Annotated in this window: 46 protein-coding genes and 1 tRNA gene (1 of these 47 cut by a window edge); 13 read left to right on the top strand and 34 right to left on the bottom strand. The window is 46.9% G+C overall.

Annotated features, from left to right (window positions below):
• The first annotated feature begins 389 nt into the window (after nucleotides 1-389).
• On the top strand, nucleotides 390-1751 hold the full coding sequence (locus H6A28_RS04495; protein ID WP_204479063.1) for a leucine-rich repeat domain-containing protein: 1362 nt from the start codon (nucleotides 390-392) through the stop codon (nucleotides 1749-1751).
• A 175-nt stretch (nucleotides 1752-1926) separates the two neighbouring features.
• Entirely contained in the window at nucleotides 1927-2811 is an 885-nt protein-coding gene (locus H6A28_RS04490; protein ID WP_204479061.1) for an MBL fold metallo-hydrolase, read from the top strand.
• Between the two features lie 95 nt (nucleotides 2812-2906).
• Here the strand turns inward: H6A28_RS04490 and H6A28_RS04485 are convergent, their stop codons facing one another.
• Entirely contained in the window at nucleotides 2907-3686 is a 780-nt protein-coding gene (locus H6A28_RS04485) for a radical SAM protein (protein WP_204475558.1), read from the bottom strand.
• A gap of 12 nt (nucleotides 3687-3698) precedes the next feature.
• Nucleotides 3699-6287 (bottom strand): DNA mismatch repair protein MutS, encoded by a 2589-nt coding sequence (gene mutS, locus H6A28_RS04480; protein WP_204475563.1) that lies wholly within the window; start codon nucleotides 6285-6287, stop codon nucleotides 3699-3701.
• Between the two features lie 197 nt (nucleotides 6288-6484).
• On the opposite strand from mutS, the gene H6A28_RS04475 reads away from it, so the two are divergent.
• Entirely contained in the window at nucleotides 6485-6991 is a 507-nt protein-coding gene (locus H6A28_RS04475; RefSeq protein ID WP_204475557.1) for a flavin reductase family protein, read from the top strand.
• 98 nt (nucleotides 6992-7089) lie between these two features.
• On the opposite strand, the gene H6A28_RS04470 is transcribed toward H6A28_RS04475, so the two are convergent.
• The 6 genes from H6A28_RS04470 to H6A28_RS04445 form a co-directional block, all read right to left on the bottom strand.
• Nucleotides 7090-8076, bottom strand: coding sequence for a Ppx/GppA family phosphatase (locus H6A28_RS04470; RefSeq protein ID WP_204479059.1), 987 nt, complete (start codon nucleotides 8074-8076; stop codon nucleotides 7090-7092).
• A 16-nt stretch (nucleotides 8077-8092) separates the two neighbouring features.
• On the bottom strand, nucleotides 8093-10165 hold the full coding sequence (locus H6A28_RS04465) for an RNA degradosome polyphosphate kinase (RefSeq protein WP_204475555.1): 2073 nt from the start codon (nucleotides 10163-10165) through the stop codon (nucleotides 8093-8095).
• 70 nt (nucleotides 10166-10235) lie between these two features.
• Nucleotides 10236-11354, bottom strand: a complete 1119-nt coding sequence (locus H6A28_RS04460; protein ID WP_204475554.1) for a glycosyltransferase family protein — start codon at nucleotides 11352-11354, stop codon at nucleotides 10236-10238.
• Entirely contained in the window at nucleotides 11351-12160 is an 810-nt protein-coding gene (locus H6A28_RS04455) for a UDP-2,3-diacylglucosamine diphosphatase (protein ID WP_204479058.1), read from the bottom strand. The genes H6A28_RS04460 and H6A28_RS04455 overlap by 4 nt, the downstream gene beginning before the upstream one ends.
• A 189-nt stretch (nucleotides 12161-12349) precedes the next feature.
• The gene (locus H6A28_RS04450; RefSeq protein ID WP_204475552.1) at nucleotides 12350-12541 is read right to left on the bottom strand and encodes a type II toxin-antitoxin system HicB family antitoxin; all 192 of its coding nucleotides are present in this window, start codon (nucleotides 12539-12541) and stop codon (nucleotides 12350-12352) included.
• Nucleotides 12542-13002: 461 nt separating this feature from the next.
• Nucleotides 13003-13073: transfer RNA gene (locus tag H6A28_RS04445), tRNA-Gln, on the bottom strand.
• Between the two features lie 132 nt (nucleotides 13074-13205).
• Between H6A28_RS04445 and H6A28_RS04440 the strand changes: the two genes are divergently transcribed.
• Nucleotides 13206-16454 carry a S41 family peptidase gene (locus H6A28_RS04440; protein WP_204479082.1) on the top strand — a complete coding sequence of 1083 codons (3249 nt, stop codon included), beginning with the start codon at nucleotides 13206-13208 and terminating at the stop codon, nucleotides 16452-16454.
• Between the two features lie 174 nt (nucleotides 16455-16628).
• Here H6A28_RS04440 and tyrS read toward each other — a convergent pair whose 3' ends face one another.
• From tyrS to H6A28_RS04390, 10 genes are all read right to left on the bottom strand, one after another.
• Entirely contained in the window at nucleotides 16629-17921 is a 1293-nt protein-coding gene (gene tyrS / locus H6A28_RS04435) for a tyrosine--tRNA ligase (RefSeq protein ID WP_204479056.1), read from the bottom strand.
• 75 nt (nucleotides 17922-17996) lie between these two features.
• Nucleotides 17997-18656, bottom strand: a complete 660-nt coding sequence (locus H6A28_RS04430; RefSeq protein ID WP_204475550.1) for a TatD family hydrolase — start codon at nucleotides 18654-18656, stop codon at nucleotides 17997-17999.
• An 11-nt stretch (nucleotides 18657-18667) separates the two neighbouring features.
• A complete protein-coding gene (gene yidD, locus H6A28_RS04425; protein WP_022353779.1) occupies nucleotides 18668-18889 on the bottom strand; it encodes a membrane protein insertion efficiency factor YidD in 222 nt (73 codons plus the stop codon).
• Complete coding sequence (locus H6A28_RS04420) at nucleotides 18886-19281, bottom strand: ribonuclease P protein component (protein ID WP_204479054.1); 396 nt, start codon at nucleotides 19279-19281, stop codon at nucleotides 18886-18888. Before H6A28_RS04420 ends, yidD begins: the two co-directional genes overlap by 4 nt.
• A gap of 76 nt (nucleotides 19282-19357) precedes the next feature.
• Entirely contained in the window at nucleotides 19358-20104 is a 747-nt protein-coding gene (locus tag H6A28_RS04415; RefSeq protein ID WP_204475548.1) for a uroporphyrinogen-III synthase, read from the bottom strand.
• 5 nt (nucleotides 20105-20109) lie between these two features.
• Nucleotides 20110-20919, bottom strand: coding sequence for a DUF4271 domain-containing protein (locus H6A28_RS04410; protein ID WP_204475547.1), 810 nt, complete (start codon nucleotides 20917-20919; stop codon nucleotides 20110-20112).
• The gene (locus H6A28_RS04405; protein ID WP_204479052.1) at nucleotides 20916-21503 is read right to left on the bottom strand and encodes a TIGR00730 family Rossman fold protein; all 588 of its coding nucleotides are present in this window, start codon (nucleotides 21501-21503) and stop codon (nucleotides 20916-20918) included. The genes H6A28_RS04410 and H6A28_RS04405 overlap by 4 nt, the downstream gene beginning before the upstream one ends.
• A 92-nt stretch (nucleotides 21504-21595) precedes the next feature.
• Entirely contained in the window at nucleotides 21596-22909 is a 1314-nt protein-coding gene (locus H6A28_RS04400) for a TolC family protein (RefSeq protein ID WP_204479050.1), read from the bottom strand.
• Complete coding sequence (locus H6A28_RS04395; RefSeq protein ID WP_239465256.1) at nucleotides 22906-26049, bottom strand: efflux RND transporter permease subunit; 3144 nt, start codon at nucleotides 26047-26049, stop codon at nucleotides 22906-22908. The genes H6A28_RS04400 and H6A28_RS04395 overlap by 4 nt, the downstream gene beginning before the upstream one ends.
• Nucleotides 26050-26075: 26 nt before the next feature.
• A complete protein-coding gene (locus H6A28_RS04390; RefSeq protein ID WP_239465255.1) occupies nucleotides 26076-27134 on the bottom strand; it encodes an efflux RND transporter periplasmic adaptor subunit in 1059 nt (352 codons plus the stop codon).
• 174 nt (nucleotides 27135-27308) lie between these two features.
• Here H6A28_RS04390 and H6A28_RS04385 point away from each other — a divergent pair, with 174 nt between their 5' ends.
• Nucleotides 27309-28220: a helix-turn-helix domain-containing protein gene (locus tag H6A28_RS04385; protein ID WP_204479049.1), complete on the top strand. Its 912-nt coding sequence runs from the start codon at nucleotides 27309-27311 to the stop codon at nucleotides 28218-28220.
• A gap of 79 nt (nucleotides 28221-28299) precedes the next feature.
• Here the strand turns inward: H6A28_RS04385 and metK are convergent, their stop codons facing one another.
• The 8 genes from metK to H6A28_RS04345 all read right to left on the bottom strand — a co-directional run bounded on the left by metK (nucleotide 28300) and on the right by H6A28_RS04345 (nucleotide 34992).
• Nucleotides 28300-29595, bottom strand: coding sequence for a methionine adenosyltransferase (gene metK, locus H6A28_RS04380; protein WP_204475543.1), 1296 nt, complete (start codon nucleotides 29593-29595; stop codon nucleotides 28300-28302).
• 226 nt (nucleotides 29596-29821) lie between these two features.
• The gene (folK, locus tag H6A28_RS04375; protein WP_204479047.1) at nucleotides 29822-30283 is read right to left on the bottom strand and encodes a 2-amino-4-hydroxy-6-hydroxymethyldihydropteridine diphosphokinase; all 462 of its coding nucleotides are present in this window, start codon (nucleotides 30281-30283) and stop codon (nucleotides 29822-29824) included.
• A gap of 11 nt (nucleotides 30284-30294) precedes the next feature.
• Complete coding sequence (gene queA / locus H6A28_RS04370; RefSeq protein WP_204475541.1) at nucleotides 30295-31350, bottom strand: tRNA preQ1(34) S-adenosylmethionine ribosyltransferase-isomerase QueA; 1056 nt, start codon at nucleotides 31348-31350, stop codon at nucleotides 30295-30297.
• 17 nt (nucleotides 31351-31367) lie between these two features.
• The gene (gene truB / locus H6A28_RS04365) at nucleotides 31368-32072 is read right to left on the bottom strand and encodes a tRNA pseudouridine(55) synthase TruB (protein WP_204475540.1); all 705 of its coding nucleotides are present in this window, start codon (nucleotides 32070-32072) and stop codon (nucleotides 31368-31370) included.
• A complete protein-coding gene (locus tag H6A28_RS04360) occupies nucleotides 32072-32929 on the bottom strand; it encodes an undecaprenyl-diphosphate phosphatase (protein ID WP_204479045.1) in 858 nt (285 codons plus the stop codon). The genes truB and H6A28_RS04360 overlap by 1 nt, the downstream gene beginning before the upstream one ends.
• The gene (locus H6A28_RS04355) at nucleotides 32929-33186 is read right to left on the bottom strand and encodes a DUF3098 domain-containing protein (protein ID WP_204475539.1); all 258 of its coding nucleotides are present in this window, start codon (nucleotides 33184-33186) and stop codon (nucleotides 32929-32931) included. Before H6A28_RS04355 ends, H6A28_RS04360 begins: the two co-directional genes overlap by 1 nt.
• A gap of 33 nt (nucleotides 33187-33219) precedes the next feature.
• Nucleotides 33220-34089 (bottom strand): cell division protein FtsX, encoded by an 870-nt coding sequence (locus H6A28_RS04350; protein ID WP_204475538.1) that lies wholly within the window; start codon nucleotides 34087-34089, stop codon nucleotides 33220-33222.
• A gap of 6 nt (nucleotides 34090-34095) precedes the next feature.
• Complete coding sequence (locus tag H6A28_RS04345) at nucleotides 34096-34992, bottom strand: methyltransferase domain-containing protein (protein ID WP_204479043.1); 897 nt, start codon at nucleotides 34990-34992, stop codon at nucleotides 34096-34098.
• A 140-nt stretch (nucleotides 34993-35132) separates the two neighbouring features.
• On the opposite strand from H6A28_RS04345, the gene H6A28_RS04340 reads away from it, so the two are divergent.
• Nucleotides 35133-35333, top strand: coding sequence for a PspC domain-containing protein (locus H6A28_RS04340; protein WP_072543679.1), 201 nt, complete (start codon nucleotides 35133-35135; stop codon nucleotides 35331-35333).
• A gap of 185 nt (nucleotides 35334-35518) precedes the next feature.
• Here the strand turns inward: H6A28_RS04340 and miaB are convergent, their stop codons facing one another.
• Nucleotides 35519-36892: a tRNA (N6-isopentenyl adenosine(37)-C2)-methylthiotransferase MiaB gene (miaB, locus tag H6A28_RS04335; RefSeq protein ID WP_204479041.1), complete on the bottom strand. Its 1374-nt coding sequence runs from the start codon at nucleotides 36890-36892 to the stop codon at nucleotides 35519-35521.
• 122 nt (nucleotides 36893-37014) lie between these two features.
• On the opposite strand from miaB, the gene H6A28_RS04330 reads away from it, so the two are divergent.
• Both H6A28_RS04330 and H6A28_RS04325 read left to right on the top strand, forming a co-directional pair.
• Nucleotides 37015-37392 carry a hypothetical protein gene (locus tag H6A28_RS04330; protein WP_204475535.1) on the top strand — a complete coding sequence of 126 codons (378 nt, stop codon included), beginning with the start codon at nucleotides 37015-37017 and terminating at the stop codon, nucleotides 37390-37392.
• A gap of 49 nt (nucleotides 37393-37441) precedes the next feature.
• Nucleotides 37442-38938 (top strand): acetyl-CoA hydrolase/transferase family protein, encoded by a 1497-nt coding sequence (locus H6A28_RS04325; protein ID WP_204479039.1) that lies wholly within the window; start codon nucleotides 37442-37444, stop codon nucleotides 38936-38938.
• 87 nt (nucleotides 38939-39025) lie between these two features.
• Here the strand turns inward: H6A28_RS04325 and H6A28_RS04320 are convergent, their stop codons facing one another.
• Complete coding sequence (locus tag H6A28_RS04320; protein ID WP_204479038.1) at nucleotides 39026-41464, bottom strand: glycoside hydrolase family 2 TIM barrel-domain containing protein; 2439 nt, start codon at nucleotides 41462-41464, stop codon at nucleotides 39026-39028.
• 139 nt (nucleotides 41465-41603) lie between these two features.
• Here H6A28_RS04320 and leuS point away from each other — a divergent pair, with 139 nt between their 5' ends.
• From leuS to H6A28_RS04295, 5 genes are all read left to right on the top strand, one after another.
• Nucleotides 41604-44438 (top strand): leucine--tRNA ligase, encoded by a 2835-nt coding sequence (leuS, locus tag H6A28_RS04315; RefSeq protein WP_204479036.1) that lies wholly within the window; start codon nucleotides 41604-41606, stop codon nucleotides 44436-44438.
• A gap of 72 nt (nucleotides 44439-44510) precedes the next feature.
• The gene (locus H6A28_RS04310) at nucleotides 44511-45407 is read left to right on the top strand and encodes a YitT family protein (RefSeq protein WP_204475531.1); all 897 of its coding nucleotides are present in this window, start codon (nucleotides 44511-44513) and stop codon (nucleotides 45405-45407) included.
• Between the two features lie 137 nt (nucleotides 45408-45544).
• Complete coding sequence (locus tag H6A28_RS04305; protein ID WP_204479034.1) at nucleotides 45545-48106, top strand: beta-mannosidase; 2562 nt, start codon at nucleotides 45545-45547, stop codon at nucleotides 48104-48106.
• A gap of 16 nt (nucleotides 48107-48122) precedes the next feature.
• Nucleotides 48123-50459 carry a glycoside hydrolase family 20 protein gene (locus tag H6A28_RS04300; protein ID WP_204479033.1) on the top strand — a complete coding sequence of 779 codons (2337 nt, stop codon included), beginning with the start codon at nucleotides 48123-48125 and terminating at the stop codon, nucleotides 50457-50459.
• Between the two features lie 145 nt (nucleotides 50460-50604).
• Entirely contained in the window at nucleotides 50605-51195 is a 591-nt protein-coding gene (locus H6A28_RS04295) for a non-canonical purine NTP diphosphatase (protein WP_204475528.1), read from the top strand.
• Here H6A28_RS04295 and H6A28_RS04290 read toward each other — a convergent pair.
• From H6A28_RS04290 to polA, 6 genes are all read right to left on the bottom strand, one after another.
• A complete protein-coding gene (locus H6A28_RS04290; protein ID WP_204479031.1) occupies nucleotides 51192-52178 on the bottom strand; it encodes a winged helix-turn-helix domain-containing protein in 987 nt (328 codons plus the stop codon). The two genes, H6A28_RS04295 and H6A28_RS04290, sit on opposite strands and share 4 nt — an antisense overlap.
• A gap of 219 nt (nucleotides 52179-52397) precedes the next feature.
• The gene (locus H6A28_RS04285) at nucleotides 52398-53048 is read right to left on the bottom strand and encodes a chloramphenicol acetyltransferase (protein WP_204475526.1); all 651 of its coding nucleotides are present in this window, start codon (nucleotides 53046-53048) and stop codon (nucleotides 52398-52400) included.
• Complete coding sequence (locus H6A28_RS04280; RefSeq protein ID WP_204479029.1) at nucleotides 53045-53956, bottom strand: ketopantoate reductase family protein; 912 nt, start codon at nucleotides 53954-53956, stop codon at nucleotides 53045-53047. Before H6A28_RS04280 ends, H6A28_RS04285 begins: the two co-directional genes overlap by 4 nt.
• 70 nt (nucleotides 53957-54026) lie before the next feature.
• Nucleotides 54027-55130, bottom strand: a complete 1104-nt coding sequence (gene ychF / locus H6A28_RS04275; RefSeq protein ID WP_204475524.1) for a redox-regulated ATPase YchF — start codon at nucleotides 55128-55130, stop codon at nucleotides 54027-54029.
• Nucleotides 55131-55386: 256 nt separating this feature from the next.
• The gene (locus H6A28_RS04270) at nucleotides 55387-55773 is read right to left on the bottom strand and encodes a DUF3836 domain-containing protein (protein WP_204475523.1); all 387 of its coding nucleotides are present in this window, start codon (nucleotides 55771-55773) and stop codon (nucleotides 55387-55389) included.
• A gap of 152 nt (nucleotides 55774-55925) precedes the next feature.
• A protein-coding gene (gene polA, locus H6A28_RS04265; protein WP_204475522.1) for a DNA polymerase I crosses the window boundary here: on the bottom strand, nucleotides 55926-57671 show its 3' portion. Its footprint extends 1023 nt past the window's final position; only the last 1746 of its 2769 coding nucleotides appear in the window; the start codon falls outside the window, past its right edge — the gene reads right to left on this strand; its stop codon occupies nucleotides 55926-55928.

The following is a 57671-nucleotide window of genomic DNA, read 5'->3' as shown; positions in this document are numbered from 1 at the left end:
ATTATTTGATAATCAGTATTAACTTTATTTTCTTATCCATTTAATAGGTGGAATGATGGGTAATTTCTTCTCATTCTTTTGTGGATATTTTGTACAATTCTACAAAGTAGGAGAGAGAAATATGGATAAATGCAGCAGCTTGAATAGGCTTTCTACTTTTCTCTTATACTGAAAGAAAATTGAGAATAAATTATAAAAAATCCAGTGTTTTGAATTTTTCTTCGATATATATGCATTATTTATTGTACTTTTGCCGCACCTTGTCAAGCAATGAGATTTTTTGCTTGGAATAGATGATTAAAATCACCGTTCATTTTTAGAGAAGAGAGTACATTGGGAATCTACGTCGGTAGAATCATTTTATTACAAATTTATATAACCCTATGAACATGTTGAAAATTTTGTCCGTAGCTTTATTAGGTATGTGTGTACTTTTTCTTAGCTGTAAAAAAGAGAAACTTTCTGTGAATGACGATCCTTCTGTAGTCGAAATTACGGTTTGCAATCCGAAAGGAGAGCCTTTGGGAAATACGATTGTCAAGATGTACGATGAGACTACTTACGAAGCTTTTAAAGAAAAACAGACTACCAAAGCATTGTGGGAGGTAGTGACTGATAAAAATGGAAAGGCGACTTTTGTGCTGGAGCGTCAGAAATGGTTTGTGAGAACACAGTATAGAGAACTGATGTTTGTGGTACTTGAAACTTTGGATGCCGCCAATTATGAGTGGTGGAGCAAGGGAGGAACAGTGACAGTTGGGAAAAAACAATCTTTTAAGATAGTAGTGAACCGTCAGGAAGCAGCAAAGGAAATAGAAAAGAGAGAAGAGCAGCCTGAAGAAAGTCCGTTTTTAATCGAAAATGGAGTACTCAAAGGAATAAAAGATTCGACATTGTCGCAAGTGATAATTCCTGCTGGAGTGAAAAGCATTGCTCCAGAAGCCTTTTGGGAGTCGAATGTGGAATCTTTAGTACTCAATGAAGGGTTGGAGTCTATCGGAGTACAAGCGTTTGCCAGAAGCAAGAAATTGGCTTCTGTGTCTTTTCCGTCTTCCTTGAAGGTAATCGAGAAACATGCGTTTGAAGATTGTGTGTCGTTGACGAAAGTAAATCTTTCTCACACTGCGGTAGAAGAAATCGGTTCAAATGCATTTCGTGAAACCGGAGTGAACAAGGTAGCATTTCCCGTTTCCCTGAAGAAAATAGGTTCGCAAGCTTTTTTGAAGACCCAATTGGAAAATGTGGTACTTCCTGTAAGTGTGGAAGAGATTGGACCGGAAGCTTTTCGGGAAGCAGTATCGCTGAAGTCAATTACTCTGCCGAATAATATACAAAAGATAGGTTGGCAGGCTTTTTACGGTTGTACTAAGTTGGCAAATGTGAATTATGCTGGTTCCATGAAATTGGCGGAGGGAGTAGTGGAAAGTGCAGCCTTCGAAGGTTGCGAAGCGTTGACACGAATTATCCTTCCACAAAGTATAGCTGAAGTTCAAGAAGGTGTATTCATTGAATGTAACAAGTTAACACAAATCATTCTGCCGGAGAATGTGAAGAAAATAGGAGGTTATGGACTGAGAACGAACTATCCTGTGGAAAAGATTGTGTTTAAAGGTGAAAAAGCGCCTGAGGTGGAAGATTCCTCTCTGCCTTTTGTAGACGATCTTACTTCTATCGTAGTACCTAAGGGTAAATTGGAAGAGTATAAAGCTGCTTATGTAGACTATCAGAAAATCATGACTGAAAATCCCTGACATTTTTGTATATTAAGGAAACAGCGTGTACAAGCTAAAATAAAAGCAGTGTACACGCTGTTTTTTTATGGAAATTTTCTGTGTATTCTGTACGATTTTAAGAATAAAACTAAAAGATATTTTCGTATTTTTGTGGAGAATCAAGATGTGGGTTGTACGTAAAAACGAGATAGCGATGAAAAACAGAAAATGGAGTTGTGTCGCTGTAATGATGGCGACATTGTTATTTGTGGGTTGCGGTGGACAATCCAAACAAAAGACAGAAAGCGAGATGAACACAGACAGCACAAACGTAGCATCTGACCAGATTCAGATGCAGAAAGACAGTATGTTGGCTACTCTTACATTGGATGGAATGAAGGTGACCTGGATTCGTGACAACGCCCAGGCACGTCTGATGCCTCGCACCTTGTTTCCGGATGCCAGCGACGCACTGATAGACAGTCTTTCATTACAGAATGGGGTACCCGCTTCTATCAGCACATTCTTGGTGGAAAAAGACGGCATACGCATGCTTTTCGATACCGGAATGGGCGCACCCGATAGTCAATTGCTGGAAGAGTTGAAGGCTTTGCACATCAGTCCGGAGGATATCAACTACTTGTTCATAACCCATTTTCATGGAGATCATATCGGCGGTATGATGAAAAATGACAGTGTGTTCTTTCCACGTGCAGAAGTTTATGCTTCCCAGGTGGAATACGATGCATGGATGAAGATGCCGGCGGAACAGAAAGCACAAGTAGAGAAAACCATGAAGGCCTACAAGAATCACTTGCATCTCTTTGCATTCGGAGATACACTTCCAGGAAATATAGTAGCCATGAACGCAGTGGGGCATACCCCTGGACATACCGTGTTCCAGGTAGGAAAGTTGTTGGTGATAGGGGACTTGTTCCATGGAGCGGCCTTACAGGTTATCCATCCTGAAATCTGTGCGCAGTATGACATGGACAAGAAAGGAGCCATTAAGAGCCGTAAATATTATTTGCAGTACGCCCGTGAAAACGGACTGACAATCGCAGGCATGCACTTGCCGGTGCCAGCCTTTATGAAGTAAGAAAACAGGACGTATAGATGAATAAACAGACAGCGTGTACAAATGCTTGATAGCAGGCGTACACGCTGTTATTTTTTATAAGATGCACTTTTTTATTAGTAAGAAGCACTGGCGTCGATACCCGCTTCTTTTACGAGCTGGACAATGCGGTCCAGTTCTTCGTGGGTAGCTTTCTGGAGCTTCTGGTCAGGAGTTTCCCGGTCGATGGTATAAACCATTACTTGACGAGGACGAATCTGCTTGACGGCTTCCAGCCAGGGCAATACATATTTGTCGGTGGTATTGTCCACGTCTTTTCCTTCGTCGGTAGTACCTTTCAGGAAAATCGTCTGGATAATCAGGTTGCCATTAAAAGCTTTCAGGCCTTCAATGATGTTTTTCACCTGATAGTTTCCGGTCGGGCGGTCAACGGTCTGTATATAATCTGGGTCTACCGTATCCAATTTCAGAATGTTGTTGTCCACTTTGTTCAGGGCAGCAAAAACCTTTGGGTTGTGGATAAAGGTAGAGTTGCTCAATACACTGACTTTGGCATTGGGGAAATACTTGTCGCGCAAAGCTAAGGTGTCGTCGATGATTTCCGGGAAATACGGGTTGGCAGTCGGTTCTCCATTGCCGGCAAAAGTTAGCACATCTGGAGAAGGACCGTTTTCTTTCATATCGGCCAGGCGTTTTTCGAGTGCTTCGCGTACGGCTTCACGGGTTTGTACTTTCTGTTTCGGACGAAAGTCCTTGTTGTATCCGCATTCACAATAAATGCAGTCGAACGTACAGAATTTGCCGTCGGCGGGCAGCAGGTTAATACCGAGCGATACACCCAGACGGCGGCTGTGGATAGGGCCGAAAATAGGGGCCGGATAAATAATGGTTGACATAGGCGTTACGGTTTATCTTCCTTTTACTATTTTTTTGATGTCATTCAGTTTGTTCAGTGCCTCCAGCGGAGTGAGGTTATTCACGTCCAAGTTCAGGATTTCATCGCGAATCTGGCATAGTACGGGGTCGTCCAACTGGAAGAAACTCAACTGTATTCCGTCGGAAGAAGCCTGTTTGGCTGCATGGGGTTTAGCAGAAATTCCTTCTTGCCGGTTTTCTGCTTCCAGCTGGTGTAGGATTTCATCGGCGCGTTTCACGATGGATTTCGGCATACCCGCCATTTTGGCCACATGGATACCGAAAGAGTGGGCACTGCCACCACGTTCCAGTTTGCGGAGGAAAATTACTTTGTTGTCCACTTCCTTGACCGACACGTTGTAGTTCTTGATGCGCTTGAACTGGCTTTCCATGTCGTTCAGTTCGTGGTAGTGGGTGGCAAACAACGTACGAGCCCGGGCTTTCTTATGTTCATGGATGTGTTCCACAATAGCCCAGGCGATGGAAATACCGTCGTAGGTGGAGGTTCCTCTACCCAGTTCGTCGAAAAGTACCAGACTTCGTGGCGAAATGTTGTTCAGAATATTGGCTGCCTCGTTCATTTCGACCATGAAAGTAGATTCGCCCACGGAAATGTTGTCGCTGGCTCCCACACGGGTGAAAATCTTGTCCACCAGTCCGATATGAGCGCTCTCAGCCGGCACAAAGCAACCGATCTGGGCCATGAGGGTAATCAGGGCAGTCTGGCGGAGCAGGGCAGACTTACCAGCCATGTTCGGTCCCGTGATGATGATAATCTGTTGCTCTTCCGTATCGAGGTACACATCGTTGGCAATGTATTTTTCTCCTGGAGGAAGCTGTTTCTCAATCACCGGATGTCGTCCCTGACGAATGTCGAGTACATCGTCATCTACCACATTCGGACGGATGTACTTGTTGGCACGGGCCACGTTGGCAAACGATAGCAGACAGTCCAGTCGGGCAATCTGTGTGGCGTTGATTTGGATGGCCGGGATAAATTCCGCCAGTTCAGCGACCAGTTCGTTATATAATCGGGTTTCCAGGATGAGAATTTTGTCTTCCGCTCCTAAAATCTTCTCTTCATATTCTTTCAGTTCCTGCGTGATGTAACGTTCCGCGTTGACCAGCGTCTGCTTGCGTATCCATTCGGCAGGTACCTTGTCCTTGTGTGTATTGCGTACTTCGATATAATAACCGAATACGTTGTTGTAAGCGATTTTCAAGCTTGGAATACCCGTCAGTTCACTTTCCCGTTGCTGGATTTGCAGGAGGTAGTCTTTGCCGGAATACGCAATCTTTCGCAGTTCATCCAGTTCCGCGTTGACACCGTCGGCAATTACCCCACCTTTGTTGACCAGCAGGGGAGGGTCGTTGTTTATTTCCTTGGCTATCTTGTCGCGGATGGAAGCACAGAGATTCAGTTGCTCACCAATGCGGCGTAGACTGGGATTGTCGGCATTCAGGCACGCATTTTTAATTGGTTCAATGGCCTGAAGGGCTATTTTTAGCTGTACTACCTCACGAGGTGAAATACGTCCTACGGCTGCTTTTGAGCTGAGTCGTTCCAAATCACCTATCTGGTGCAGTTTTTCTTCAATGAAATCCTTGAAATCCGGTTCCTTGAAGAAGAATTCCACCACGTCCAGTCGTTCGTTGATGGGTTTGATATCCTTCAAAGGGAACACAATCCAGCGTTTCAACATTCGGGCTCCCATCGGACTGATGGTATGGTCGATGATGTCCAGTAGGGAAGTACCCCCTTCGTTCATGCTGTCAATCAGTTCCAGGCTGCGTACAGTGAATTTATCCAATCGCACGTAGCGGTCTTCTTCGATACGAGAGAGCGATGTGATGTGTCCAATCTGGTAATGCTGGGTCATGTCGAGGTACTGAAGAATGGCTCCGGAAGCAATGATGCCATTGTGCAGATTTTCCACTCCGAAACCTTTGAGGTTTTTGGTTTCAAAGTGCTTCAGTAACTTTTCTCGGGCAGAAGTCTCATTGAATACCCAGTCCTCCAGTTCGAACGTGAAGAATTTGTTGCCGAAGTTGCCTTCGAACATGGGCTTCTTGCCTCGCTCGAAAAGTACCTCCTTCGGAGCAAAGTTATTCAACAGCTTGTCGATGTAGTCAGTGGGTCCTTCGGAAGTGAGGAATTCACCGGTAGATATGTCGAGAAAGGCGATACCGCAGGCTGTTTTGCCAAAATGAACGGCAGCCAGGAAGTTGTTTTCTTTGTACGACAACACATTGTCGTTGATGGCTACACCGGGAGTCACCAGTTCCGTAATTCCACGTTTGACGAGTTTTTTGGTGGTTTTCGGGTCTTCCAGCTGGTCGCAGATAGCCACTCTTCGTCCCGCACGAATCAGTTTGGGCAAGTATGTATCGAGGGCATGGTGAGGAAATCCAGCCATCTCCACCGTCTTGCTTTGTCCGTTGGCACGTTTGGTTAAGGTGATTCCCAGAATCTCGGCTGCTGCCACAGCATCTTCGGAATAAGTTTCATAAAAGTCTCCGCACCGGAAAAGCATGATAGCATCCGGGTGTTTGGCCTTTAAGTCAAAATATTGTTTCATCATCGGGGTTAGTACCACCTCTGTATCTTTTGCCACGGTTCAGTCCTTTCTTTAATTTAGTTCATGATTTTCCTGCAAAGATACTTTAAAAGCCCGAAATGAAAAAAGTATTTTTAGGGATGCTATTTAAATTCAGTTTAAAAAACGAAAATGGGAGAAAGAATTTCTTTAGCTTTGTAGAAATTTAAAGCGAACAGATTATGAGAGAAATCAGTGTGTCCGAATTGAAGGACAATATGTTTGATGCCATTGGCAAGGAGTGGATGCTGGTGACTGCCGGCACACCTGAGAAGTTTAACATGATGACCGCCAGCTGGGGAGGTACCGGCATCCTGTGGGGAAAACCGGTGGCATTTATTTTTATCCGCCCCGAACGTTACACGTATGAATTCATTGAAAAAGGCGATAAGCTGACCCTGTCATTCTTGGGAGAAGCCCATCGGGAGATACATAAGATTTGCGGAAGCCAATCGGGTAGGGACATCGACAAAGTTGCTGCTTCCGGCCTGAAACCATATGTGACGGAAGAGGGATACATTGGATATGAACAAGCCCGCTTGATATTGGAGTGCAAGAAGCTTTACGCCGATTTCATAGAGGCTGATAACTTTGTGGATAAGTTGTTGATAAACCGTTGGTATGGCGAAGAACATGGAGGATTTCATAAGATGTATATCCTTGAAATAGAACATGTTCTTGTGAAATAACAGCTTATTCACAGGATGTTCACAAGCTGTGGATAACAAAGCGGCCCTACAGGTGAATTTCCTGCAGGGCCGCTTTTATGATTTGTGGATAAGGTGTGTTATTCCTGCACCTCTTCCGCTGGAGTTTCTGGCTTCTTTTCTACTGTCGTATCCTTAAAGATTCGGTTGGTTTCTTCCAGATGGCTGGCATACAAACCATCGATGATGCCGTCTGCCAGACCGATGACAGGTACATAGATATATGTGGCATGAATGAGGTCGGCAATGGTCAGGAAAATATCTCCTGCCGGCACGATAACATCTGCCCGGTCGGGTTTCAGCTGGTACTTCTCCATACGTTCTTCGATGGAGAGTTTTTTCAGTTCCTCATGCAGCTGGTGCAAGGTTTCCACTGTCATCCGTTGTTTCTTCTTGTCCTTCTTGTCGGCCAGGCGATACAGTTTGTTGATGTTTCCACCCGAACCGATGATGTTGGTACCCGGGTAAGAAAGCGCCAGTTCCTGCATGTCGTTTCTCAACCGTTCCCATTCCGTATCTTTCACGGCATTGTTCAGGATACGGACCGTACCGATGTTATACGAGCGGCTGCACACCAGTGTACCTTGAGAAAGCAAGTTGATTTCCGTACTACCACCCCCTACATCTACATACATGTAGTTTCCGTTACGGTCTTCCATACATTCAATGTGGTTGTTGTAAATCATGTGGGCCTCTTCCTGTCCGTCGATGATTTCGATACGGATACCCGTCTTCTTCTCAATCCGTTTGATGATGGCTTTTCCGTTCTTGGCATCGCGCATGGCAGAAGTGGCGCAAGCCCGGTAGTCTTCTACGTCGTAGATTTTCATCAGGTGGCGGAATACCTTCATCAGACGCAGCATGTTCTTTTCCTTCTTTTCGGTAATCTTGCCCATGGCAAACACATCGAATCCCAAGCGAAGAGGCACACGCAGCAACAGTACTTTCGAGAAGAAAGCCTTTCCCTGTTCGTCTTCTTCCACACATTTGATGAGTAGACGTACCGCATTGGAACCAATGTCGATGGCTCCATAATTGGTTTCGCAGTTTTTTATGAGATTGTCCATAATAATAGTATTTAAGTTATTCTTCGGAATTTTCGGCCAAGTAGTAATTGTAGAGTGCTTCCTGTGAGCGGAAAGGAGTTTCCTGTCCTTCTTCACTCCAGAACTGGTTGTCGCCCAGTCCATCCACCACACGTCCCTGCAAGGTATCTTTCAGTCCGTATTCCACAATCCGTTTCATTTCACCTTTGATGGCCGGGTCATACACCGGGGTGATGACTTCGATACGGTGGTCGAGGTTGCGTGGCATCCAGTCGGCAGAACCCAGGAATATCTTTTCGTCTCCTCCGTTGGCGAAGATGAAGATACGTGAATGTTCCAGGTAGCGGTCGATGATACCGTGAATCCGAATGTTGGTGCTCAGGTTCGGAATGTTGGTAATTAAGGAACAGTTTCCACGTACCACCAGGTCGATGTCTACGCCTGCTTCGGAAGCCTCATACAGTTTGTCGACCATAATCGGGTCGGTAATGTGGTTGATTTTTATCTTGATGTAGGCTGGTTTTCCTGCTTTTTTGTTCTTGATTTCGTTGTTGATGAGGGTGATGAACTTGTTCTTCATTTCGTTGGGCGAAACGAGGAGTTCCTTGAACTTGATTGGTGTGTAAGGACGTTCGATGAACTCGAATACCTGATTGACATCCTTTACCAGTTTCGGGTAAGCCGTCATCAGCATGCAGTCGGTGTACATCCGGGCATTTCCTTCGTGGAAGTTACCGGTACTGATGCAAGCGATGTCCGGTCCGGTCTTCATACCGATGTGTGTAATCTTGGAGTGCACTTTCAAGCCTTCCACTCCGAAAATCACCTTGATGCCTGCATCCTGCATCTTCTTTGACCAGTTGATGTTGGAAGCTTCGTCAAAGCGGGCCAGCAGTTCGATGACCACAGTCACCTTCTTGCCGTTACGGGCAGCTCCAATCAAGGCCTTTACTACCTTGGAATCCTTGGCCAGACGGTAGAGTGTGATTTTGATGCTGGTGACCTGTTTGCTCACGGCTGCTTCCTGCAAGACTCGGATAAACGAGTCGAAGCTGTGGTAAGGCACATGGATGAACCGGTCTTTCTGCTGGATTTTTTTCAACAGGCTTTCCGGACCGTCGAGTTCCTTTTTTAGGATAGGCGGCCATTTCGGATATTTCAAGTTACTGTGTCCACAATCCGGGAATTTCATTAAGTCCTTGTGGTTCTGGTAGCGTCCGCTTTCAATCACCGTATCTAAGCTGTCGAGGTCGAGTTTTTTCAACACCCTTTTCAACAAGTCTTTCGGCATGTTGTTATCATAAATTACACGGAGAGGTTCGCCTCTTTTACGGCTCTTTACGCCTTTGGAAATTTTCTGGAGGGTACCTGTACGCAGGTCGTTGTCGATTTCCATTTCCGCATCGCGGGTAAACTTGAAGGCATAGGCTTCAAACTGGTCGTAACCCAGTCCCTCGAATACCAATGGGAGACAGCAGCGGATGACATCGTCCAGATACATCAGGTAGCTTTTGTTCTCATGGTCGGGCAGTTGCACGAAACGGCCGCAGATGTTGACCGGAAGCTCTAAAAAGGCATAATCCGGAGAGGGCTTGTTGCCGCTTTTACTCACTTTTACAGCCAGGTAAATATTTTCATCGTTCTCGTAGTCCAGCAACTTGATAGCCGAAAACCATACCGGCACGATGAATCCGTTCAGTTTTTCTTTATAGAACGACTGGATAAACTGCAGTTGGTCGGGAGTGACTTCCGAGTTGGATACCAGATAAATGTTTTCTTTTTTCAGTTCCTGTGTGACTGTGCTTACAGCCTCTTCGTAGTCTTTTACATAGCGTGCATTCAGCTTTCCAATCTGTTTGAGCAGCTTTTTGGCTTTCTCTTGTTCCTTGGCAGCCGATTTGTCCATACATTCGGCAATACGGCTCTGGGAGGCTACTCTTACCCGGAAAAACTCATCCAAGTTGTTGGAATAGATGCCAAGAAAGGCCATCCGTTCCAGCAAGGGCACATGACTACGGGTGGCTTCTTGCAGAATTCTGCGGTTAAAGTACATCCAACTGATGTCTCTTTCCAAATAAGGCTTTTCTTTCTTTCTATTTCTTGTTACCATAAAATCACTTTTTTGCAAAGAAAATGATTTTATGTTACAACATGATTTCAAAACGGTTATTTAGAATTTTTTACACAAACTCCTCCACCATATACATACCATGCAGGTTGTTTTGCGGGGCAAAGCGTTCTATTTCATTCAGAATGATATACTCGGCCGATCTTACCCATTGTGTGAACGGGCGGTTCGGTTTATAGCTCTGCGAAAAGCGCAACAGGTTGCTCAGGTTGAAGTTCCGGTCAATGATGCCGGCGCCGTTCTGCTGAGCATCGAAGGCATTGCATTCCTGCTCGATATGGGCCGGCACCATCAGGATGGGTTTTCCAAGGTACATGGCTTCGCACACAGATTCAAATCCGGCCGTGCTGGCGTAGGCTTTGCAGCCTGCCATCTGACGCAGGAATTCCGTGTCGTCGAGCTGGTAGAAGGAGAGGGTGTCATCGATTTTTTTCACCGGCTCTTCTTCCCAGTGGTCCCAGAAGAAACGCAAGGGTACCTCCGGATGCTTCTGATGCCATTGGAGAATGTTTTCCGAGAATCCGGCATTCAGCATGTAGCCGTGGATGTAGTTACCCGGCTTGCTTTCCTGTTGCAGTACGTCCTGACGCAACAAGGGAGGCACTACACTGATATGTTGGTGTTTGTCTTGTAGCATGGCTCGGAAGGAGAGAGCCAGTTTTTGCGAAGCCCCCAATGCGGTCAGCCGAGTGAAGAAATTCAGCATGAACAGGCTTCCTTTGTTTTTCTTGGGTAATTTGAACTGCGGGTGCAGGAACAGATACTGGTGTCCGATGCAGATTTGAGGCACCGACGGGCGGAAAAAGAAATAAGTCAGTCCGGTAAGCAGTTCGTAGAAATTGAGGACCAGATCAGCCTCCGTTTCCTGGATGCGATGATGAATAAAGCAAATACTTTCCGCATATTCCGGAAGCTTCATTAGATTGTAGAGTACACTTTTGGTCAGATTTGCCCGCTTGTTGGCATGAGTGGGCAAGAAATTCGGGCTGGTGAATTGCCGGATAGGAGCTTGAATGTTCCGTGTGAAAAATCCAGGAAGCCTTCTGGACTCACTTTTTCCTACAAGCACTTCCACCACTTCGTGTCCGTTGCTCCGAAGCAATTTCTCCATGGACATGGCTTGTGTGAGATGGCCGCGTCCTTCTCCTTGTACGATAAACAGCACTTTCATGAGGCAATCGGTAAAGGTATGACATGATTGTTTTCTTTCTCTCTGTCGGCTTGCTGTGCCAGTTCGGTGTAGTACACCACTTTCCACACGCCGTTTTCATCTTCCGTCAAGGCCGACATCGTTTCCACCCAGTCGCCCGAGTTCAGGTAGTGGATGTGGTTGATCATGCGGTTTTCCGGGTGATGGATGTGTCCGCAGATGACTCCCTCACATTGACGGTTGCGGGCGAAGTCCACCAGTACGTTTTCAAAGTCGGAAATATAGGACACGGCCGATTTCACTTTTTGTTTGATGGCCTGTGAGAGTGAGAAGTAAGGTTTTCCTTTTTTCACCCGGTAGCGGTTGTACTGACTGTTGAGCCACAGCAACAGCGTATAGCCCATGTCGCCGAGTTTGGCCAACCATTTCATTTGGGTGGTTACCTTGTCGAACACATCACCGTGCGTCACGAAATAATGCTTGCCGTTGCTTTCCAGTATGTAATCTTTCGTGATGGTCAGGTTGGCAAACTGTAGTGGGGCGAGGTTGTCCAGAAAGTCGTCATGGTTGCCACGGACGTAAATGATTTCCGTGCCATGTTTTTCCATCATTTTCATGATGATTTTGAAGAAATGTGTATGTGCCGGCTTCCATTTGCTGATACCCGATTTCTGCAAGTGCCATCCGTCGATGATGTCACCGTTCAGAATCAGTCGTCCGCAGTCGACTCTGCTCAGAAAATCGCTGATTTGATCCACCTTTGAATGCGTGGTCCCCAGGTGGATGTCCGAAACCACAATGGTCCGGTAATAAGGTCTATCTTCCATAGATACATGTTTTTCTTAACGCTTTACAAAGGAAAAGAAAGCATATTACAAGCGTGTGACTGTCAGGTGAATAACCTGTTTCATTTACAGGTGAATATACAAAAGAAAAACCATTTCAGCGTCTCGCGGAAATGGTTTTGAGAAATGACTAAATATCGGCAATTTATTTTACAATGTGTTTAAATAGTATCAGGCGATGTCTTCGATATAGAAAATAGAATTGAATTCACCATAAAATTCTTCTGCAGCGTCTTCCAGGTTTTCCAGCGCCTCTTCTTCTGTTTCACCATAAGCAAAGCATTGTTCGTGGTTGGCCAGATAAGCATAATAGGCTCCGTCGGGAGTACATTCCACTACATATTTACTTCCATTGATTTCCATTTTAACCTCCTTTTTAAAAGTCTGTTCAAAGGTCGGTTTTCCATGTTACAGAATGATTGCCAGGAGGTGACGTTTGCATGAAGAATTTACAAAGTCGGATGGAAGGGGTGTGAGGGAGCGGTAGGATGTAAGCGTTGGGCAGTTGTTCTTTCTGTATCAAAGAGTTTTTTAGGTTTCCCTTTAGGAAAACGTATGTTTTTCAGCCGGGAAACGTACGTTTCCGATAGGTGAAACGTATGTTTCTGGGAAGGGAAACCTAAAAAGGAGACGGGCGTTTGAGGAAAAACGAAAGGGGATTTAATGATGGGTATTCTTCGGATTTATTTGTCAGGATACACTTTATCCGTGATAGCAAGCAGAGGTGGCGATTCTTCAAAAGACCATTGATTGATGGATGGGGATGGGTGATAATAAAAAATCCCGCTAAAATTTTGTTTTAGCAGGATTCTGATTGAAAAACGTTGGACTACCAAGATTCGAACTTGGACAAACAGAACCAAAACCTGTTGTGCTGCCATTACACCATAGTCCAAACTTTATGTTGTTTTCCTCGGAAAACGTTGCAAAGATAAATGTTTTTAGGAATACTTTCCAAATAAATTCTGACTTTTTTTCCGTTTAGGAAGGGAATCCTTACCTTTGTTTTCAAAACCATTTGATTATGATGAAGAAAATATTGTCTGCATTAGTACTGGGAAGCACAGTGACTTGTGCCATGGCGGTTACTCCGTTGTGGATGCGTGATGTGCGTATCTCCCCAGATGGAAAAGAAATCTTGTTTTGTTACAAAGGAGACATCTATAAGGTGGCTTCCAAAGGAGGAGAGGCGGTACAGCTGACTACCCAGGATTCTTATGAATCGTCTCCGGTGTGGTCGCCCGACGGCAAGCAGATTGCCTTTGCCAGCGACCGCTTTGGGAATACGGATGTGTTTGTGATGTCGGCCAACGGCGGCTCGGCTCGCAGATTGACCACTAACTCGGCTTCAGAAATTCCTTCTGCTTTCACACCAGACGGAAAGTACATTGTGTTCTCGGCCAGTATTCAGGACCCGGCCAGCAGTGCGCTGTTCCCGACTTCTGCCATGACGGAATTGTATAAGGTGCCGGCTGAAGGAGGAAAAACGGAACAGATTCTGGGTACACCTGCCGAAATGGTTTGTTTCAATGCGGCGGGCGACAAGTTCCTGTATCAGGACCGGAAAGGTTTTGAGGATGAATGGCGCAAGCACCACACTTCTTCCATTACCCGGGACATCTGGATGTACGACATGACTTCAGGCAAGCATACCAACCTGACCAAACGGGCGGGAGAAGACCGTAACCCGGTGTGGTCGGCCGATGGCAAGGAAGTGTTCTTCCTGAGTGAACGCAACAAAGGTTCATTTAATGTGTATTCGTTCTCGCTGGATCACCCGGACCAGGTAAAGCCGCTGACTTCTTTCTCCACAAATCCGGTGCGTTTCCTTTCTATGGGAAGTGACGGAACGCTGTGTTATACGTATAATGGAGAAATTTATACACAGGCTCAAGGTGGAAAACCGGCAAAAGTAGCCATTTCACTGACACGCGATGACGAGGATATTCCGGTGACGTTGACCTATACGAGAGGGGCATCGGAAGCAGTGGTTTCGCCTGACGGCAAGCAGGTGGCTTTCATCGTGCGCGGCGAGGTGTTTGTGACCTCTGTAGAATATGGTACGACCAAGCAGATTACCCATACACCTGAAGCAGAAGAGGGACTGTCTTTCGGGGCAGACAACCGTACGCTGGTATATGCCAGTGAGCGGGAAGGAAACTGGCAGCTTTATAAGGCGGAATTTGAGCGGAAAGAAGATTTGAATTTCCCGAATGCCACTTTGATTAAGGAAGAAGTGCTGTTGCCTTCCAAGACCGTAGAGCGGATGTATCCGAAATTCTCACCCGACGGCAAGGAAGTGGCTTTCATCGAAGACCGTATCCGCCTGAAGGTGTTGAACCTCGAAACGAACAAGGTGCGTGAGATTACCGACGGAAGTACGTGGTATGAACTGAGCGGAGGTTTCCATTATGCATGGTCACCCGACGGAAAATGGTTTACGCTGGAATTTATCGGCAACAAGCACGATCCGTATACCGACATTGCTTTGGTCAGTGCCGACGGAAAGGGTAAACTCGTGAACCTGACCAACAGTGGTTATACCAGCGGGTCGCCGAAATGGACCATGGACGGTAATGCCATCCTGTTCACTACCGAGCGTTACGGAATGCGTAGCCATGCTTCCTGGGGCTCACAGGATGACGTGATGATGGTCTTTGTGAACCAGGACGCCTACGACAAGTACCGCATGAGCAAGGAAGATTACGAGTTGCAGAAGGAACTGGAGAAAGAACAGGAAAAGGCTGCGGAAAAGAAAGACGGAAAAAAGGACGATAAGAAAGAGGATAAAGACAAGAAAGAAGAGGCTGACAAGGTGAAAGACATCGTGGTGGAACTGGAGGGTATTCAGGACCGCATCGTGCGTCTGACACCGAATTCATCGAACATCGCTTCGGCCATTCTTTCGAAAGATGGAGAAAGCCTGTATTATCTGTCAGCTTTTGAACGGGGTTTCGACATGTGGAAACTGGATTTGCGCAAACATGAAACGAAACTGTTGCACAAGATGGGTTCCGGATGGGCCGACATGGAAATGGACAAGGAAGGAAAGAATCTGTTCGTATTAGGCTCGGGTTCCATGCAGAAGATGGACATGAGTGGAGAGAAGCTGAAACCGATTTCTTATCAGGCGGAAATGAAATTAGACTTGGCGGCTGAACGGGCTTACATGTACGATAACATGTGCCGTGAGGAACAGAAGCGCTTTTATGACGTCAATATGCACGGAGTCGACTGGAAGGCCATGACAGCTAATTACCGCCGTTTCTTGCCGCATATCAACAACAAGTATGACTATGCGGAAATGCTGAGTGAATTGTTGGGTGAACTGAACGTATCGCATACAGGAGGTCGTTATCGTCCGGCAGCCAAGGAAGCGACAGCCAGCTTAGGATTGCTGTATGACTGGAATTACACGGGCAAAGGCATAAAGGTGGACGAAATAGTGGAAAAAGGTCCGTTCGACCGGAAAACGACACAGGTAAAACCAGGTGTGGTGATTGAGAAGATTGACGGACAGTCGGCCGAGGGTGATTTTGCGGCGTTGCTGAACGGAAAGGCTGGCAAGAAGGTCTTGGTTTCCTTCTACGACCCCCAGTCGAAAGCCCGTTGGGATGAAGTGGTGAAACCCATCAGCGGTGGAGCTTTGAGCGGCCTGTTGTACGAACGTTGGGTGAAACAGCGTGCGGCAGATGTGGACAAATGGTCGAATGGGCGTTTGGGATACGTGCATATCGAATCCATGGACGACGGCAGTTTCCGTACCATCTATTCGGACATCTTGGGTAAATACAACAACCGGGAAGGAATCGTGATTGATACGCGTTTCAACGGAGGAGGCCGTCTGCATGAAGACATTGAAGTGCTCTTCAGTGGACACAAATACCTGACGCAAGTTATCCGCGGACGGGAAGCCTGCGACATGCCGAGCCGTCGTTGGAACAAGTCTTCCATCATGTTGCAGTGCGAAGCCAACTACTCCAATGCACACGGTACCCCGTGGGTGTACAAGCATCAGGGAATCGGCAAGCTGGTAGGTGCACCGGTTCCGGGTACGATGACCAGTGTGAACTGGGTACGGATGCAAGATCCGGATTTGATTTACGGTATTCCGGTCATCGGTTATCGCTTACCGGACGGCAGTTACCTGGAAAACAAGGAACTGGAGCCGGATGTGTATGTGCTGAATGCACCTGAAACTATTGTGAAAGGAGAAGATACACAGTTGAAGGCGGCCGTAGACGAACTGCTTAAAGAACTGGATGCGAAGAAATAAATGCTGAAGTTTCCGGAAGGGTTGCCTTCCGGAGATACAAAAAATACCGGTTGATTCATCAGGAGTCAGCCGGTATTTTTTTGTTCATGAAAGTACTGGCAGATTTCAGAACAAAAGAAAGGCTGCCCCAAATGGAATTGAGACAGCCTTTCGGTATCTTTTTTCTAAAAGAGTTTATTTGGCGATAACCAGATAATAGTTCTTCTTTCCGCGCTGTACGAGCAGGTATTTTTCATCCAGCAGGTCGGCTGCGGTGATTTCCTGGTCGAAAGCTGCTAGTTTCTCTTTGTTCAGGGAAACGCCGCCGCCTTGAACCAGCTTACGCATTTCCCCCTTTGACGGGAAGATGGCTGCTTTCTCCGTAAACAAGTCTACGGCCTTGATTCCGGCTTCGATATCCGTCTTGGATACTTCAAACTGAGGAACCCCTTCAAATACAGAAAGAAGGGTGTCTTCGTCCAGTCTCTTCAGAGCGTCTGAAGTGGCTTTTCCAAACAGGATACCCGAAGCTTCCACTGCCGCATTGTAATCGGCTTCTGAGTGAACCATGATGGTCACTTCCTTGGCCAGACGTTTCTGGAGCACACGTGCCTCAGGAGCCTGGTCGTGTTCAGCAATCAGGCCTTCGATTTCTTCCTTGCTCAGGGAAGTGAAAATCTTGATATAGCGTTTGGCATCTTCGTCGCTTACGTTCAGCCAGAACTGATAGAACTTGTAAGGAGAAGTATAACGAGGATCCAGCCAGATGTTTCCTGATTCTGTCTTTCCGAATTTGCCTCCGTCGGCTTTTGTAATCAGCGGGCAGGTCAGGGCAAACACTTCTCCTCCGTTGGTACGGCGAATCAGTTCGGCACCAGTCGTGATGTTTCCCCACTGGTCAGAACCACCTAACTGAAGTTTGCAGTTCTTGGTTTCATACAGATGCAGGAAGTCGTATCCTTGCAACAACTGATAAGTAAATTCTGTGAAAGAAAGACCGTCGCGGGCTTCTCCGTTCAGACGTTTCTGTACGGATTCCTTTGCCATCATGTAGTTCACGGTGATGTGTTTTCCTACGGTGCGGGCGAAATCCAGGAAAGAGAAGTCTTTCATCCAGTCGTAGTTGTTTACCAGTTCTGCGCGGTTCGGGGCATCCGATTCAAAATCGAGGAATTTGCCCAATTGCTTCTTGATACACTCCTGATTGTGGCGCAGGGTTTCCTCGTCCAGCAAGTTACGTTCCTGTGACTTGCCTGAAGGGTCTCCAATCATACCAGTAGCACCGCCTACCAGTGCCAGCGGTTTGTGGCCGCAGCGTTGGAAATGACGCAACATCATCACGCCACACAGGTGACCGATATGCAACGAGTCGGCTGTTGGGTCAATACCCAAGTAAGCCGTCACCATTTCCTTCTTCAGCAGTTCTTCTGTTCCTGGCATCATGGTATGTATCATTCCACGCCATCTTAGTTCATCTACAAAATTCATCGAATGAAATTCTTAGTTTAACATTTTATTTAATACTGGAGCAAAAGTACGACACTTTCTCTGAATAACCAATTTTTAGCGATTAAAAAAGAGATGGTTAGCATTTTCGTGGAGGGCTTTGATGAGGCTTTCCAGAGTCGTTCCGCGCACGGAGGCAACTTCGGAATAGAAGGCCTGGAAATCGATGTTTTCTTCATCGCTTTCCAGTAGCAGTCTCTCTACCGGTACGGCGGACAAGGCTTTTTCCTGGTATTTCTTTCCAAAGGAGAGATAGAATCCGTGCCGGAGCAGGTCTTCGGTCAGTTCTTTTTTCCCTCTGAATCCGTGGATAATCCAGGGTTGCGCAGGATGATGTTTCTTTTGGAGCGCCAGAAGCTCTGTGGTGGCCTTGACGGCATGAATAAGCAGTGGAAGATGGCATTGCTCGGATAAGTCGATGGCTGTCTGAAAAGCCTTCTCTTGCAGTGGGAAAGGAGTGTCGCACAGTTTGTCGAGTCCTGCTTCTCCTATGGCTACTACCCGTGGGTCGGAAGAAAGGCAATGTTTCATCCAGTTTATTTGTGACGGAAGATTCTCTGCCGACAGGTACCAAGGATGAAGACTGACCGAGAGAAACCGGGCCTGTTGAAATGCCGCAGAAGTGGATTCTGCCATGCTGCAGCTGAGAATGGCAGTGGTCTGTGCATCGTGAGGCAGGTGATGGGTATGTGCGTCGAAAAAAGGAGTCTCAACCATAAAGCAGAAGATTAGGGAACCGGGTCGTATCCGGAGCCTCCCCACGGATGGCAGCGGAGAATACGCCGTATGGCCAAATACAATCCTTTCAGGGGACCGTGTTTTTTTATGGCTTCAATGGCATATTGTGAACACGTGGGTGTGAAACGGCAGGAAGGAGGTGTGAAAGGAGAAATGCAGTTCCGGTAAAAGTAAATGGGAAGCAAAAGAAGAAAAGTCAGGATTTTTCTCATACCAGACGTTCTGCGGTAAGTTGTAACAATTTGACTACCTTAGCTTCTACTTCAGCGGAATCATGGAGTTCGTTGTCCAGCCAGATAAAGGCCAGGGTCACTTTTTTGTTCGAATTCTTCAGCGGGTCAATCAGAATCTGCTTGTGCTTGCGGTAGGCCTCGCGTATCTGGCGTTTCACGCGGTTACGCTTAACCGCCCGTTTGAATCGTTTCTTGGGCACGCTGATCAGGATGGTGGCTATGGGCAGAGTCTCTCCTTCTACCGGCATGTAGACAATGCGCAGAGGAAATGCAGGAAGCGACTTGCTGCCTCCTGTAAAGAGTTTCTCTATCAGTATCCGGCTGTTCAGCCGTTCTACCTTCGGTAAAGTGGGTTTTTGAGACTCGGTCATAGACACATATATAAAAAAGTAACAAAGCGAAGTAATGGCTTTATTGCTTCGCTTTGTTCATATCACTGCTATTTTTTTATTTGTTGTGTTCGCGGATAAACATATCCAATGCAGCCGGCATGGAAGGAGCGGTGCTGGATGGCGCTTCCAGGTCGAGGCGCAAACCTGCGTCCTTAACTGCCTTGGCAGTCGTCGGTCCGAAACTTCCGATGGCAATGTCCTTCTGCTCAAAGTTCGGGAAGTTTTTCATCAGTGACTGGATACCTGCCGGGCTGAAGAAAATCAGCATGTCATAGTTGAATTCTTCACCGGGCATAAAGTCGTTGCTTACCGTACGGTACATTACGGCTTCCGTATGCTGAATGTGGTTCTTATCGAGCAAATCTTTCACTTCATCGTTGTGTACATCCGACATCGGGATAAGATATTTCTCGGTATTGTGTTTGACGATTAATGGAAGCAGGTCGATAAATTTTCCTGTGGCACCGAAGAATACTTTCCGTTTGCGGTATTGTACGTACTTCTGGATGTACAATGCAATGGTTTCTGAAGTACAGAAATATTTCATCGTTTCCGGAATTGTTACGCGCAATTCGGCACACAGACTAAAGAAATGATCAATCGCATGGCGTGAGGTAAATACTACGGCTGTATGGTCTAAAATGGAAACCTTTTGCTGTCTGAATTCTTTAGCCGACAAACTTTCAACTTTGATGAACGGGCGAAAATCTATTTTCACTCCGTACTTCTCAGCAATGTCAAAATAGGGAGACTTTTCTGTCGTCGGTTTAGGCTGAGAAACGAGGACTTTCTTAATTTTCAACGTTACTAAAAATTTAAAATCAAAATGTGGTTTATATATGCCAATCCTTTCCAAAGGAAGAGGAGTGGAATCACTTCGAGGCTGCAAAAGTACAGAATTAAATGTAAAATGCCATGAAAATGATTAAAAAAGTTTCTAATGCATTTATAAAATAACAATATTTTGAAGCAAATTACTACAATGAGTACGAATGTTTTAGAAAAATTAAAGTCGAGGTTGAAATAAACGATGAGTAAAGCCAGCGGAAACAGGATAAGGGAAGCTCCAGACAAAAGGTCAAAATAGGCCGTAATCCAAGTGCTGTTTTTCTCTTTGTCAAAGAAAATCCAGTTGATAAATTGAGTCAACAGACTTTTGACTCCAATGGTCAGGAGTATGCAGAGTATATATACCGATAGGATTGCATAGTGTGGAATGGTTTGGTACAATACATCCTCGGTTTTGGAGAAGTAATCGTAGATAAACAGGCTGGCGGATATGCAGCTGATACTTCCTAAGGTAAGAGTATAACGAATGTCGAAATTGGAAATCTCGTCAAACAGGCCTGCCCGTTCTTTGTGTCGGAAAAAACCTTTCAGGTGCTGATGCAGGTATTTTTTCCCGTTTTTTAGGGCATAGATAATCAAAAAGAAACACAGAAAGACCACACAGGTAATGGGCAAGTCGGTGCGGAGCTGGTAGGGAAGAGGTTCTCCTGGCATACCTGTAAAGCTTCGCGTTTTTTCGCTACGCAACAGGGCATTGTCGATTTCCTTTACGTGTTGTTCGTAAAGCTCCTGAATCTGTGAAAAACCTATGTGGCTGACTTCGTTCATATGGCCGCAAATTTACGAATTTCTTTGCTCCAGTAGGGTATTGTATACAATAAATCCACTGCTTCTTCGGGTGTTTCTGCTACATGCCAGATGTTTTTGTGTTCTTCCCGCATGAAATGCTGATCAATGGCTTGCTGCAGCATTTCCAGCAACGGATCGTAAAAGTGGTTGATGTTCAGTATCACAATGGGTTTCAGGTACAGTCCGAGTTGCTTCCAGGTGATGATTTCAAGCAGCTCTTCCAAGGTGCCGCATCCTCCGGGCAGGGCGATGACGCCGTCCGACATATCTGCCATGAGCTCCTTACGCTCGTGCATGTTTTTGGTTTCTATCAGTCGGGTCAGGCCTTTGTGGTGCCAGCCTTGCTCTACCATAAAGTGGGGGATGATGCCAGTCACGGTTCCTCCGGCAGCTAATGCAGCATCGCTGATTCGGCACATGAGTCCCAGGCATCCCGCCCCGTTGATGAGGTTGATGTGTTTCTGGGCCAGAATTTTTCCAAGTTGTTCGGCGGCTTCGAAATAAATAGGGTCAATTTTTGTGCTGGAGGCGCTGTACACACATATATTTTTGATATCGTTCATTGCAAAGAATAATAATTTTTGCAAAGATAGAGATTAAACAATTATATGCAATGCTTGATATCGTCTGTAGTAGTCAATATTATAGGTAAAAGTTATTCCTCCAAATGTCCGGTACATCGTTTGTATTCTGTTTCATAAATCTTGTATTGCGTCAATGCTTCGATACGGTTGCTTTCAGCCTGTTGCCATTGGGATTGGGCTTCCAGCAAGTCAGTCAGGGTGCTGAGACCGTGGGTGTAGCGGTTACGCATCACACGCAGGCTCTCTTGGGCTTCCTTGGAACCGAGTGCGGCAGTTTGTACCAGGTTATATCCGTTGGTCAGGTTTTGTATGGCCTGTCGCACTTCGATGGTGAGCAGGCGTGAATTTTGTTGTAGGTCCAGTTGGGCGTTTTGCAGGTCCAGCTTGGCTTTCTTGACTTTTCTCAGTCCTTCTCCCCAATGGAAGAGCGGGATGCTTACCGAAGCCATGACCAGGCCGATTCCGTCATCCATTTTTTGCGTAAAAGGTATGTAGTTTCCTTGCGGGTCGGCCGTCATCCCTTTCAACTTGATGTTTCCGTAGTAGGCATATCCGGCAGAGAGTCCTATTTGCGGCAGAATATTCCCTCTGGCCATTTTTATTTGCTGTTCTTGGGCGGCAACCTGCTGTTTCAGCAATTTGAACTCAGGTCGGGAGTCAATTCCTTCGTCCAACTGTTCGGGAGGCGTGACCTGGATAAGGGTGTCTGTGGGAAGGATCTGTGTTTCTAACGGTTCGCCTAATACATGGCACAGGGCCAACCGGCACAGTTCGTTTCCGTTCTGGGCTTTTTGTAACTGATAGTTGATTTCGCTTCGTTTGGCAGTGATTCGCAAAAGTTCATTGTCTGTGCCCATTCCTGCTTTTACGGCTGTTTCTACTTGTTGGTAGAGGGTATCCATCTGTGTGCGATATGCTTCCAGCATGCGTACCTTTTGTTGGACGGCGATGTAGTTCCAGTAGGCCTTGTCTGCCTCCGCAATGACTTCCATGCGTGTCTTTCTCCTGCTTTCGGCGGCACTCTCTCGACCAATCTGGGCCAGTTTGTTTCCTGCCCTGATTTTCCCTCCGGCATATAACGGCTGGGTCACACTGATGCCTGCCAGGTACATACCGTGAATCTGGAGTTCCATCCCGGTCATTTCGACATTCGGAAACATATAGGACCCTGATACCATTCCGTCGAGTTTAGGCAGATAGGAACTGAAGGCAATCTTCTGGTCCAGTTCGGCTTGCTGTAAGGCGTTGGTGGCTTTCTGTAGTTCCTCGTTGCGTTGCAGGGCCAGTTCCCGGCAATCGGCTTGTGTGAGTGAAAGTATGTGTTGTGCAGGGAGTTGTGTCAGAAAGCCGAGCCACAATATCCCTATTAAAATGTATCGTTTCATAATTGTATGGATGAAGAGTTAGACATGGAGTGGGGTTTATGTATGTGGAACAGAGCCGTATAGAAGATGGGAAGCAGTACGAGGGTGATAAGGGTACCTACGGTCAGTCCTCCCATAATCGTGATGGCCATGGAACCATACATCGGATCGTTTACAAGCGGAATCATGCCCACAATGGTGGTCAGAGAGGCCATCAGTACGGGACGCACACGTGAAACGGTTGCTTCCACCACCGCATGATAAGGGTGAAAATGTTCTTCCTGTTGCAGGCGGTTGATTTCATCGACCAACACGATGGCGTTTTTCACCATCATGCCGATAAGTCCCATCATTCCGATGATAGCCATGAAGGTAAAGGGCTGCCGGAACAGTAACAGGGAAGGCGTGATGCCGCAGAAAACAAACGGAAAGCAAAGCAGAATGAGGATTACCTTTTTCCAGCTGTTGAAAAGTAACAACAGGATACCTAATATAATGAAGAGAGTCACAGGCAGGTATTTCATCAGGTTGCCGATGGCTTCTCCCTGCAATTCGCCTTCGCCCACCCATCGCATCCGGTAACCGTCTGGCAGAGGGATGCGTTCGATTTCTTTCTGAATGGAGGCGACGACTTTTGCCGGAGTAGCTTCGTATAAGTCGGTATTGGGGTCACATTCAGCTTCGATGGCTCTTTGTCCATTGAGACGATAGATGTAGTTGTCCTCCCAGTCCAGCCGAATCTGACGGGCTACGTTGCCGAGGGGTACACTACGGAACAACTGGTCTTGTAACTCATCGGTTTTGGTGGAACCGGTCAGCAGACCTTTCAGTTCATTGTCGTCCATGCGCAGGTTCAACGTACTCCATACGGGAATATCATTCAGGTTGGTAATCCGGCTTCCATCGGCATTCCGTACCAGCAGATGGATGAGTACGGTACGGTCTTGGTCGTTCAATACGCCTACGGGTAATCCGTCGGTGGCGGCCAGCAAGGCATTTCCTACATCACTCCGTTCGATACCCGACCTTAATGCATCTTCGCGTACATAATCGGCTGTCAGGGTTTTGCCTTTAGGTTTCCAGTTGTTACCCACGGAATAAGGGTCTACATACGGGCAGCGGCGCATAATGTCTTCTGCCTGTTGGCTCAGTTTTCGTAAGATGGCAGGATCTGGACCTGAGAATTCGACTTCTACCGTGTGGGAGGAAGCAATGGAGAAATTGTATTTTCGGATACGGATGTATGCGTCAGGGTAACGTTCGCGCAAGAGTTTTCTAATCGCAGGAATTTGTGCGACCACTGTCTCATAATCTTTACAGTCTACCATCAGTTCGCCGTAGCAGTCGCCTCCTGATGTCATGGGACGCACCAGGCAGTAGTGGGCAGGTGCACTTCCCATGCTCGCGGCTACCCGTTCGATAGCAGGGTTTTCCTTTAGCAGGGCCGACATTTCCAAAAGATCCTTTCGTACGCGGTTGGGGTCGGTTTGGGAAGGAAGAAAATATTCTACAATGAATTGCTTGTAGTCGAAATCTGGGAAAAATAGATTTTTTACCTTCGTCATGCCGAATATACAGAGAGCCAACAGGATGAAGGCCGTAGCCAATGTCGTCTTTTTGTATTCTACCAGCAGGCTGATGGTACGACGAATAAACCGGTGGACCGGGGAGTGGTATATTTGTGGCTGTTGGATTGTTTTTTCACGGACAGGCAGCCACGATTTGGCACACATAGGCACTTGCGTCAATGCCAGTATCCAGCTGGCCAGTAAGCTGACACAGAGCACCAGGAACAGGTCGCCGGCATATTCTCCGGCTGAATCGGGAGAAAGATATACCGCAAGGAAAGTTGATACGGCGATTAGGGTAGCTCCCAGCAGGGGCATGGCGGTGTGCTGTCCGATGCGGTACAAGTAAGTTTTTGGTCCTACTCCGCGTGCCTTATCAATCAGGATACCGTCCATGATGACGATGGCATTGTCTACCAGCATTCCCATGGCCACGATAAAAGCTCCAAGGGAGATGCGTTGAAGCGTGGTGCCACACATCAACAGAATGGGGAAGGAGACGGCGATGGTCAGAATCAGTCCGAAGCCGATGATGAGGCCACTGCGGAATCCCATGGTGAAGATCAGAATCAGGATGACAATCAGGACCGATTCTACCAGGTTGACCATAAAGGAGCCGATGGCTTCATTCACCTTGTCGGGCTGGAAGAATATTTTTTCCATTTCCATTCCCACGGGAATCTGTGGCATGATTTCTGCCAGCCGTTTTTCAACTGCTTTTCCCACATCGGGGACAATGGCATTTTCTTCCATGGTCAGGCAGATAGCCAAAGCCGGTTTTCCGTCCACGAAGAAACCGTTTCGTTGTGGCTCACTATAGGTACGTTCTATTTGTGCAATATCTCCCAGTCGGATGGTTTTCCCCTGCGGGGTGCGGATAAGCAGGTTACGGATGTCTTTTTCATCGGTAACGGCACTGCTCACATGCAATGGCAGCCGGTCGCTGTCATTCTGGTAACTGCCTGCGTTCACCGTTTTCCCAGCATTCTGTAGGCTCATCATGATTTGGGTCGGGATAATGCCATTACGGGCAATCTTCTCTTTCGATAACGTGATTTGAATGACTTCATCCCGGTTGCCCGTGATGAGGATACGTTTCACCCCCTTTACTCCCAGCAGTTCCCGGCGTATCAGTTTGGCGTATTTGTAGAGTTCCGGATACGAGTAGCCTTCACCTGTGAAAGCATAAAAGATGCCGTACACATCCATCATGTCGTCTATGACAATCGGGTCATAGCAGTCTTGTGGCAATTTGGAACGGCTGTCGTTCACTTTTCGCCGAAGGAGGTCGAAGTGCTCTTCCAAGTCTTTTTGGAGGACAGTCATTTGGAATTCGACGGTGATTGTGGCCATCCCGTTCTGACATTCCGATTTAATTTTCTTGACGTTGGGGAGTGCCCGGAGTTCGTCTTCCATGGTTTGTGCCACTTTTAGTTCTACTTCATGAGCGGTAGCTCCCGGATAAGGCACGATGACCATGGCTTGTTTGACGGAGACAGCCGGGTCTTCCAGCTTGGGCATCTGCAGGAAAGCCAGCACGCCGGCTATCAGAATGAATGTCATGAGCGACCAAAACAAGGTGGGCCGCTTCATAAAGTATTCGGTGAGTTTTATTTTCATCAGATAAGCCCTCCTACGTTGGTTTTATTATCCGTATGGATGACACGGACTTTTTCGTTCTCCTGCAGGGCATTTACCCCTGCCTTTATGATTTGTTCGTCTCCTTTCAGTCCGGCTGTAATGATAGCGCGACCTTTTTCGTTTATTCCGCTACAGTTTACTTTCCGCTTGTTGACGGTAGAGTCGGCGTTCATCACCCAAACGTAAGTCTCTTCCTGTGATTGAATGAGGGCATGCAGAGGAAGCGTAAAAGAAGTACGAAGGCTGTCAGTGCCGGTAATATGGATGCGTACGTTGACGTTCATGCCTGCACTGAGCTGTGAGTCGTTTTCCTTTTGAAAGGTGAGTTTCAGTTGGTACAACTGGTTGCCATCCGCTTTGGGGGTGATGCTCAATATCTTCATAGGAATATCTTCTCCTTTCGTAGAAGGAAGTTCGCAGGTGATACGCTGGAAGCGAGCACGAAGTTGATAGACTTCGGCTGGCAGTTCGGTTTCCACCTCCATGGAATGCATGTCGAGCAGGTTGATGACAGGGGTTCCTGCATCTACCATTTCCGACGGAGCGAAATTGACGCTTTGTATGTATCCGTCGGTAGGAGCATACAGGCGTGTATATGCCAGTTTGTTACGGTTGACTTGCAATTGTACTTTCAACTGCTGCAGTCCGGCCTGCGCTTTTTCATAATCGTTGATGGAAATGCTTTTGCTGCGATATAAGGCTTCTGTCCGTTTGACTTCATCTTCCAGTTGCTTGCATTGTATTTCCAAAGCCTGTACACCCAATTGGTAGTCTGCATGGTCCAGCTGGGCGATTAACTGGCCCTTCTTTACATAATCTCCTTCTTTTACGTATATTTTTTCAATTTGCCCTGCGGTTTTGAATCCCAGTCCGATATTGTGGCTTTCTTGTACCACTCCCGAGAAGTTTTTGATGCTTTCTGCTCCAGACGGGATAGGAGTGGCCAGCATCACACTGCGGATAAAGGTTTGCGTGGGCTTTTCTGTGCATCCACTGGCCAACCAGAGAAGGAAGGGAAGTAATAATAATCGTTTCATTTGTATGGATTTAGAAGTTCTTTGGTACAAAGGTCACATTTTTTGTTTTTTTCTTTACACCCTTATCATCCTGTAAAATGTTCGAAAGGTTGGATTTGTGGATTAAATAACCTGTTTTTCCCTTATTTTCTGTTCTAAAGGACTATCTTTGTAAGGAAATAAAGAGCAAAATAGATGAAGAAAGAAGATTCTCTTTTTAAAGAGCTGCATTTGTTGATGCTTCCTGATGTGGGGCGTACACTGATTTATGGAAATGAACTGGTTTTGCTGGATAACATTGGAATGAATGTGGAGGAGGAGCTGGTTTCCGATTTTGTGTCTCCTTCCTACCCTTTTAAGGTGACCTTTACCTTAGCGATGTTTTGCCTACGCGGGGTCATGCGAGTGCGGTTGCAGCTGAAAGAATATGTATTGTCTGAGAATGATGTACTGGTAGTACTTCCAAATACGATTGGGGAATGTCTGGGAGTGAGTGCCGAGGCTGAGGTAGCGGTTATCGGGCTATCCAGCCATCATTTGTTGGCTGGTCAACAATCTTCTTTAAGTATGGCGTTTTTGAAATTTCTTACGGCCACTCCCCTGATTCATATCTCGTCAGCTCAGATGGAAGAGTGTATGATACTCTATCATTCGATGCGGAAAAAGCTGGAACAAGCAGACTATCAATTTAAGTTAGAAGCCATTGCGGGCTATTTGCAGGTATTCTTTTACAATGGTTGCCAATGGTTGTTGGAGTATAACCGGCAGCAGGTGCGTAAAGTGGAAAGCAGGCAGGAAAAGCTGTTTGAAGACTTTTTGGAGTTGGTGCAAACACATTATAGAGCACATCGGAATATGTGTTTCTATGCCGAAAAACTTTGTCTGACGCCCAAATATCTTTCGCAGGTTATTTTAGAGGTGAGCGATCGCCATGCTCCGGATTGGATTCGCGATTATGTAATTTTGGAAGCGAAGGCTTTGTTGAAAAGTGGACAATATACTGTCCAGCAGGTAGGCGATCTCCTGAATTTTGCGAACGCTTCTTTCTTTGGTAAATATTTTAAAGCTGCGGTAGGGTGTACTCCCCGGCAATACATGTTGAAATAGCCGGTTAGAAAAACAAAAAAGCAGGAAGAGAACTTTGAGATTCTCTTTCTGCTTTCTGTGGTTATTGTGAATATTCGGATTATTTTAGTCCGAAAGCTTCTTTCACTTTGTCTACGTAGTCCAGTTTCTCCCACGTAAAGAGTTCCACTTCTACGTCTTTATTGCCTTCGTAAGCCGATTCGAAATGCTTGGTCACGATTTTCGGTTCACGACCCATGTGTCCGTAAGCGGCTGTTTCGCTGTAAATCGGGTTACGCAGTTTCAGACGTTCTTCGATGGCGCGGGGACGCATGTCGAAGATTTCATCTACCTTCTTGGCAATTTCTCCGTCGGTCATGTTGACCTTGCTGCGTCCGTACGTGTTGACGTAGATGTTGATAGGACGTGCCACACCGATGGCATAAGATACCTGTACCAATACTTCGTCGGCTACTCCGGCAGCCACTAAGTTTTTGGCGATGTGACGGGCAGCGTATGCCGCACTACGGTCTACCTTGCTTGGGTCTTTTCCAGAGAAAGCACCACCTCCGTGTGCACCGGCACCTCCGTAGGTATCTACGATAATCTTACGGCCTGTCAATCCGGTATCTCCGTGCGGGCCTCCGATTACGAACTTACCGGTCGGGTTTACGTGATATTTGATCTGGTCGTTGAACAAGGCCAGTACTTTCGGGTTGTGAATTTCAGCAATGACACGCGGCATCAGAATTTCGATGACATCCTTGCGAATCTGGGCCAGCATTTCCTCGTCGGCTTTCAGTTGTGCTTCTTTAGAATCGTTTTCCGGCTGGATGAACTCGTCATGCTGGGTAGAGACCACGATGGTATCGATACGTACCGGACGACGGTCGTCATCGTATTCAATGGTTACCTGGCTCTTTGAGTCCGGACGAAGGTAAGTCATGACTTTTCCTTCGCGGCGGATTTCAGCCAGCACCATCAGCAGTTTGTGTGCCAGGTCGAGTGACAGCGGCATGTAGTTCTCTGTTTCGTTGGTTGCATAACCGAACATCATACCCTGGTCGCCGGCTCCCTGGTTCATCGGGTCTTCGCGTTCTACGCCACGGTTGATGTCAGGGCTCTGTTCGTGGATGGCAGAGAATACACCGCAAGAGTTACCTTCGAACATGTATTCGCTCTTGGTATAGCCTATCTTGTTAATCACTTCGCGTGCTACGCGTTGCAAATCGATATACGCTTTGGTTTTCACTTCTCCTGCCAACACTACCTGTCCGGTAGTTACCAGCGTTTCGCAAGCTACTTTTGAACTGGGGTCGTAAGCCAACAGTTTGTCAAGCACAGCGTCCGAAATTTGATCGGCCACTTTGTCGGGGTGTCCTTCAGACACCGATTCGGATGTGAATAAGTATCCCATTGTTTTTGGTAAGTTAAATAAGTTGTTAATGGTTTTGTTTATCCGTGTACGGACAGAGTAGAGAAGTAATCTTCAAGGAAATATAACTACGTGTTTTAGCATTTTTTTCCGTGGTTGCAAGCTACTCAAATCTTTCCACTTTTTAATTCGCTTGCAAAGATAGGGAGATAATTGGAATAATTACAATTTCAGTATGTTTTTAACATAGCTTTATACGAAGCCCTTTTCATGCTTTATGCCAAAGGGCCGACAGACTTTCTTGCAGTACTGGATGCATCACATTACCCGCTATCTCCACTAAGGGTTGCATCACGAAGTCTCTTTCCGTCATCAAAGGGTGGGGAATGGTCAGTTCGGGAGTCTGTAGGATGAGGTCGTCGTACAGAAGAATGTCGATGTCTATTGAACGGTCGCTATAGACGCCATTGACCGATTTTTTCATTCTTCCGAGCTCCTTTTCAATTTCTTGGGTGGTATGCAGCACTTCCAGCGGTGCAAGCGGAGTTTCCAGGCAGATGGCTGCGTTGAGAAAGCTGTGGGTCGATTCAAAACCCCAGGGAGCGGTTTCATAAAAAGAGGATAGGGAAACTTGTTTCCCTATCCTCTCTTGCAGTTTATAGATGGCGGTACGTAAATTTGCTTTTTTATCGCCTAGATTCGTGCCGAGTCCCAGATAAACTTTTGCCATTGTACTTGCTTTTATTTATCTAAAATCAACATGGCATCACCGTAAGTACCAAAGCGGTAATCTTCCTTTAAAGCCACATTGTAGGCTTCCATAATCAGTTCGTAACCTCCGTAGGCGCATACCAGCATCAGCATGGTAGAGAGCGGCATGTGGAAGTTGCTCACCATGGCATTGGCTACCGAAAACTCGTAAGGTGGGAAGATGAACTTGTTGGTCCATCCTTCGTATTCTTTCAAGCGTCCGTCAGTGCCGACAGCGGTTTCAATAGTACGCATTACGGTTGTTCCGATGGCGCACACTTTGTTGCCTCTGTCTTTGGCCGCATTGACGATGCGGCAGGCATCCGCGTTGACAAACATTTGTTCAGAATCCATTTTATGCTTGGTCAAGTCTTCCACGTCGATGTCGCGGAAGTTGCCCAGTCCGGCGTGCATGGTGATGAAGGCAAAGTCGATGCCTTTGATTTCCATACGTTTCATCAGCTCCCGGCTGAAGTGCAATCCGGCAGCCGGTACGGTCACGGCTCCTTCGTTTTTGGCGTAGATGGTCTGGAAGCGCTCTTCGTCTTCCGGTTCGGCCGGACGATGGATGAAAGGAGGCAATGGAGGTTCTCCTAAGGCATACAAGGCCTTTTTGAATTCATCGTGAGGACCGTCGTACAAGAAACGAAGGGTACGTCCGCGTGAAGTAGTGTTGTCAATCACTTCGGCCACCATGGAATCATCATCACCGAAGTACAGCTTGTTACCGATACGGATTTTGCGGGCCGGATCTACCAGTACGTCCCAAAGACGCAGTTCTTCGTTCAGCTCGCGGAGCAGGAATACCTCGATACGGGCTCCTGTCTTTTCCTTGTTTCCATACAAACGGGCGGGAAATACTTTGGTATCATTAAAGATAAACACATCTTTGTCGTCGAAATAGTTCAGTATATCCTTGAAAATGACATGCTCAATCTGTCCGGTGGATTTGTGAACTACCATCAGGCGGGATTCATCTCTGTATTTGGCCGGGTAAAGTGCGATTTTTTCTTCCGGCAATTTGAATTTGAATTGTGACAGTTTCATCTTCTTCCTTTCTTTCCTTAATCGTTTATAACTTCTATTTCTTGCTGGTCAAGCCAAGTTTCAAAATCTTCCACTTTCATGCAGTCTTCCAGTCTCACGTTCCCCACTCGCGTGCGGATCAGTCCCGTGAGATGTGCGCCGCTGTGCAGAGCTTCCCCGATGTCTCTGGCCAGTGCCCGGATATAGGTTCCTTTGCTGCACACCACCCGTATTTTTATTTCCGGCAGGTTGTATTCCAGCAGCTCGATTTCATCGATGACCAGTATCTTGGGCTTCAGCTCCACTTCGTCCCCGTTGCGGGCCATTTCGTAGGCACGTTTTCCGTCTACCTTGCAGGCCGAAAAGGCAGGAGGAACCTGCTCGATGGTGCCTATGAATTTTTTCAGTACCTCCTCTACCATTTCCCGGGTGATGTGTTCGATCGGATAAGTGGCGTCAATTTCCTTTTCCAGGTCGAACGAAGGAGTGGTGGCTCCCAATTGGAGGGTGGCGATATACTCTTTCGTGTGATATTGAAACTCCTCGATGCGCTTGGTGGCTTTTCCGGTACAGATGATCATCACTCCGGTGGCCAGCGGATCGAGCGTTCCGGCATGTCCTACTTTTATTTTCTTTACTCCCAGCTTGCGGCTGATATGGTATCTTATTTTATTGACCACTGCAAAGGATGTCCATTTCAGTGGCTTGTCGAAATATAGTACTTCTCCTTCCTTAAAATTCATTAAGCCAATTCTAAATTATATCCTAAAAAAGACATGATGAGTATGATGCTTCCTACAATGATGCGATACCAGCCAAAAGCCATAAATCCATATTTTGTGACAAAACTAATGAAAAACTTAATAGCCAGCAGAGCTACAATGAAAGCTACCACATTGCCCACAATCAAAGGAGTCAGATTAGCGGATATGATTTCTGTTCCTCCTTCCATAAATAATTTGGCCATTTTATATACGGTGGCAGCGAACATGGTGGGTACGGCTAAGAAAAAAGAGAATTCTGCCGCTCTTTTTCGGGTAAGTTTCTGTGCCATACCTCCCACAATAGTAGCCATGGAGCGTGATACACCCGGTATCATAGAGATACATTGGAACAATCCTATAAAAAAAGCTCTTTTTTCCGTCAATTCCGTTTGTTCGTTTCCATTCCCAAATATTTTGTCACAGAACAGCATGAATATACCTCCTACTATCAACATGACGGCTACTACCGTTACACTTTCTAACATTGCGTCTATCATGTCGCTGAAAAGCAGCCCTAATACCGCGGCGGGAATAAAGGCAACTAATAATTTCCAGTAGAAATCATATTTGTGAAGGAAACGCTTCACGGGAGTACTGTTTTCCGGCATCGGGACATGGTTGAGGCGGAAAAAGTTTTTCCAATATAAACATACCACTGACAGAATGGCACCAAACTGGATGATGAATGTAAAAGCCTTTATAAAGTCGGTACTTTCTACTCCTAAGATGTGTTGGGTAATGATCATGTGACCAGTAGAAGATACCGGAAGAAATTCTGTGAGGCCTTCTACAATCGCAATCACAATCGTTTGAAATAAGCTTAAATCTCCTTCCATTATAGTTTTTCCTCTTCTTTAGTGGTTCTTTCATTGTCTTTGGGTTTGCGCAAAATGCCGTAGATCATGAAAATGAAACCTACAAAGCAGACAAGCGGGGCTACTTTGATGCGGCGTACGCTGAAAATGTCCGGTTCAAAAGTGGTTTCCGTAGAACCCGGACCGCTCATCAAGATAAAACCCAGAATAATCACTACCATCCCTATTGCCAAAAGGATGAAGTTGGTTTTATCGAAGGCAAAATTTTTTTTATCCATAACGATTCGTTATCTATTTATTATTAGTTGATATTAAAGACTATATAATTCTCCCGCTTTCATCCGCAAGTATTTGTTGATGGAGATGTAAGCGCATAATGTGGTGATTAGGATGCCGGATATGAATACGGAACCCATGACATAAAGCATGACTTTCGGAGTAATCAATTCGAGCAGTCCCGGCTCGTAATTCACCATCATGTAGGCCATGCTGATCAGCAAGGCATTGGCGATGGCCGCTGCAAGGATGCCAATTCCTATGTTCCGGGCAATGAACGGGCGGCGGATGAAGCCCCAGCTGGCTCCTACCAGTTTCATGGTGTGAATCAGGAAACGTTTGGAGTAGATGGTGAGCCGGATGGTATTGTTGATCAGGGCAAATGAAATCAGAGTGAGCAAGGCGGCCAATCCCAGTAGGAACAGGCTGATTTTTCGGATGTTCTGATTGATCGTGTCAATCAAGTCCTGTGGATAATTGATTTCTATCACCTGTTTGTTTTCCAGCAGCTTCTCCTGTATCCATTGGATACTGTCCGTATTGGCATATGCTGCATTCAGTTTGATTTCAATCGAGGCAGTAAATGGGTTGTAGCCTAAGAATTCGGCCGGGTCTGTTCCCATGGCTTCGGTCTGTTCTTTCAGCGCCTGTGCCTTGGAGATATACACCGCTTGTTTCACGAAAGGCTCCGATTCCAGCTGTTTTTGGAAACGGATGGCGTCGGTTTCTTTCATGTCATCGTTCAGCAGGACCGAAAAGTTGATGTTTTCACGCACGTACACAGACAGGTTGTTGGCGGTCATGACGAAGAAGACCACCATCCCCAAGAGCAGCAATACCAGCATGGTACTGATGCAGGAGGTAATGAATTGCATGTCAAAAAGTGTACCCGACTTGTGACTCATAACGACTTATTTTTTTCTGAATACATAAATCATCGAACTGCTTCTTTCTTTTTTAGCCAGTGAAACGAACCAAGCCTCCGTTCCCGACCATAATCCTTTCAGGAAAGGAATGGAAGACTTCCGGTATTTTTCGCTCAGCATGGACACGTAGAACGCATCAAAAGGCATCGGATGCCGTTCGCTCAGAATGAAATTATGTTTGGCTCCGAACTGTTGCATGGCCGAGGGCGTGAAGTGCCACAAATGGCGGGGCACATCGTAGGCCGCCCACATATCCTTGTATTTTTTCGCGTCGAAAGAAGTAGGGTTGGGGACGGCAATGACCAGAATACCACGGTCCTTGAGAATACGGCTGAGCGTTTCCCACGTGTCATTCAGGTGTTCCAGGTGTTCCATGACATGCCACAGTGTAATAACGTCGAACGATTTCTCCGGATAGTCTGTCAGGGCCTCCGGCTGGTTGACATCGAGTGCAAAATGCGTCTTGGCAAACTGACGGGCCTGCGGGCTTTTCTCGATGGCCGACACACGCCATTCTCTCTCTTGCATGAAATGAGGAAAATAGCCTGTTCCGGTACCGATGTCCAGTAACGTACCCCGGCTGAGCCCTGAATTATGTTTGATCAGGCGGGCTTTGCGGGCAAGCATGAAACGTCGCACCCAATGATAGACACGGTTCATCAGTCCTTTATGTGTATCACTGTGTGAAATATAGTCCGGGCTTTCATAATAGCGTCCTATTTCTGCCTCTACGGGAGCAGATTGTGTGAACTGAAAACCGCAGTGAGTGCAACGGCAGATGGTAAAAGGCTCACCGGAAGCATAGTGGTCCGTACATGTCATTACCTCCTCAAAATGGCTTTCTCCACAGAGTGGACATTTATCTATTTTTAGTGTATTCACTTCATTCCCTAATTTGCTGCAAAATAACAAATAAAAAGCCTATAGCACGACTTTCTTTAAAAGTTTTTAAGAGTATTAGACTGCTTTCTGTTTGTTTTTTGTATCTTAGCTGCCATTAATAGACACTTTGCAAAATAAATATGAACAAGAAACGATTGACACGGTCGAATAACCGCATGATAGGAGGGGTTTGTGCCGGTATAGCAGATTATTTTAACTGGGATATTACACTGGTACGCATTGTGTATGTGCTGGCTACTTTCTTTACTGCCTTTTCGGGAGGAATTGTCTACCTGATTCTGTGGCTGATTATGCCGGAAGCCGGAAGGGATACTGACTAAATTAGGAAACGCACTTCTATAAAAGGGAAAACGTGCGCGTATGTTTTATGTTTCCCGGTGCGAAAACGTAGGTTTCCCGTCCGAGAAACATACGTTTCCGCGTGGAGAAACGTACGTTTTCCGAACGGGAAACGTAAAAAATGTCGGGAAATTCTCACTTTATTTCTTTGTGATTTCCCGGAATATTATTCGGTCACTTCTATTCCTTTGAGGGTAGCCGAACTGGATTCGGTTATCTTGACGTTCACAAAATCGCCAATTCGGTGGTTGCCACGGTCGAATACCACCACTTTATTCTGCTCTGTACGACCGAAGAGTTGTTCTTTGGAGCGTTTGGATACGCCTTCCACCAATACTTCAAAGGTCTTTCCTACGTCTTTGGCATTGCTTTCAGCCGAAAGTTGGTTCTGCAACTCAATCAGCTCGTTCAAACGGCGGATTTTGATTTCTTCCGGTACGTCGTCGGGGAGATGCTTGGATGCGTAGGTGCCCGGACGTTCAGAATACTTGAACATAAAGGCCGAATCGTAGGCACATTCCCGCATCAGCGAGAGGGACATTTGATGGTCTTCTTCCGTTTCGGAATGGAAGCCGGAGAAAATGTCGGTGCTGAGTCCGCAGTCGGGGATGATTCTCCGGATGGCAGCCACTCTTTCCAGGTACCATTCGCGGGTATATTTACGGTTCATCAGTTTCAGGATGCGTGAACTTCCGCTCTGCACGGGCAGGTGGATGTGCTTGCACACATTGGGCACTTCCGCAATGACATGCAGGGTCTCGTCGCTCATGTCTTTCGGGTGGGAAGTCGTGAAGCGTACGCGCATGTCGGGTACAGCCTCAGCTACTATACGGAGCAGCATGGGGAAGGTCACCGTTTCACCATCTTTTTCAAAACGGTAGGAGTTGACGTTCTGGCCCAGCAAGGTCACTTCCTTGTAACCTTTCCGTTGCAGGTCGCGCACTTCGTTCAGGATACTTTCCACGTCGCGGCTGCGTTCGCGTCCGCGGGTGTAAGGCACGATGCAGTAGTGGCAGAAATTGTTGCATCCGCGCATGATGGACACAAAGCCTGAAATGTGGTTGCCGCAGATACGCGAAGGAATGACATCGCGGTAAGTCTCGGTGGTAGACAGTTCTACGTTGATGGCTTTTTCTCCCGCTTCGACTGCACCGATCAGGTCGGGCAATGTCAGATAGGAATCCGGTCCGGCCACTAGGTCGACGTGATGCTTTTCAATCAGGTCATTTTTTACTCGTTCGGCCATGCATCCCAATACACCCACAATCAGGTGCTTGCGTTTCTTGCGAAGGGAGTGGAAATATTCCAGGCGGTTCAGAATCTTCTGTTCCGCATTGTCGCGGATGGAACAGGTGTTCATAAACACGGCATCCGCCTCTTCCAGGTTGTCACACGGGGTATAGCCGGCCATTTGCATGATCGAGGCCACTACTTCACTGTCGGCCACATTCATCTGGCATCCGTACGTTTCGATAAACAACTTCTTGTTTTCGTTTTCAGTTGCAGATTTAAAGTCTGCTCCTGTGGTTTCTTTTGTCATAGAGTTCTTTTATTTAAAAATTTGCCTGCAAAGATACCTGTTTCTTGGTTAACTTCCATGAAAAGGGTAGGATATATAGATTTTATTCGTATCTTTGAAGAAAACCTTAACACTTAATATTTATGGATGTGTTTCAGATTCTTATCTTTCTGGTAGTAATAGGCTTGGGAGTTTTTAAGGCTGCACGGAAGAATCGGCCTCAGACGATTCGCCGGAGGGTGGTGAGAAAGTCCGTTCCAGCCGATTCCTTTCCAGTGGACAAGGAAGACGAGGGGGAACCGATGGCTGTGGAAGTGCAGATGACCCCTTCGCCGGAAGTGGGGAAAGCGAAACACTCTGTAAGACAAGAAAGGCCGGCGAGGAAAGAAGGAAAAGAAAAGCGGGTTCCCGGCCCGGTGAAGGCTTCAGAAGAAAAACTTTCGGAATATGCTTTCCGTACTCCTTCGGATGCCCGGAGGGCATTCATTTACTCCGAAATATTCCGTCGGAAATACGATTGAGAAACTAACTTTTATACTTAATTCTATCACATAAAAAACACTTGATACTATGAGCTTTAACTTTATTACGGCAGCCGAGGCTGCCAGCTACATCAAGGATGGGGATATAGTCGGATTGAGTGGTTTTACCCCTGCAGGAAGTCCGAAAGCGGTAACCGCAGAGTTGGCAAAAATAGCAGAGGAAAAACATGCAAGGGGTGAAGCCTTTCAGATTGGTGTGATTACCGGGGCCTCTACAGGAGATTCCTGTGATGGGGCACTGAGCCGGGCACATGCCATTAAATTCCGTGCTCCCTATACTACAAATGCAGATTTCCGCAAAGCGGTGAACAACGGTGAAATCAATTATACGGATATCCATCTGTCACAAGTCGCACAGCGTTTGCGCTCCGGTTTCCTGGGGCATGTCAGTGTGGCCATCATCGAAGCCTGCGAGATTACGGAAGACGGGCGTATTTACTTGACAGCCGGAGTGGGTATTTCACCGACCATTGCCCGACTGGCCGACAAAGTGATTGTGGAATTGAATGCAGCTCATAGCAAGCGTTTGATTGGTATGCACGATTTGTATGAGATGGAACGTCCGCCTTACCGTCGGCCGATTCCGATTGTGCGTCCGAGCGACCGTATCGGTCTTCCTTATATTCAGGTAGACCCTTCCAAAATTGTGGGGATTGTAGAAACGAACATGCCGGATGAGGCCCGTGGTTTCCATGCTTCCGATCCGGTGACAGATAAGATCGGGCAGAATGTGGCGGAGTTTCTGGCATCTGACATGCGTAAGGGTATTATCCCTTCTACCTTCCTTCCGTTGCAGTCAGGGGTGGGAAACATCGCCAATGCGGTGTTAAGTGCTTTGGGAAAGGATTCCAGCATTCCTCCGTTTGAAATGTATACGGAGGTAATCCAGAACGCGGTTATCACCTTGATTAAAGAAGGGCGCATCAAGTTTGGCAGCACCTGTTCGCTGAGCGTGACGAACGACTGCTTGCAGGATATCTATGATAACATGGACTTTTTCCGCCACAAGCTGGTGTTGCGTCCGTCGGAAATTTCCAACTGTCCGGAAGTGGTCCGTCGTATCGGGGTCATTTCCATGAATACAGCCATTGAAGCGGATATTTATGGCAATGTGAACTCTACCCATATCTGCGGTACCAAGATGATGAACGGTATCGGTGGTTCCGGTGACTTTACCCGCAGTGCCTATATCTCTATTTTCTCTTGTCCGTCGACGGCGAAAGGTGGGTGTATCAGTTCCATCGTACCGATGGTATCGCATCTGGACCACAGCGAACACTCTGTGAATGTCATTATCACCGAGCAGGGTATTGCCGACTTGCGTGGTAAGAGCCCGATGGAACGTGCAGAGGCTGTGATTGAACACTGTGCACACCCGGATTATAAACAATTGCTTTGGGATTATTTGAAGATTTCTACGAAAGGTCAGACTTGTCACAGTCTGTCGGCGGCTTTGGGCATGCATCAGGTCTTTTTGGACAAGGGTGACATGCGCTTGACTAACTGGGCAGATTTCCAGAAATAAAAAAGATAATTTATTGTTTGATAAAAAAGCCCCGTGTCTGCTTCGGCGGATACGGGGCTTTGGTGTATTGGTAAAACTCTTTCTGCGTTATTTCACTTCAATCTGGATCTTTCCGGCTTTGATGCCTTTGGCAGAAACTTGTAGTTCAAGCAGACCTTTTTCTTCTCCACCCTGTACGATGGCGGTCAGCATTCCGTTGAAGGCATGCATCTGAGGCAGGTGGAACAAATCCAGACAGGTAGGGTCGCCGTTGGCTGAGGCTTTGTAGCTTCCGGCTCCTGTTACGTGGAATTTCACCAGACGCATGTCGGTGGGGCAGAGGTTGCCGTCTTTGTCTACAATGCGTACGGTTACGTAAGCCAAGTCTTTTCCGTCGGCTTTCAGCGATTGCTGTGCAGGAACCAGTTCAATGTGATGCGGCTTTCCGGCTGTGCGGATTGTCTTTTCTGCTTTGGCCGTACCCGCTGCATCGTATGCCACAACTTTTACCTCCCCTGGTTCGTAAATGGCGTGCGGCCACATCAGGCGGTAGCGGTTTTCTACTGTTTGGTTGTTTTTTGTCTGTTTTCCGTAGCTCTTTCCATTGATGAAAAGTTCAGCCGTCGGATAGTTGGTATACACAAAGACGGGCACTTCTTGTCCTTCTCGTCCTTCCCAGTTCCAGTGCGGGAGAATATGCAGGGTTTCTGCCTGCTTGTTCCATACACTGCGGTACAGGTAATAACGGTCTTTCGGAAGAGAGGCCAGGTCGATGATGCCGAACATGGAGCTGTGGTTAGGCCATGCATTGGTGTCGTACGGGCTGGGTTCACCCAGGTAATCGAAGCCGGTCCATACAAATTGTCCCAGTGTCCAGTTATGGTCATCTGCCTGGGCAAAGTCGATGTCGGGAATGTTGGACCAGGAACAATATTCCAAGTCGTAGGAAGACGACTGATGGTCATCATATTTGGCGTCTGCTTTCCGTTCGGCAGGGAATTTATATACACCGCGGGAACTGACGGTAGAAGAAGTTTCCGAACCCAATACCAGGTTTTGAGGTAATTGCTGATAAGCTTCTTCATAACGATGTGCCCGGTAGTTGAATCCTGGAATGTCGAGCATGGCCGCAAATCCATTGTTCAACACACAACTTACTTGGTCCATGCCGCAGGTAACCGGACGGGTAGGGTCTTCGCGATGGCAGATGTCTTGCAGGAATTTAGCCACCTTATAGCCTTCGGCACTGCACTGGGTGGGTACTTCGTTCCCGATGCTCCACATTACCACACAAGGGTGGTTGCGATACTGATGCAGCATGTTCACCATGTCTTTTTCGGCCCATTCGTTGAAATAACGGTGGTATCCGTTGTCGCATTTGGCGATGTCCCATTCGTCGAACGGTTCAATCATCATCATGAAGCCCATTTCGTCACAGAGGCTGACCAGTTCGGGGGCTGGCATGTTGTGGGCCGTGCGGATGGCATCGCATCCCATGTCTTTCAACAGGGTAAGTTGGTGGCGTAAGGCCGAAACATTGATAGCTGCTCCCAGCGGACCTAAATCGTGGTGGTTGCATACGCCTTGGAACTTACGGTGTTTTCCATTCAGGAAAAAGCCCTTGTCGGCCACGAACTCAATGGAACGGATACCGAAACGGGTAGTATAGGTATCGGTGAGTTTCCCGTCGACATAGATTTTGGAGACTGCCTGATAGAGTACAGGGGTTTCCGGAGACCATAGCTGTGGCTTTTCCACGATGAAGTTTTGTGTAAAAGGTTGGCCATGGTTGATGTGTCCTTCGTTCTTTTTGCTGGCTACTTTCTGTCCGTCGGGAGAAAGGATATCTGTTTCTACGGTAATTTTTTCTTTTCCCACATTATTCAGTGTGGTGCGAAGGCAGACGGATGCATAGTCAGTAGCCACATGAGGAGTGGTGATTTGAGTACCCCATATAGGTACATGTACCTTTTCGGTAGTTACCAGATGAACATTCCGGTAGAGTCCGGCACCCGGATACCAGCGGGAAGACTGAGGACGGTTTTCCAGACGTACCGCCAGTACGTTATCTTTCCCGTCTTTATGTAGGAATTCAGTCACGTCACAATGGAAAGAATTGTAGCCGTATGGCCAGAAACAGGCTTCTTGCCCATTGACATACACATGTGCCTCACTCATGGCTCCATCGAAAATCAAGGTTGTTTTTTTCTCGGGGTCTGCATCGAAGTGCGTACGATACCAGCCTACACCGACGTAAGGCAATCCGCCGGTACGGCCGGTTTTTATCGAGGCCTGTGTTTCCAGATTTTGTGTAATGGCTACATTTTGCAAGTCGTTATTCCGGTCAAACGGTCCGAAGATAGCCCAATCGTGAGGAACACGGACTGACTCCCATTTTGTATCATCGAAAGCGATGGAGGCGGCTCCGGAAGCTTCTCCTTTATGGAATTTCCAACCGGTTTCTAAAAGCTGTTCGTGGCGTTGTGCGCTAAGGTGACAGATGCTACATAGTAGCACCGCGAGCAGAAAGAGTTTACGGATGTGCATAGATTTTTAGTATTAGGTTTTCATTTATCAAGCAAAGATAAACTTTTCGTTCGAAACTATCCTTATTTATTCCTGAACTCTTACTATATTTGCGGAAAATTTGGAAAATACGTAAAAATCAATCATATAATATTTCGATATGGAATATAATTTCAGAGAAATTGAGAAAAAATGGCAGCAAAGATGGGTGGATCGGAAGACCTATAAGGTTGTCGAGGATGAATCCAAAAAGAAGTTCTATGTGTTGAATATGTTCCCTTATCCTTCGGGAGCCGGCCTTCACGTAGGTCATCCGCTGGGATACATTGCCAGCGATATTTATGCACGCTACAAGCGCCTGCAGGGATTCAATGTGTTGAATCCGATGGGATACGATGCATACGGTCTGCCTGCTGAACAATATGCCATTCAGACAGGACAGCATCCGGCTATTACTACCGCAGCCAATATCGCCCGTTATCGGGAGCAGCTGGATAAGATCGGCTTCTCGTTCGACTGGGACCGCGAGGTACGTACTTGTGAGCCGGGATATTATCACTGGACCCAGTGGGCTTTCCAGAAGATGTTCAACAGCTTCTACTGCAATTCTTGCCACAAGGCACAGCCTATCAGTAAGCTGGTGGCACATTTTGAAAAGGAAGGTACGGAAGGTCTGGATGTGGCTTGCAGTGAGGAACTGCATTTCACAGCCAAGGAGTGGAAAGCAAAGACCGAAAAGGAACAGCAGGAAATATTGATGAACTACCGTATCGCATACTTAGGAGAGACTATGGTGAACTGGTGTCCGGCTTTGGGTACCGTACTGGCCAACGATGAGGTGGTCGATGGAGTATCTGAGCGTGGAGGTTATCCAGTGGTACAGAAGAAGATGCGTCAGTGGTGTTTGCGTGTGTCTGCTTATGCACAGCGTTTGCTTGACGGATTGGATACCTTGGACTGGACCGATTCTCTGAAAGAAACTCAGCGTAACTGGATTGGTCGTTCAGAAGGTACGGAAGTCCGTTTCAAGGTGAAAGACAGCGACCTGGAATTTACCATCTTTACGACTCGTGCCGATACCATGTTTGGAGTGACCTTCATGGTACTTGCACCTGAAAGTGAACTGGTTCCGCAGTTAACTACTGAAGACCAGCGTGCGGAAGTGGAAGCTTATCTGGAACGTACAAAGAAACGTACCGAGCGCGAACGTATTTCTGACCGTCGCGTAACAGGTGTATTCAGCGGTTCGTATGCAATCAATCCGTTTACGGGTGAATCCGTTCCGGTATGGATCAGTGATTATGTATTGGCTGGCTATGGTACAGGTGCCATCATGGCCGTACCTGCACATGATAGCCGTGACTATGCATTTGCCAAGCATTTCAATTTGCCGATTATTCCGTTGGTAGAAGGTTGCGATGTCAGTGAAGAAAGTTTTGACGCCAAGGAAGGTATCGTCTGCAATTCTCCGAAAGCCGGTGTGACTCCTTATTGCGACCTGACTTTGAACGGTCTGACCATCAAGGAAGCCATTGCCGCTACCAAGAAATATGTAAAAGAACACAATTTAGGTCGTGTGAAAGTCAACTTCCGTTTGCGTGACGCCATTTTCTCTCGTCAGCGTTACTGGGGTGAACCGTTCCCGGTTTATTATAAAGACGGTATGCCATACATGATTGACGAGCACAAGTTGCCGCTGGAATTGCCGGAAGTAGATAAATTCTTGCCGACCGAAAGCGGAGAACCCCCGTTGGGACACGCTACCCGCTGGGCATGGGATGTAGAGAAAGGCGAAGTCGTAGAAAACTCTAAGATTGACAATGTACACGTGTTCCCGTTGGAACTGAATACCATGCCGGGATTTGCCGGATCAAGTGCTTATTATCTGCGTTACATGGACCCGCACAACGATAAGGAATTGGTTTCTGCAAAGGCCGATCACTATTGGCAGAACGTAGACCTCTATGTGGGAGGTACGGAACATGCAACTGGTCACTTGATTTATTCTCGTTTCTGGAACAAGTTCCTGTTCGACCTGGGTGTCAGCATCAAGGAAGAGCCGTTCCAGAAGCTGGTGAACCAGGGAATGATTCAGGGTCGAAGCAACTTTGTATATCGTATCAAGGATACCAATACCTTTGTATCTTTGGGACTGAAAGACCAGTATGACGTGACTCCGCTGCATGTGGATGTAAACATCGTATCCAACGATGTGCTGGATGTGGAAGCCTTCAAGAACTGGCGTCCGGAATACCATAATGCAGAGTTCATTCTCGAAGACGGCAAGTACATCTGCGGTTGGGCGGTAGAAAAGATGAGTAAGTCCATGTACAACGTGGTCAACCCGGATATGATTGTAGAACGCTATGGAGCCGATACCTTGCGTATGTACGAAATGTTCCTCGGTCCGGTAGAACAGTCTAAACCGTGGGATACCAACGGTATCGACGGTGTACACCGTTTCCTGAAGAAACTTTGGAACCTGTTCTATGACCGTCAGGGCACTTTCTTGCCGGTGGAAGGAGAGGCGACCAAAGAAGAACTGAAGTCTATTCATAAGCTGATTAAGAAGGTGACAGGTGATATTGAAACCTTCTCTTACAATACTTCTATCAGTGCGTTTATGATTTGTGTGAATGAGCTGACTTCTTTGAAATGTCATAACAAGGAGGTGATGAGTAACCTCGTTATCCTTCTGGCTCCGTTTGCTCCTCACTTGGCTGAAGAATTGTGGGAGGCACTGGGTCACACCACTTCTGTGTGCGACGCACAGTGGCCGGCATTCAATGAAGACTACCTGAAGGAAGACAGTGTGAAGTACACCATCTCGTTCAACGGCAAGGCACGTTTCACGATGGAATTCCCTGCTGACGCTGATAACAATACGATTCAGGCTGCGGTAATGGCTGAAGAACAATCACAGAAATGGATTGACGGCAAGACGCCGAAGAAGGTGATTATCGTACCGAAAAAGATTGTGAACATTGTACTTTAACTTTTTATTTCTCGTCCGGGACAAGAAGGGAACAGCTTACCCTTCTTGTTCCGGATGATTTTTTAGTTGTCTATGGGAACATTATTGAAAAAGAAATTAGGGAGAGAGTCAAGGGATTATTTGGCTATTACCTTTGGATTGATTTGCTATTCTATCGGTTGGGCGGCCTTTATGCTTCCTTACCAGATTACTACCGGAGGAGTCACAGGTATTGCTGCTATTATTTATTATGCGACGGGCATTGAAATACAGGTTTCCTATTTTATCATCAATGCGGTCTTTTTAGGCTTTGCACTGAAGATTTTAGGTCCGAAATTCAGTATCAAGACTATCTTTGCCATTTTCATGCTGACTTTCCTGCTTTGGTTTTTCCAGATGATTTTGAAGGACGAAAACGGGAACTTACCGCAACTGTTGGGGCCTGGACAGGACTTTATGGCCTGTGTGATAGGAGCTGGTCTGTTGGGATTCGGTATCGGTATCGTCTTCTGTAACAACGGAAGTACGGGAGGAACGGATATCATTGCATGGATTATCAACAAGTACAAGGATGTGACCTTGGGACGGATGATGATGTATTGCGATATTGTTATCATTTCTTCCTGTTATTTTATTTTCCATGACTGGCGTCGGGTGTTGTTCGGTTTCTGCGTGCTGTTTATCATGAGCATTGTGATTGACTATGTCATCAACAGTACACGTCAGTCTGTGCAGTTCTTGATTTTCTCTCGCAAATACAATGAAATAGCCGAAGGCATTGCTACACAGATTGACCGTGGAGTGACGCTACTCGACGGACAAGGCTGGTATAGCAAGCAGGACATCAAAGTGGTAGTGGTTTTGGCCAAGAAGAGAGAGTCACTCGACATTTTCCGCTTGGTAAAAGACATTGATCCCAACGCATTTATTTCGCAAAGTAATGTAGTGGGAGTATACGGGGAAGGCTTTGATAAACTTAAAGTAAAATAAACATTTCCCTAAGATATTTAAAATGAAAGAAGGTTTTCTCGTTTAATTTGCTTAATCGGGAAAACTTTTTTTTATTTGTAAATAAATATTGTGATACTTAAATCTATAGCGTGAAAAGAATATTCAAATTTATTCTGATGGCAGTATGGTTCCTGACCTGTGCTTTCGGAAATCATGTGTGGGGAAAAAGTTTACCTCAAGTTCGTCAGTTGCATACGGGTTGGGAATTTTCAATGTATGGCAGTAACGAATGGTTGTCTGCTGAAGTCCCTAGTACGGTTCATCAAGATTTGTTGGCTCACCATCAATTGCCGGATCCTTTTTATGGCATGAATGAGGAGAAAATCCAATGGGTAGAAAAAGAAGACTGGCAGTATCGCACTTCATTTGTGCTTGGCGAAGAAGAAATGGAGATGGAAGAAGTGTTTCTGGTTTTTGAAGGACTGGACACCTATGCCGATGTGTTCTTGAACGGTTCTCTTTTATTGAAGGCGGATAATATGTTTGTGGGTTACCGCATCCCTGTCAAGAAAGTATTGAAAAAGGGTGAAAACAAGTTAGTGGTACGTTTTCGTTCACCTATTCGGGAGGCGATGCCGCAATGGGAAAGTAATGGGTTTGATTATCCGGCAGACAATGACCATTTCCCACAGAAATTAAGTGTGTTTACTCGTAAAGCTCCTTACTCTTATGGTTGGGACTGGGGCATCCGTATGGTGACCTGTGGCATCTGGCGTCCTGTGTATCTGGAGTTTGCCAATAAGGCGGTGGTAGAGGATTATTTTGTGCATCAAACCTCGGTCAGCTCAGCTCGTGCAGAGGTGGATAATCAAATAGAGATAAATAATATAGGCAATGACAGGCAGCAGGCCTTGGTCCGTGTCACCTACCGCTGTCCTGGAGAAGCTGATAAAAGCATGGAAAAGAAGGTAGAGTTGCAGCCGGGACAAAATACCGTGTCGCTTCCTTTGTCGGTAGAATCACCGCATCTTTGGATGCCCAACGGCTGGGGAGAGCCTGCGTTGTATGAGTTTGAAGCATCGGTTTGGGTTGACGGACAGCTGGTTTCGCAGAAAAGCCACCAGATAGGGCTTCGTCAAGTACGTGTGGTACAAGAAAAGGACAAAGAGGGGATGAGCTTCTATTTTGAAGTGAACGGTATTCCAATGTTTGCCAAGGGTACCAACCTGATACCTTCCGATGCCTTGCTTCCGCGGGTGACTCGTGCCCGTTATGCACGTTTGCTGGAGGATGCACAAATATCTCACATGAATATGATACGTGTGTGGGGAGGTGGTATCTATGAAGATGATGCTTTCTTTGAGGAGGCCGACAAGCGGGGAATCCTCATCTGGCAGGATTTTATGTTTGCTTGTACCACGTATCCGCACGATCCGGTTTTTCTGCATCGGGTATCGGAAGAAGCTGAATACAATATCAAGCGATTGCGGAATCATGCTTCATTGGCTATGTGGTGCGGCAACAATGAAATTTATGAAGGCTTGCGTTATTGGGGCTGGAAAGACAAATATACACCGGAAGTCTACCAGCAGATGCTGGAAGGATACGATGTGCTTTTCCGTCAGCTTCTGCCAGAAAAAGTGAAAGAGTTGGATCCAGGTCGGTTCTATCTGGAGGGCTCTCCGTATGAAGCCAACTGGGGAAGACCGGAAAGCTGGAAGATTGCCGACAGCCATAACTGGGGTACTTGGTACGGCCAGAAACCTTTCGAGAGTCTCGACAAGGAGATTCCCCGCTTTATGAGTGAATACGGGTTCCAGGCCTTCCCGGAAATGAAAACTATCCGTACGTTTGCCTCTCCGGAAGATTATGCACTGGAATCGCCGGTGATGAACGCACATCAAAAGAGTACCATCGGGAATGCCTTGATAAAAAAGACGATGGCCCTCTATTATCCAGTGCCGGAGAAATTTGAAGATTTGGTGTATGCTGGTCTTGTCTTGCAAGGACAGGGCATGCGTCATGGTATGGAGGCACATCGCCGGAATCGCCCGTATTGTATGGGAAGTCTGCCTTGGCAGCTGAATGATAGTTGGCCGGTCGTGTCCTGGTCGGCCATTGATTATTATGGCAACTGGAAAGCCATGCAGTACCAGACCCAAAGAGCTTTTGCTCCGGTGCTGATCAATGCCATCCGGGAAGGAGATAAACTGCGTGTGTATGTGTTGTCGGATTGCCTGAAAACGGAAAAAGTGACCTTGCAACTGGAATGGACTGACTTTCAGGGAAAGGTACATCGTCGGCAGCAAATAGACGGCAACTTGCCGGTCAATGCTTCGGAGGTACTCTATGAAGAGGATTGGCAGAAGGCTTTTGCAGCCTGTGATACGACGGCTTCTTTCCTGCGTATGACCTTAAAAGGGCATCAAAGCCGGAAGATACTCTCGGATGAAGTCTACTATCCGGTATATCCCAAATACCAGCGTCTGCCTAAGGCGAAGATTTCTTGCAAGAAAACGCCTAAGAAAGGAGTTTACGAGCTAACCTTGAAATCCAATCAACTGGCGCGGGATGTATTTATCGAGATACCGGTGCAAGGGGTACGTTTTTCCGATAACTTCTTTGATTTGCTGCCGGGAGTGACCAAGAAAGTGACGGTCTCTTCGGCCGATGGAAGTCCTTTGGAGGATATTACGGTCCATATTCATCAATTGAGTGATATTACTTCTAATTATTAACCTTTATATTATCGACATGAAACCATTTTCAAAAATGAATTGTTTGGGGTTGGCATTGGCTGGAATGCTGATCACTTCGTGTACGGATAGTCCGACCGCAGTGGCAGACTATCAGGTGGTACCTATGCCATTGGAAATTACAGCGGCATCACAGGGATCGTTTCTGCTGAAGAGTGGAGAAACGGTCTATTATCCTGCCGGAAACGAAAAAATGAAAAAGAATGCGGAATTCCTGGCTACTTTTATCAAAGAACAGACGGGGATTACGTTGAAGACACAAGAAGGAGAGAAAGAAGAGGGAATTGTGCTGAAGCTGGGTCTGGAAGCCAATTCTCCGGAAGCATATCGTTTGACGGTGGACGGAAAGAAAGTGGTGATTGCCGCTCCTTCGGAAGCTGGTGTGTTCTATGGTATCCAGACTTTACGTAAGTCTGTATCTGTGCATGAAGGAGGGGGTGCCATTGAATTGCCCGCAGTAGAAATCAACGACAGTCCGCGCTTCAGCTATCGTGGAATGATGCTCGATGTAGGCCGTCACATGTTTACGGTAGATGAGATTAAGACGTACATCGACATGCTGGCGTTGCATAACATCAACCGTTTCCACTGGCATCTTTCTGAAGACCAGGGGTGGCGTATTGAAATCAAGAAATATCCGAAGCTGACCGAAATCGGTTCCAAGCGTAGTGAAACGGTTATCGGACGCAACTCGGGCGAATACGACGGTAAGCCTTACGGTGGTTTCTATACCCAGGAACAGGCTAAGGAAATTGTGGCATACGCGGCAGAACGTTACATCACGGTCATTCCGGAAATCGACATGCCGGGACACATGCAGGCCGCTTTGGCGGCTTATCCGGAACTGGGATGTACAGGTGGTCCGTATGAAGTATGGCGTATGTGGGGTATCTCCGACAATGTGCTTTGTGCCGGAAACGACAAGACCATCCAGTTTATCAAGGATGTGCTGGCTGAAATTATCGAAATCTTCCCGTCTAAATACATTCATGTGGGTGGCGACGAATGCCCGAAAGTGAAGTGGGAGACTTGTCCGAAATGTCAGGCCCGTATCAAGGCCTTGGGTATCAAGGGCGACAGCAAGCACTCCAAGGAAGAATATTTGCAGAGCTATGTGATTCATGAAGCTGAGAAGTTCCTCACTGAGCATGGACGGAACATGATTGGGTGGGATGAAATCCTGGAAGGTGGACTGGCTCCGAATGCTACGGTAATGTCTTGGAGAGGCGAAGCAGGAGGTATTGAAGCCGCTCACCAGAAGCACAATGTCATTATGACACCGAACACTTACCTGTATTTTGACTATTATCAGGCGAAGGATACCGACAATGAACCGCTGGCTATTGGTGGTTATCTGCCGATTGAAAGAGTGTATAGCTACGAACCGATGCCTGCTGCACTTTCTCCGGAAGAACAGAAATACATCACGGGTGTACAGGCTAATCTGTGGACGGAATACATTCCTACGCTTGCACAGGCACAGTACATGGTATTGCCGCGTATGGCTGCCCTCTGCGAAACCCAGTGGAGTGCTCCTGAAAAGAAGAAAGATTATCAGGGATTCCTGAAACGTACGGCTCGTCTGACCAAGATTTATCAGTTGAAGGGATGGAACTATGCGACTCATATCTTTGATGTGAACGTGAATATTGTGCCGAATTCGGAAACCGGTAAACTGGATGTCAGTGCGGCTACGATTGATGAGGCTCCGATATATTACACCCTGGATGGAACTGAACCGACGGCTTCTTCTACCAAGTTTGAAGGCAGTCTGAGCATTGATGCAGCCTGTGTTTTGCGCATGATGGCGGTACGTCCGGAAGGCAATTCCCGTGTGACACTCGACAGCATCTCATTCAGTAAGTCTACGGCGAAACCGATTACAATGCTGCAACCCATCAACAAACCTTACGAGTTCAAGGGAGCGGTGACGTTGGTAGACGGTATGACCGGTAACCGGAACTACAAGACCGGCCGTTGGATTGCGTTCTACAAGAACGACATGGAAGCGGTAATTGATTTGAAGGAAGAGACTGAAATCAGTTCCATGACCCTGCGTACCTGCGTGGAAAAAGGTGACTGGATTTTTGATGCCAGAGGAATCACGGTAGAAGTATCCGATGACAACAAGACCTTCAAGAAAGTGGCTTCTGAAACCTATCCGGCCATGACCGAGAAGGATGCCAACCAGATTTATACGCATACGCTGAAGTTTACGCCGGTGAAGGCCCGTTATGTGAAGGTAACCGCTTTGTCTGAAAAGAACATTCCGGCATGGCATGGAGGAAAAGGCAATCCGGGCTATCTGTTTGTGGATGAAATCGTATTGAACTAATATATTGACAGTTCTTTTATAACGATGGGGTCTGGTTTCCTGAGAAGGAAGCTGGACCTTTTTTATGTAGTTTTTAGGGATACAGTTTGAATACTAAAGGGTTGGTATGTATCTTTGTACCTGTAAATTTGATTAGGAAGTTTGTATGAAGAAGAAACTGGTTTTTGCGACAAACAATGCCCATAAGTTGGACGAAATACGGGCCATCTTGGGAGATAAGGTAGATATCTTGAGCCTGAAAGATATTCATTGTGAGGCAGATATTCCTGAAACGGCAGACACCTTGGAGGGAAATGCGGCACTCAAGGCGGAGTATATTTATCAGCACTACGGTATGGATTGCTTTGCAGACGATACGGGTCTGGAAGTGGAAGCACTGAATGGAGCTCCTGGAGTGTATTCAGCACGCTATGCGGGCGGTGAGGGACACGATTCGGAGGCCAACATGAAGAAATTGCTGGCTGAGCTGGAGGGAAAAGACAACCGGAAGGCACAGTTCCGTACGGCCATCTGCTTGATAGAAGGCGGTCAGTCGCACTTGTTTGAAGGCATCGTAAAAGGTGAAATCATCCGGGAGAAACGGGGAGCCTCAGGCTTTGGTTACGATCCGGTGTTTGTACCCGAAGGTTATACCGAGACTTTTGCCGAGATGGGAGCAGAAGAGAAAAATAAAATCAGCCACCGGGCAAGGGCCGTACAGCATTTGTGTGAATACCTGAACGGACAGCCTTCTTAATTTGAAACATTGTCCGCAGTAAGCGTACACTTCAGATAATATCCCCGTCCCTTGACGGTGACAATCCGATAATCCGGGAAGTCCTGTAGGACTTTCCGGATGGTTTGTATATGGGTTTCGAGTTTTTCGTTGGCTTCGGCATCATCTGGCCAGCAAGTGGCTGTAATTTCTTCCCGATTGACGCATTCTCCATTCTTCGTCCACAACTGATGGAGAATCTGTAAATCCAGGCGGGAGATGGCACATTGTATGCCGTCGATGAGGAGGGCCTGATGCATCAGGTCGATGTAGAGGCCTTTTGCAGGCTTTTTCTGCCGTTTTTTGTATCGCAGATAAAGAAGTATGCCTCCGACAAGCAGCACCAGGAAAAAGGTACTATAATAAGCCACAGGGACATAGCGCAGCAGCGTAAGGAAGTCGTAGTCTGCCCATCCTTGCAGCTGGAGATTGTGCGTCAGGTCGAGCTGATAGACGGGCGTTCGATAAGCTGAGGCTGTCGGCAGGATGCCTGCCCGTGTTTGGGTGCGGGCCTGCGTGTGGATATAAAACACTCCGGCCATTCCACTGATGTGTCTTTGGGCAAGTTGTGCCTGGAACAGCTGGTTGATTTGTTCGGCATTGACTGGCAGAATATCATCTAACAAGTATTCATTCAGCAGTTTCCGGGCAGTGGCTTCCGGAATACTGTCCTGAAATACATAAGTCGTTTTTTTCTCCAAGGTCTGGAGGGTATAGCTCTTGATTTTCCGATTGGCAATGGGAGCAAGAAGATAGGCCTTGAGCGCAGGGTCTACGAATAGTCTGTTGTCTGTCTGAAAAGTATTTAGACGGTCCTCATAATGTAAGCGTTCGGCTTCCCGCAAAGCCTTGTTGATGGCCGTGTGTACCTGTGTCCGGCTACAGCGGAAGGCGATGTCGCAGATGGCAATGCAGGCAAGGAAAAAAACGGCGGCAAACAGGAGTGTGGTAGTTCTTTTTTTCATGACAACTTCTTTGAGGGCAAATTAAACGAAAAAAAGCGGGAATTCAAAAACGTAACAGTATCCATGAAAAAGTGCGCTTACTTGTTTTAGGTTTCCCAGTCAGGAAACATATGTTTCTCGGTGCGGAAACATACGTTTCGCGTAAGGAAAACGTACGTTTCCGCGCCGGAAAGCGTAAAAAAGAACGAGGCCTTTTCCAGGAAAAGTACCTGTGTTTTCTTATCTTTCTTTCAGGTATTGTGCTACTTTCTCAAAAAACTGGGAGATGTGGGCTCCGTCCACGAACGCATGACTCACTGTCAGGGCAATGGGCATTACCAGCCTTCCTTCCCGCTTGACGGCCTTTCCTGCGTTCATCAGCGGGTAATCCAACGGATGGCCGGGGGCATACTGTGTGTAGGAAACAGACGTGAAATACAATTTCGGAGTCGCGCTGAGCAGGATGACGTCGAAATCTCCCTGCGTGGCAATTTCCTTGTCGGTGCCGTACGGGTCTCCATCTTCCGGAATGGACGTGATGATGCGCCGGGCTTCTTCGTAGAAGGCCTTGAAATCGCTTTGCCAGGGGATACGTACGGTGTAGAAGGTCTTTCCGGGGACGGCAATCGGGGTGGTGATGTCTACCATGTCATGGTAGACCACCTGGCCGTCCTTGTCCCATCGGTAGCGGAACTCCTTGATTTCATTTGCAGCACGGAGTACGGCATACAGGTAATACAGGAAAAAGGAATGCCCTTTGGCCTTGGCTTCGGCGTAAGCTTCGGTACAGTCCACTTCGCTGGTGATGGCAATCCATGAGTTATGGAAGTCACGGAAGAAGAGATAATTGTCCTTCCGTTCCCAGGTGTCAATGTCAATCAGGTGTTTCATGCAGGTTTGAATTTCTGAGCCACTTTTCGGTAGGTAGGCATGTCGATGTGTAACTGTTCTCCCAAGGCAATCATGTCGAAGAGCAGGCCCTGAATTTCCGATTCATGACCGCGGGCGATATCTTTCTGCATGGAAGCCGTGCTGTGTGGGTCGAGTTTGTCGATGACCATCAGGTTGTAAGCAACCGGGTCGTGGGGGTAGTGGATGCCTAATTTCTCACCTATCTGTGCGCTTTCACGCGACAGGCCGATGAAGGTATCACGTACTTCACCTTCGTGTTGCACTTCTCCCATCGGCACATCGTGATAAGCTCCTGTGCAGGCCATGGCAGAGATGAACGACCATTTGATGAAGGTATCACGGTTGATATCGTCCGATACGTCCACTTTGATACCGCATGCACGGAGTTCTTCGGCAATGGCTTCCAGCCGTTCGGGGGCGACATGCTGCTCCGGTCTGGCTCCAAATACCAGGCGGAAGATGCTTCCCATCTGGCTGATTTCTCCTTCACCGGATACGAATCCTACGATGTAAATACAGCCGTCGAGTACCTGGACCGACGGAACAAGGCGTCCGATACGGGGACCAGTGCCATACACATTGAGGATAGGGATCACCAGTGTGTCGGGAGTGGAAGCCCGTTCCAGCACGTCCTTGATGGAGTCGATGGAATAGCCTTTCACACAGACAAAGATTACGTCGGCCTTTCCCTGAAATTCTTCGGCGGTACAGGCTTTCACGGGGAGAAAATGTTCGCCTTTCAAATCCGATTTCAAATGCAGTCCCTGATGGCGGATGGCCTCCAAGTGCTTTCCTCGGGCAATGCAAGTGACTTCCTTGCCTGCCAAGGCAAGAAATCCGGCGATGCATCCTCCTACACCGCCTGTTCCGATGATGAGATAGTTCATGGTGTAATCAATTTAGCGGGATAAAAAAACAGCACGGAACCGTGGAAGTCCCGTGCTGAGGTAATGAGTTTTATACATTGAAGCGGAAGTGCATGATGTCACCGTCTTCCACGATGTAATCCTTACCTTCCACATTGAGTTTTCCGGCCTCGCGTACGGCAGCTTCTGAACCGTAGTGGATGAAGTCGTCATACTTGATGACCTCGGCGCGGATAAAGCCTTTTTCAAAGTCGGTGTGGATGACACCGGCACACTGCGGAGCTTTCCAGCCTTTGTGGAAGGTCCATGCGCGGACTTCCATCTTTCCGGCCGTGAAGTAAGTCTCCAGGTTCAGTAGCTTGTAGGCAGCCCGTATCAGTCGGCTCACGCCCGATTCTTCCAGCCCGACTTCCTGCAGGAACATCTGGCGGTCTTCGTAGGTTTCCAGTTCGGCAATATCGGCTTCCGTTTTGGCGGCCACAATCAGGATTTCAGCTCCTTCGTCTTTGACCGCTTCGCGTACCTGCTCTACGTATTTGTTGCCACTTACTGCACTGCCTTCGTCCACGTTGCAGACATACAGTACCGGTTTGGAGGTCAGCAGGAAGAGGTCGTGTGCGATTTTCTGTTCGTCCTTTGATTCAAACTGTACGGTGCGGGCCGATTTTCCTTGCAGCAGGGCATCGCGGTAGCGTACCAATACTTCGTAGGTTTGTTTGGCCACCTTGTCACCGCCGGTCTGTGCTTGTTTCTGCACCTTCTGGATACGGCTTTCAATGGTTTCCAGGTCTTTCAGCTGAAGCTCTGTGTCGATGATTTCCTTGTCGCGCACAGGGTCTACACTTCCGTCCACATGGGTCACGTTTTCATCGTCAAAGCAACGCAACACGTGCAGGATGGCATCCGTTTCACGGATGTTGGCCAGGAACTTGTTGCCCAGTCCTTCTCCTTTGCTGGCTCCTTTCACCAGTCCGGCGATGTCCACAATTTCTACCGTAGTAGGAACGATGCGGTCCGGATCCACCAATTCGGCCAGTTTGTTGAGGCGGTCATCGGGTACGGTGATGACTCCTACATTCGGTTCGATAGTACAGAATGGGAAATTGGCTGCCTGCGCTTTCGCGTTGGACAGGCAGTTGAAGAGTGTCGATTTTCCGACGTTCGGCAAACCGACGATACCACATTGTAATGCCATAATTTATTGTTTGTTTTTAATCTATTTCTACAGATAATCCTCTAATTTTCTGCAAAGATAGTGAAAGCCTTGCGCAGAGGCAAATAGAAAACGCAGTTTTCTGAATTTGGCTATGCCGAGGCGCCTCCTGTCTTCTGTAAAGATGGGAAAAGCCGCACACCACCTTCTGTCCAAGCTGGGAGCATAAATACAAAGAGGCGCTTCCTCACGAAGCGCCTCTTTGTAAAGAAAGAGAGTTTATGAATTTTTTATTTAATCATTTATCCATGGTAACGGTCATTTCAGGAATCAGAATGAAATCGTTCTTCTTGGAATTCCATTTGTAGTATTCAGTAGTTACACTCTTGTTGTCGTAAGTATACCGGATACACAAATCATTTTCCCAGCAGTTGTCGCTTGCATCCCATTTCTGCGACATATTTTCTGTCATTTGGTTATTGGCATTATACTTGTAACTATATCTCATATAGTTTGTCAGCATGTTGCCATCTTTCTTATATACAGTTTCAGAAACTTTTAATCCGTTTACTTCTTCTGCATTGTAAATCAAATTATTATTCATCTTTTCAGCGTAAGTTGATACACTTGCGATGAAAGTCATAACCAAAACAACCAAACACTTTGCTAAACTTGTCTTTTTCATATCTTTTGTATTTTAAGGTTTTACTTACTTTTTGTTCCTTTTGACAGTGCAAATGTAGTAAAAGCTTTGATATGTTGTATGGTTTACCGCGAAAAAATGCGATAAATTAGCAAAATGTCACGAATTAAGCATTTGTTAACAAATTGAATGGGTTAGTGTGCTTCCAGCCAATTTTGTCCCCAACCATAGTCTGCACGCAGTGGAGCTTTCATTTTGTAAGCTGCTTCCATTTCGGATATCACAATTTGCTGTACTTTTTCTTTTTCTTCAGGCAAGACGCTGAAATTGAGTTCGTCGTGTACTTGGAGAATCATCTTTGAACGGATACCTTCTTCTTGGAAGCGGCGGTAAATTCGGATCATGGCTACCTTAATAATATCAGCTGCACTCCCTTGAATCGGGGCGTTGATTGCATTTCGTTCAGCATAGCCTCTGACTACCGCATTTTTGGAGTTGATGTCGGGCAGATAGCGTTTGCGCTTGAAGATGGTTTCGATGTAACCTTTCTCTCGTGCCTGACGGATACTTTCATCCATGTAAGCCTTCACTTTTGGATAGTTCTCAAAGTAACCGTCAATCAGTTCCTTGGCTTCTTTCCGGTCGACGTTCAGGCGTTCGGCCAATCCAAAGACTGAAATACCGTAAATAATGCCGAAATTGGCGGTTTTGGCCTTGCTGCGTTGTTCGCGGGTCACGTCCTCCAGTTTTACCTTATATATTTTAGCTGCGGTGGCTGCATGAATGTCCTGTCCTTTCTGGAAAGCTTCTATCATGTGAGGGTCACCACTCAGGTGAGCCATGATGCGTAATTCAATCTGAGAATAGTCGGCCGAGAAAAATTCACATCCTTCATCGGGGATAAAGGCTTTGCGGATTTCTTTTCCGTCCTCGTTGCGAATAGGAATGTTCTGTAAGTTCGGATTGCTGGAACTCAATCGTCCGGTGGCTGTGACCGTCTGGTTGAAAGAGGTGTGAATACGTCCCGTTGCCGGATTGATCAGTTGGGGGAGGGCATCAATGTAAGTGCCTAACAACTTTTTCAGGCCTCGGTGTTCTAAGATTTTTTCAACAATCTCGTGCTTGCCTTTCAGGCTTTCCAGTACTTCTTCCGAAGTGACGTATTGCCCTGTTTTGGTTTTCTTGGCTTTTTCCACAATCTTCAAGCGGTCGAAGAGCACCTCACCAACTTGTTTGGGAGAAGCGATATTGAATTCCATTCCGGCCAGTTGATATACCTCTTTCTCGATTTGGTTCATGCGGGCTGTAAAATGACGGGAAGTCTCTTTCAAGGCTTCCGGATCGATACGGACTCCTGTACGTTCCATGTAGGCCAGTACCGGCATAAGGGGCATTTCAATTTCCTCAAACAATTTCTCGACTCCGTTTTCCACCAGTTCCTTCTCAAGTACGTGTTTCAACTTGAGGGTGACATCGGCATCCTCACAAGCGTATTTGTAGACATCCACCGGAGGCAGGTCTCGCATGTTGCCCTGTTTCTTTCCTTTCGGACCGATGAGTTCTTCAATCTTGATGGTTTCGTAGTGCAAGTACACTTCTGCCAGGTAGTCCATGCCGTGGCGCAGTTCAGGCTGCAGTACATAATGGGCAATCATGGTGTCGAACATCTTTCCTTGCAGGGTTACTCCGTAATGTGCCAGCACATTCAGGTCATACTTGATGTTCTGCCCGATTTTGAGCGAATGGGGATTTTCAAAGGCGGGTTTAAATATATTCACAATTTTAAGAGCTTCTTCACGATTGGACGGTACAGGTACATAAAAAGCCTGATTTTCGGCAAAACTGAAGCTCATTCCCACCAGTTCGGCGGTGATAGGGTCTACTCCTGTGGTTTCCGTGTCTAAACTGAAAAAATCTTGAGCAAGTAATTTTTGGGCTAA

The organism is Bacteroides mediterraneensis, from assembly GCF_016900355.1.
In the GTDB taxonomy this organism is placed as follows: Bacteria; Bacteroidota; Bacteroidia; order Bacteroidales; family Bacteroidaceae; genus Phocaeicola.
This window is presented reverse-complemented; position numbering and strand designations above follow the sequence as displayed.

Coding starts and splice junctions, on each gene's coding strand:
- H6A28_RS04495 (WP_204479063.1), top strand. CDS start 390: ATGTTGAAAATTTTGTCCGTAGCTTTATTAGGTATGTGTGTACTTTTT.
- H6A28_RS04490 (WP_204479061.1), top strand. CDS start 1,927: ATGAAAAACAGAAAATGGAGTTGTGTCGCTGTAATGATGGCGACATTG.
- H6A28_RS04485 (WP_204475558.1), bottom strand. CDS start 3,686: ATGTCAACCATTATTTATCCGGCCCCTATTTTCGGCCCTATCCACAGC.
- mutS (WP_204475563.1), bottom strand. CDS start 6,287: ATGATGAAACAATATTTTGACTTAAAGGCCAAACACCCGGATGCTATC.
- H6A28_RS04475 (WP_204475557.1), top strand. CDS start 6,485: ATGAGAGAAATCAGTGTGTCCGAATTGAAGGACAATATGTTTGATGCC.
- H6A28_RS04470 (WP_204479059.1), bottom strand. CDS start 8,076: ATGGACAATCTCATAAAAAACTGCGAAACCAATTATGGAGCCATCGAC.
- H6A28_RS04465 (WP_204475555.1), bottom strand. CDS start 10,165: ATGGTAACAAGAAATAGAAAGAAAGAAAAGCCTTATTTGGAAAGAGAC.
- H6A28_RS04460 (WP_204475554.1), bottom strand. CDS start 11,354: ATGAAAGTGCTGTTTATCGTACAAGGAGAAGGACGCGGCCATCTCACA.
- H6A28_RS04455 (WP_204479058.1), bottom strand. CDS start 12,160: ATGGAAGATAGACCTTATTACCGGACCATTGTGGTTTCGGACATCCAC.
- H6A28_RS04450 (WP_204475552.1), bottom strand. CDS start 12,541: ATGGAAATCAATGGAAGTAAATATGTAGTGGAATGTACTCCCGACGGA.
- H6A28_RS04440 (WP_204479082.1), top strand. CDS start 13,206: ATGAAGAAAATATTGTCTGCATTAGTACTGGGAAGCACAGTGACTTGT.
- tyrS (WP_204479056.1), bottom strand. CDS start 17,921: ATGAATTTTGTAGATGAACTAAGATGGCGTGGAATGATACATACCATG.
- H6A28_RS04430 (WP_204475550.1), bottom strand. CDS start 18,656: ATGGTTGAGACTCCTTTTTTCGACGCACATACCCATCACCTGCCTCAC.
- yidD (WP_022353779.1), bottom strand. CDS start 18,889: ATGAGAAAAATCCTGACTTTTCTTCTTTTGCTTCCCATTTACTTTTAC.
- H6A28_RS04420 (WP_204479054.1), bottom strand. CDS start 19,281: ATGACCGAGTCTCAAAAACCCACTTTACCGAAGGTAGAACGGCTGAAC.
- H6A28_RS04410 (WP_204475547.1), bottom strand. CDS start 20,919: ATGAACGAAGTCAGCCACATAGGTTTTTCACAGATTCAGGAGCTTTAC.
- H6A28_RS04405 (WP_204479052.1), bottom strand. CDS start 21,503: ATGAACGATATCAAAAATATATGTGTGTACAGCGCCTCCAGCACAAAA.
- H6A28_RS04400 (WP_204479050.1), bottom strand. CDS start 22,909: ATGAAACGATACATTTTAATAGGGATATTGTGGCTCGGCTTTCTGACA.
- H6A28_RS04395 (WP_239465256.1), bottom strand. CDS start 26,049: ATGAAGCGGCCCACCTTGTTTTGGTCGCTCATGACATTCATTCTGATA.
- H6A28_RS04390 (WP_239465255.1), bottom strand. CDS start 27,134: ATGAAACGATTATTATTACTTCCCTTCCTTCTCTGGTTGGCCAGTGGA.
- H6A28_RS04385 (WP_204479049.1), top strand. CDS start 27,309: ATGAAGAAAGAAGATTCTCTTTTTAAAGAGCTGCATTTGTTGATGCTT.
- metK (WP_204475543.1), bottom strand. CDS start 29,595: ATGGGATACTTATTCACATCCGAATCGGTGTCTGAAGGACACCCCGAC.
- folK (WP_204479047.1), bottom strand. CDS start 30,283: ATGGCAAAAGTTTATCTGGGACTCGGCACGAATCTAGGCGATAAAAAA.
- queA (WP_204475541.1), bottom strand. CDS start 31,350: ATGAAACTGTCACAATTCAAATTCAAATTGCCGGAAGAAAAAATCGCA.
- truB (WP_204475540.1), bottom strand. CDS start 32,072: ATGAATTTTAAGGAAGGAGAAGTACTATATTTCGACAAGCCACTGAAA.
- H6A28_RS04360 (WP_204479045.1), bottom strand. CDS start 32,929: ATGGAAGGAGATTTAAGCTTATTTCAAACGATTGTGATTGCGATTGTA.
- H6A28_RS04355 (WP_204475539.1), bottom strand. CDS start 33,186: ATGGATAAAAAAAATTTTGCCTTCGATAAAACCAACTTCATCCTTTTG.
- H6A28_RS04350 (WP_204475538.1), bottom strand. CDS start 34,089: ATGAGTCACAAGTCGGGTACACTTTTTGACATGCAATTCATTACCTCC.
- H6A28_RS04340 (WP_072543679.1), top strand. CDS start 35,133: ATGAACAAGAAACGATTGACACGGTCGAATAACCGCATGATAGGAGGG.
- miaB (WP_204479041.1), bottom strand. CDS start 36,892: ATGACAAAAGAAACCACAGGAGCAGACTTTAAATCTGCAACTGAAAAC.
- H6A28_RS04330 (WP_204475535.1), top strand. CDS start 37,015: ATGGATGTGTTTCAGATTCTTATCTTTCTGGTAGTAATAGGCTTGGGA.
- H6A28_RS04325 (WP_204479039.1), top strand. CDS start 37,442: ATGAGCTTTAACTTTATTACGGCAGCCGAGGCTGCCAGCTACATCAAG.
- H6A28_RS04320 (WP_204479038.1), bottom strand. CDS start 41,464: ATGCACATCCGTAAACTCTTTCTGCTCGCGGTGCTACTATGTAGCATC.
- leuS (WP_204479036.1), top strand. CDS start 41,604: ATGGAATATAATTTCAGAGAAATTGAGAAAAAATGGCAGCAAAGATGG.
- H6A28_RS04310 (WP_204475531.1), top strand. CDS start 44,511: ATGGGAACATTATTGAAAAAGAAATTAGGGAGAGAGTCAAGGGATTAT.
- H6A28_RS04305 (WP_204479034.1), top strand. CDS start 45,545: ATGGCAGTATGGTTCCTGACCTGTGCTTTCGGAAATCATGTGTGGGGA.
- H6A28_RS04300 (WP_204479033.1), top strand. CDS start 48,123: ATGAAACCATTTTCAAAAATGAATTGTTTGGGGTTGGCATTGGCTGGA.
- H6A28_RS04295 (WP_204475528.1), top strand. CDS start 50,605: ATGAAGAAGAAACTGGTTTTTGCGACAAACAATGCCCATAAGTTGGAC.
- H6A28_RS04290 (WP_204479031.1), bottom strand. CDS start 52,178: ATGAAAAAAAGAACTACCACACTCCTGTTTGCCGCCGTTTTTTTCCTT.
- H6A28_RS04285 (WP_204475526.1), bottom strand. CDS start 53,048: ATGAAACACCTGATTGACATTGACACCTGGGAACGGAAGGACAATTAT.
- H6A28_RS04280 (WP_204479029.1), bottom strand. CDS start 53,956: ATGAACTATCTCATCATCGGAACAGGCGGTGTAGGAGGATGCATCGCC.
- ychF (WP_204475524.1), bottom strand. CDS start 55,130: ATGGCATTACAATGTGGTATCGTCGGTTTGCCGAACGTCGGAAAATCG.
- H6A28_RS04270 (WP_204475523.1), bottom strand. CDS start 55,773: ATGAAAAAGACAAGTTTAGCAAAGTGTTTGGTTGTTTTGGTTATGACT.